This window comes from Rubritalea profundi (assembly GCF_002954445.1).
Classification (GTDB): Bacteria; Verrucomicrobiota; Verrucomicrobiia; order Verrucomicrobiales; family Akkermansiaceae; genus Rubritalea; species Rubritalea profundi.
This window is the reverse complement of sequence record NZ_MQWA01000001.1, coordinates 3459453-3503686: the sequence shown is the minus strand read 5'-3', so window position 1 is coordinate 3503686 and position 44234 is coordinate 3459453. Positions and strand designations below refer to the sequence as shown.

The 44234-nt window shown below is 48.5% G+C and carries 31 protein-coding genes and 1 pseudogene; 16 read left to right on the top strand and 16 right to left on the bottom strand.

The annotated features are described in order from the left end of the window. From BSZ32_RS15375 to BSZ32_RS15360, 4 genes are all read left to right on the top strand, one after another. Positions 1 to 2017 (top strand): ATP-binding cassette domain-containing protein (locus tag BSZ32_RS15375; protein WP_240610655.1); only part of this gene is annotated, 2017 nt, incomplete at its 5' end. A gap of 215 nt (positions 2018 to 2232) precedes the next feature. Then, complete coding sequence (locus BSZ32_RS15370; protein WP_105044232.1) at positions 2233 to 2505, top strand: hypothetical protein; 273 nt, start codon at positions 2233 to 2235, stop codon at positions 2503 to 2505. Positions 2506 to 2526: 21 nt separating this feature from the next. Beyond that, positions 2527 to 4437, top strand: a complete 1911-nt coding sequence (locus tag BSZ32_RS15365) for a hypothetical protein (RefSeq protein WP_105044231.1) — start codon at positions 2527 to 2529, stop codon at positions 4435 to 4437. A gap of 304 nt (positions 4438 to 4741) precedes the next feature. Next, positions 4742 to 7933, top strand: a complete 3192-nt coding sequence (locus tag BSZ32_RS15360) for a PVC-type heme-binding CxxCH protein (protein ID WP_105044230.1) — start codon at positions 4742 to 4744, stop codon at positions 7931 to 7933. An 11-nt stretch (positions 7934 to 7944) separates the two neighbouring features. Here the strand turns inward: BSZ32_RS15360 and argS are convergent, their stop codons facing one another. Further along, a complete protein-coding gene (argS, locus tag BSZ32_RS15355; protein ID WP_105044229.1) occupies positions 7945 to 9702 on the bottom strand; it encodes an arginine--tRNA ligase in 1758 nt (585 codons plus the stop codon). A 64-nt stretch (positions 9703 to 9766) separates the two neighbouring features. Beyond that, the gene (locus BSZ32_RS15350) at positions 9767 to 10246 is read right to left on the bottom strand and encodes a PTS sugar transporter subunit IIA (protein WP_105044228.1); all 480 of its coding nucleotides are present in this window, start codon (positions 10244 to 10246) and stop codon (positions 9767 to 9769) included. A gap of 252 nt (positions 10247 to 10498) precedes the next feature. Between BSZ32_RS15350 and ribH the strand changes: the two genes are divergently transcribed. The 11 genes and pseudogenes from ribH (at position 10499) to BSZ32_RS19480 (ending at position 25752) form a co-directional block, all read left to right on the top strand. After that, the gene (gene ribH, locus BSZ32_RS15345; protein WP_105044227.1) at positions 10499 to 11026 is read left to right on the top strand and encodes a 6,7-dimethyl-8-ribityllumazine synthase; all 528 of its coding nucleotides are present in this window, start codon (positions 10499 to 10501) and stop codon (positions 11024 to 11026) included. After that, positions 11019 to 11903, top strand: coding sequence for a transcription antitermination factor NusB (gene nusB, locus BSZ32_RS15340; protein ID WP_105044226.1), 885 nt, complete (start codon positions 11019 to 11021; stop codon positions 11901 to 11903). Before ribH ends, nusB begins: the two co-directional genes overlap by 8 nt. A 281-nt stretch (positions 11904 to 12184) precedes the next feature. Continuing rightward, positions 12185 to 14317, top strand: coding sequence for an AMP-binding protein (locus BSZ32_RS15335; RefSeq protein ID WP_105044225.1), 2133 nt, complete (start codon positions 12185 to 12187; stop codon positions 14315 to 14317). A gap of 194 nt (positions 14318 to 14511) precedes the next feature. Continuing rightward, the gene (locus BSZ32_RS15330; RefSeq protein ID WP_165788884.1) at positions 14512 to 15336 is read left to right on the top strand and encodes an SAM-dependent methyltransferase; all 825 of its coding nucleotides are present in this window, start codon (positions 14512 to 14514) and stop codon (positions 15334 to 15336) included. A gap of 154 nt (positions 15337 to 15490) precedes the next feature. After that, complete coding sequence (gene pgsA / locus BSZ32_RS15325; RefSeq protein WP_165788883.1) at positions 15491 to 16072, top strand: CDP-diacylglycerol--glycerol-3-phosphate 3-phosphatidyltransferase; 582 nt, start codon at positions 15491 to 15493, stop codon at positions 16070 to 16072. Positions 16073 to 16093: 21 nt separating this feature from the next. Continuing rightward, on the top strand, positions 16094 to 17236 hold the full coding sequence (gene nagA, locus BSZ32_RS15320) for an N-acetylglucosamine-6-phosphate deacetylase (protein WP_105044222.1): 1143 nt from the start codon (positions 16094 to 16096) through the stop codon (positions 17234 to 17236). Positions 17237 to 17384: 148 nt separating this feature from the next. Then, positions 17385 to 18581 (top strand): hypothetical protein, encoded by a 1197-nt coding sequence (locus BSZ32_RS15315; RefSeq protein ID WP_105044221.1) that lies wholly within the window; start codon positions 17385 to 17387, stop codon positions 18579 to 18581. A 981-nt stretch (positions 18582 to 19562) separates the two neighbouring features. Then, entirely contained in the window at positions 19563 to 20873 is a 1311-nt protein-coding gene (locus BSZ32_RS15300; protein ID WP_105044218.1) for a TolC family protein, read from the top strand. A 26-nt stretch (positions 20874 to 20899) separates the two neighbouring features. Then, complete coding sequence (locus BSZ32_RS15295; protein ID WP_105044217.1) at positions 20900 to 22018, top strand: efflux RND transporter periplasmic adaptor subunit; 1119 nt, start codon at positions 20900 to 20902, stop codon at positions 22016 to 22018. Positions 22019 to 22020: 2 nt separating this feature from the next. Further along, positions 22021 to 25013 (top strand): annotated as a pseudogene (locus tag BSZ32_RS15290) (efflux RND transporter permease subunit). 169 nt (positions 25014 to 25182) lie between these two features. Beyond that, positions 25183 to 25752: a hypothetical protein gene (locus BSZ32_RS19480; RefSeq protein ID WP_206018881.1), complete on the top strand. Its 570-nt coding sequence runs from the start codon at positions 25183 to 25185 to the stop codon at positions 25750 to 25752. Positions 25753 to 25972: 220 nt separating this feature from the next. Here the strand turns inward: BSZ32_RS19480 and BSZ32_RS15280 are convergent, their stop codons facing one another. From BSZ32_RS15280 to BSZ32_RS15260, 5 genes are all read right to left on the bottom strand, one after another. Beyond that, on the bottom strand, positions 25973 to 29620 hold the full coding sequence (locus tag BSZ32_RS15280; RefSeq protein WP_240610654.1) for a PVC-type heme-binding CxxCH protein: 3648 nt from the start codon (positions 29618 to 29620) through the stop codon (positions 25973 to 25975). 198 nt (positions 29621 to 29818) lie between these two features. After that, the gene (locus tag BSZ32_RS15275) at positions 29819 to 30868 is read right to left on the bottom strand and encodes a hypothetical protein (RefSeq protein ID WP_129589784.1); all 1050 of its coding nucleotides are present in this window, start codon (positions 30866 to 30868) and stop codon (positions 29819 to 29821) included. Positions 30869 to 30871: 3 nt separating this feature from the next. Beyond that, positions 30872 to 31462, bottom strand: coding sequence for a sigma factor (locus tag BSZ32_RS15270; RefSeq protein WP_105044215.1), 591 nt, complete (start codon positions 31460 to 31462; stop codon positions 30872 to 30874). A gap of 126 nt (positions 31463 to 31588) precedes the next feature. Then, a complete protein-coding gene (locus BSZ32_RS15265) occupies positions 31589 to 32611 on the bottom strand; it encodes an ABC transporter permease (RefSeq protein ID WP_105044214.1) in 1023 nt (340 codons plus the stop codon). Then, positions 32608 to 33546: an ABC transporter ATP-binding protein gene (locus BSZ32_RS15260; protein WP_105044213.1), complete on the bottom strand. Its 939-nt coding sequence runs from the start codon at positions 33544 to 33546 to the stop codon at positions 32608 to 32610. Before BSZ32_RS15260 ends, BSZ32_RS15265 begins: the two co-directional genes overlap by 4 nt. Positions 33547 to 33767: 221 nt before the next feature. On the opposite strand from BSZ32_RS15260, the gene msrA reads away from it, so the two are divergent. After that, positions 33768 to 34418 (top strand): peptide-methionine (S)-S-oxide reductase MsrA, encoded by a 651-nt coding sequence (gene msrA, locus BSZ32_RS15255; RefSeq protein ID WP_105044212.1) that lies wholly within the window; start codon positions 33768 to 33770, stop codon positions 34416 to 34418. 583 nt (positions 34419 to 35001) lie between these two features. Here the strand turns inward: msrA and BSZ32_RS15250 are convergent. The 9 genes from BSZ32_RS15250 to BSZ32_RS15210 form a co-directional block, all read right to left on the bottom strand. After that, on the bottom strand, positions 35002 to 36057 hold the full coding sequence (locus BSZ32_RS15250) for an aldose epimerase family protein (RefSeq protein ID WP_105044211.1): 1056 nt from the start codon (positions 36055 to 36057) through the stop codon (positions 35002 to 35004). 54 nt (positions 36058 to 36111) lie between these two features. After that, positions 36112 to 37446 (bottom strand): dipeptidase, encoded by a 1335-nt coding sequence (locus BSZ32_RS15245; RefSeq protein WP_105044876.1) that lies wholly within the window; start codon positions 37444 to 37446, stop codon positions 36112 to 36114. Positions 37447 to 37879: 433 nt separating this feature from the next. Next, positions 37880 to 38569 carry a 3-keto-disaccharide hydrolase gene (locus BSZ32_RS15240; RefSeq protein ID WP_105044210.1) on the bottom strand — a complete coding sequence of 230 codons (690 nt, stop codon included), beginning with the start codon at positions 38567 to 38569 and terminating at the stop codon, positions 37880 to 37882. A 197-nt stretch (positions 38570 to 38766) separates the two neighbouring features. Continuing rightward, positions 38767 to 38964: an SGNH/GDSL hydrolase family protein gene (locus tag BSZ32_RS15235; RefSeq protein WP_105044209.1), complete on the bottom strand. Its 198-nt coding sequence runs from the start codon at positions 38962 to 38964 to the stop codon at positions 38767 to 38769. Between the two features lie 9 nt (positions 38965 to 38973). Continuing rightward, positions 38974 to 39495 carry an SGNH/GDSL hydrolase family protein gene (locus BSZ32_RS15230; protein WP_105044208.1) on the bottom strand — a complete coding sequence of 174 codons (522 nt, stop codon included), beginning with the start codon at positions 39493 to 39495 and terminating at the stop codon, positions 38974 to 38976. A 35-nt stretch (positions 39496 to 39530) separates the two neighbouring features. Then, entirely contained in the window at positions 39531 to 40778 is a 1248-nt protein-coding gene (locus tag BSZ32_RS15225; protein ID WP_105044207.1) for a hypothetical protein, read from the bottom strand. Positions 40779 to 40803: 25 nt separating this feature from the next. Further along, on the bottom strand, positions 40804 to 41853 hold the full coding sequence (locus tag BSZ32_RS15220; protein ID WP_105044206.1) for a family 43 glycosylhydrolase: 1050 nt from the start codon (positions 41851 to 41853) through the stop codon (positions 40804 to 40806). Between the two features lie 3 nt (positions 41854 to 41856). Then, positions 41857 to 43170, bottom strand: a complete 1314-nt coding sequence (locus BSZ32_RS15215) for a Gfo/Idh/MocA family protein (RefSeq protein ID WP_206018879.1) — start codon at positions 43168 to 43170, stop codon at positions 41857 to 41859. 130 nt (positions 43171 to 43300) lie between these two features. Beyond that, a complete protein-coding gene (locus BSZ32_RS15210; protein ID WP_105044205.1) occupies positions 43301 to 44170 on the bottom strand; it encodes a helix-turn-helix domain-containing protein in 870 nt (289 codons plus the stop codon). Positions 44171 to 44234 lie beyond the last annotated feature (64 nt).

The following is a 44234-nucleotide window of genomic DNA, read 5'->3' as shown; positions in this document are numbered from 1 at the left end:
TTTATTATTATGTAACCTTTATCAAACCTCAACTTATAACCATAGTATCGTGCTAGAATTAAAAGACTTTTGTTTCACTATAGAAAAGGACGGCGAGCCAATCAATTTGGTCGACCGTGTAAATCTCAAAGTTCCTACAGGCCATTTCATGGCAATCGTGGGTCCCTCTGGCTGTGGTAAAACCACCTTACTCAATGCCATCGCAGGTCTCAACCACTTGTCCGAAGGTTCGATCTCTTGGATGGGACGAGATCTAGAGGAAGATGGCGATCTGGAACCCGCAGAGCTCGGCTATGTGCCACAGTTCTCAATCGCCTATGACGCGCTCACCGTCGACGAATCAATCGAAGCGGTCACCCGCTTGCGCGTCAAGACGCGTGACCTCGATGACCTCGATCTACGTATTGACCGCGTGCTCGAAGAAACAGGACTAACAGCCATTGCTGACCGCCAGGTCAAGGTGCTTTCCGGTGGTCAGAAGCGGCGTCTAGGACTCGCCATGGAATTGGTAACTGATCCCAAGTTATTGCTCTGTGATGAGGTCACATCTGGTCTCGATCCTCGCTCCGAACGTGACATTGTACGCCGCCTCCACGAACTCTCCCGACGCGACGGGAGAATCGTTATATCCGTTACTCATTCGTTGGCCCACCTCGAGCTTTACGATTCGGTCTTAGTTCTCCACGAAGGATGTGTGGCCTACCACGGACCGCCAGCTGGGCTTACCCATTACTTTTCTGTAGAAGACACCGAGTCCATCTACCCTCGCCTAGCGAAGCAAAGCTCAGAGAAGTGGCGTAAATCTTGGTTGAAACACTTCCCCGCCTTTTACAGTAAGATCATTCGCAATCGACTCAAATTGATTGAAGAAGGCAAACTCGTCATTCCTGAAGAACCCGTTGAGCTGGAGCCGGAAACCGCAGAAGAAAAAGAAATATCTGATCCAGTAATTGAAGACGTTCAGCTCGACGAGACTGAACTTCTCAACGCGTTCGAGGAGGAACTCGATAAGGAAGAGGGTAAAAAATCCTCCCGCAATAAACGCAAGAAAAGTAAAATCAAAGCTGCCCCGGAAAAAGACGAGGACGAAGAGAAATCTGAGGACGAAGACGATCTCGTTATGGAAGAACCCGAGCAGGTGCAGACCCCGGGATTTTTCAGTCAGTTTGCCACCTTGCTGAGTAGACGTACTAAAATTTTCTTCCGTGACCGCGGCCAGGTCTATCTGCAAGTCGCGATACTTCTTTGTTTCCCATGTTTAGTTGCGCTGTTTGGGCCACAAGGAAATGAGGCATTGCTCCAGTACCCTGATGCGATTGAGATGACCTCACAAAGCGCCGTCAAAGAATTCCAAACCATCGCTGAAAATAGGGCCAAAGTGGGTGGAGCTGTCTCGGGAATCATCATGTTCCAAGTTGTTTTACTCTCACTGATGGGATCCAACAATGCTGCCCGTGAGATTGCTGGTGAGCGTAAGATTCTAGAAAAAGAGAAATTCGGTGGTGTGCGTCCGCTCGCCTACCTCTGCAGCAAAATTGCCTTCCTGAGTTGTATGATCATTGTCCAATCCGTTTGGATGGCCATTTTCGTAGACCAATTTTGGCAATACCCCGAAGCTGCTGGATCTGGTGGATTCTTTAACCACATGACATTCTTGATCTTAGTCAATGCTGCAATGACATCAATTTGTTTAGGCATTTCAGCTCTGATGAAAACCTCTGAGCAAGCATCCTTGCTTTCGATCTATTTAGTTGGTTTCCAATTGCCGCTTTCTGGAGCAGTCCTCGCCTTGCCTGAAACGGTGGGAATGATCACCCGCCCGTTCATTTCAGCATACTGGGCATGGGGTGGCAGCATCGAGTCTCTCGATAACCGCTACCAAGCGGCGGTCAAAACGGTCACCGAAACCCCACTCGAATTCTCAGGCACCATTTGCCTCTACGTCCTCGGAATTCAAATTGCTTTTGGCATCATTGCCTCTTATATAGGCATCCGTCGTCACCAATGGGAGCACTAATGTGCTATATTGTGTGTAACTACCCCAATTCTTTACCCAAAGTTAAAAATACCTACCTCATTTATCATGGCTCGCAGATCTAGAAGAAAAAAATCAAGTAACCCAGCACCTGTCATTATTGGCAGTCTGGCAGCAATCCTCGTTATTGCATCGGCTTTGTCGTCCTCAAACGAGGAGACTCACCCAGCGCCAAGCAGTTTCCCTTAGAAACCTATGTGGAGAGCTGCAACAGCCTCCGCGGCAACGAGTATTCTATCAGTGGTGAAATCGTCGAAAATGCGCAACACGATCCGAACGTCGGGAAGTTTGTCTTCCTTAGAGTGGACACTGGAGACCAAGCCATTTCTCCTGACCTACCACAAAGCATCGGCATTATGGTGCCTAACTCAGTCAAGGGGCCAAACCTCGAGACAAAGCAGAACTACACCTTCGTCGTCGATGTAAAAAAAGAAGGCTCACTCGTAGCCTCCAGTTATACAGCACGCTAACCCTACCCCTCTTTTCACTTCATGAAATCATTCACAACTATCGCTCTCTACGTGGGTTTACTCGTACCGGCCACAGCCCAAGTACTCACGCCACCCAATGGTGCCAGCAACGTAACCAAAGGCGGTACCAGTAACGGTAACAACGGATCTGGTAACACCACGATCAACCGCCACGAGTCAGCCTCACCATCAGCTCAAGGTGGAGAAATCCCGATTGTCGACCCAACCTCGAAGACCTTTCAATTCCAAGGGCGAACCTACTCGATGACGGACAACAACCTTGGTGGTCAGTTCGAAGCTTACCTTGCCTCCCAAGATTTCGAATCTAAGGCGGCGGTAGAATACCACGAGAAGATCGAGAAAATTCAAGACTTCCTATCCCCGCTCAATCCAGGCGGGCCAAACCTCAAGTCAGCATACACGCTGCTAGAAGACGCGTCTAATTATCCAGGCGATGGCGGCATTTGTGATTCTTTAGCTAACTCAGTCTACTCAGGCCGACTTGCGATGAAGGGCATAGGCAACAAGAAAGAAGCCATAGCCAAACTCGAAAAAGAGCACAGAAGACTCGTCCACAACCTCAATGTCCTAGAAAAAAAAGGCACACTTGGTGGCACGACAACTGTCAAGCAAGGTAAGAAGACAACCACCTCGAAAGCGGCTCAATTTACTCAGTACAAAGTGATGCAGGAGCGCATGGCGGAGATCACTGACATTAAGAAAAAGTACGTAGCTACAGGCGTCATAAGTCTCACTCAATCTAAGGTTCAATACCAAGCGATGATGTTGCAGCTTTTCATCCAACGACGCTTTGAGCACGTGGTCATGTCAGCGCGTTTCTACAACATCATTTATAAAGATGGTGATCAAGCCATGCGTATCAAAAAAGGTTCTGACACTGAGAAATTTTTCAGCGAAGGACTTGGAGTCAATCCGACTGTTGCGGGGCTTGATGCAGCCGCTAACGAAGCCATCCGTAAATCTCAGACACTGATTAGCGCCTTTCAGAACAACATTGACAGCAACCGCATTCACGCAGCCTCAGAGCGCCTCGTCGAAGCCTTCCTCGTCGGCGAGTTTATACCATGCGTCCAAACCGTGTCGATGGGCATGAAAGAGCGTGTCCAGCAATATGTACAAGATGCTAACGATCTCGTCGAAGCGCTTTCAGCGAAAGAGTTGGCTCAAGCGACCGAACTCAACGAATCCCTCAAAACACAAGCTCGCGACTATAATCCATCAAAGGCCAACTCTTACATTGCTGCTCACAAACGCGCGTCAGACGGCCATGTGCGCGATGCCAAATTTGCGCTCTTTGAAAAAGACACATCGCGTGCAAAAGTGGCTATTGAAAATGCCATCAAACATTGGCCAGCCAACCCTACTATCCAAACCTTCAACGACAAACTCGATGAGCGACTCGATCAAGGAGAAGAAGATTCCGACACACTGACGCAGACTGTCAAAGAGTTTGATCGACTCCTCGCTGATAAAAACTACCGAGCCATCGTCGAAGAACCTCGTAAATCAAAGTTTGTTGTCGTCTTTGGTCAGACAAACGATGAACCCCGAATCAAGCAGCTCACCGAGATTGGCGAGTCGATCACGGAGATTGAAAAAGCCCTCGGTAAGTCACAGAGCCTAGTCGAGGCCGGTCAATCCTACGCCGCGTGGGAAGCAATCTTCGAGACCCAGAACAAGTACTATGACGACCCTAAGATCGCCAATGCCAAAGCACAGTTGATTGGTCAGGTTGGTAATTTCACTAACGCCCTCACTAAGGCTAAGAGACTAGAAGAAGGTGGTGCAACACCTCAGACAGGTTCAGCACTTTCATGGTACCTCAAGGCCCGCGACATTTACCCGCAAAGCCAATTTGCCAAAGAAGGACTCGAAAGAATTGTGAGCAAACAATTTGAGGCAGCCAACTAAGCCTTCCACTATAAATCTATTCCAGTAAAACCACCAATGAGTTGTTCTCATTGGTGGTTTTTTAATCCCTCCCTTTTGACTCAAGCACACGATCTACTAATACAGACGACGCGCATACCTGTCGTGATTTGCAAACCTCATAGTCGCGCAAAAATAGACTTGAAATCAATCTAGGCCGTTATAGTTCCCACCTGATACTTATCAACAAAAACGAAGCTCAAAAAACGCCTCCTCCAATTTACTTTTAAAATGAGATAGTGATAACGACCTCACTATACAGCCTCATTCCGATCGGCCAGTACACATGAAATCAAAATACATCCACTTAGTTGCGAACCTCATTTGCGGTCTAGCGCTTTGCTTTAACCAATCAGTTGAAGCCAGTTCTCTCCCCATCGATTTGAAAGAAAATCCCAATGTGACGATTATTGGCAACGGCCTTGGTTCACGTATGCAGCATTTTGGATTTTTTGAGACATCACTTTATTCTACACAACCAGCTGCGAACATTCGCTTTAGAAATTTATGCGACGACGGAAACACTGCAGGATTCCGCCCACATTCAGCAAGAGACAATCCATTCGCATTTGAAGGGGCTCAGTCATTTCACCCACCACTCTCCGAGCAAAAAGACCGCTGGGGGTCAGGCCACACTGGTAAAGGAACTTTTAAAAGCCCGGACTCTTGGCTTACTGAACTCAAAACCGACACGCTCATTGCATTCTTTGGGTACAACGAAGCTTTTTCAGAAGAAGCTGGAATTCACAACTTTAAAGGAGAAGTGTCCGCCTTTCTCAAACACACGAAGAGCCAACGCTACAATGGTAAGTCAGCACCAGAGATCGTCCTAGTCTCCCCCATTGCCTTCGATCCGAGCACCCAACCATCAGCCGATATAGATGCAGCTAGCTACAATAAATATTTAGAGCTCTACACTAAGGCTCTTAAGGAAGTTTCAGAGATAGAAGAAGTTGCTTTTATTGACATCTTTTCACCCTCAAAAAAGTGGTTTCATGAGGCACCTGAAACCCTCACACTCAATGGATTTCAGCTGAATAAAGATGGCTACAAGAAACTCTCACAAGAATTATCGACTCGCCTCACCGGGCAAAATATCAAGCTCGACAGTACAACTACTAAAAAAATCCACACTGCGGTACTCGACAAAAACTGGCTCTGGAACAACTACTATAAAATCCCCAATGGCGTGCACGTATTCGGTAGACGTCATAGACCATTTGGTCCAAAAAACTACCCGTTTGAGCTACAGAAGCTTAAAGAAATGCTCGATAACCGAGATCAAGCTATCACTGCCTTAGCCCAGAAAAAAAGGTTCGACCTCAAGACTGCTGATGCACAGACCAGTCCATTAGCTGAGGTCAAAACCAACTTCAAGACAAGCAGGAAAAATGGCAGTAAAACCTACCTTTATGGGGAAGATGCTCTGAAAAAATTTAGTCTTCCAGAGGGCTTCAAAATTGAACTATTTGCTTCTGAAAAAGAATTCCCAAATCTAGCAAACCCATGCCAAATGAGTTTTGACAGCAAAGGTCGCCTCTGGGTTTCAACCATGCCAAGTTACCCACACTATAAGGTCACAGATGAAAAACCTAATGACAAAATCCTTATATACGAAGACACTAACAACGATGGAAAAGCGGATAAAGAGATCGTCTTTGCCGACCAACTTCAACTTCCGACAGGATTTGAAATCACTCACAAAGGTGTTTATGTCTCCCAGGGCTCTAACCTTCTACTTTTAGAGGACACAGACAACGACGACAAAGCCGACAAGAGAACTGTGATACTTAGTGGCTTTGACGATCACGATACTCACCACGCCATTAGCTCGTTCAGTCAAGACCCCTTTGGTAACATTCTCATGAGTGAAGGCACATTTCTGCATAGTAATGTTGAAACCGCCTACGGTGTGCAGCGTAGCTCAAACGGAGGATTTTGGAGATTCAACCCGAGCACACAGAAGCTCGACAGATTAGCTAGGGTTTCGATACCAAATCCTTGGGGAATAACCTTTAACGTTTGGGGACAAGGGCTCTTCCTTGACACTTCAGACCCAAATGCCCGTTGGCTTACCCCTGCTTCTATCAAGGTGCCATACGGCTACTTTGCTCCCCTTCCAGCGAACTTAGTAGAAAAAAACCAACGAGTTAGACCAACCTCGGGCCTAGAGTTTGTCTCAAGTAGACACTTCCCTAGCTATATGCAGGGTGACTACCTCCTCAACAATGTGATTGGTTTTCGTGGCACCAAACAGCACACCCTAGAAGACGGCTCTGTTGGTTTTACTAGTAAGCACCGTCAGGACCTTGTGTCTTCGGATGACACCAACTATCGACCAGTTGACCTGGAGTTTGCTCCAGACGGATCTCTGTTCATTGTGGATTGGCATAATGTCCTAATAGGTCACATGCAACACAGCGCGAGAGATCCACTAAGAGACCACAAACATGGTAGGATCTACCGAGTCACCCACAAGTCTCTACCATTAGTTAAACCTTCTAAAATTGACGGCGCAACTATAGCCAAGCTCCTCGAGAACCTCAAACTCCCAGAATACCGTACTCGTTACCGTACGCGTACTGAATTACGTAAGTTCGATTCCACAAAAGTAAATTCAGCCCTTATGAGCTGGCTTAAAAAATTCAAAACCAATGACAGTAAATATGACAACTATCTCTTAGAAGCTTTGCTCGTCACATGTAGTTCAGACCATCCGAACCTAAAAATCCACAATCTAGCCATGGAGTCTAACAACTTCAATCTTCGCTGTGTCGCAGTCCGAGCTCTCGCTCAAACTCCACTTGAATTTAACAACCTTCAGCAAATACTTAACAAAGCTGCCAAAGACCCACACGGACGTGTTCGTCTAGAAGCCTTAGTCGTTGCGTCTCGACTTTCAAATCGTGTAGATCTAAACGTAATCCTCGGGCAACTACCTAATGATGACATCTGCGAAGATGCACAATTAAGTCCGGTCATTGCCACACTTCGTACATTAGCGAGCAATCAAACCATTACATCTAAAAAGGAAAAAATTAAAGTCCCTAAACATTTGAAAGGAAAGGACATTGCTCGATTTGCCAAAGGTCACGAGGTCTACCACAGAGAAGCCCACTGTGCTACTTGCCACCAAGAAGACGGTGAAGGCCTACCAGCAGCAATGTTCCCTCCTCTCACTAGAACAAAATGGGTTTTAGAAGATCAAGAACGCCTCATAAAGCTCGTAATCCACGGTTTACATGGACCTATCACAATCAAGGACAAACAATATCCAGGTCTCGTACCTATGAGTGGTTTCAAGGCTCTCACGGATCAAGAGATCGCCGACGTCCTCACCTTTGTACGCAATTCCTTCGGCAACAAGGCCTCCTCGGTATCACCCGCTCTAGTCAAAAAAGTGAGAGCTTACACTTCAGATCAAGAAGGCTTCTACGCTCCTGAAGAACTTCTTATACAGCACCCTCATAAAAAGTAGCAGCACTTTCACTACATGCGCTCAGGCACTTGGATACCGAGAAGGCCAAGTCCTTGCTGCAACACACGTCCAGTGAGTTCACAGAGCACCAACCGAGACTTACGTACATCTCCTTCGCTTTTAAGAACTTGGCAGGCTTCGAAGAAGCTGTGGAAGGCCTTCGCTAGATCTAGCAAATAGTTAGAAAGGATATTTGGCTTGAGGTCGTCGAGCACAGTTGGAAGCACCTCACCGAATTTCGAGAGCGTCCTAGCAAGATTGATTTCACCTTGTTCTGTGATTTGTAGACCGTCTGCGTCCAGAGTAACTTCCTCTTCTAACTTACGGAAGATCGCACGAACCCGCACATAACTGTACTGAAGGTAGGGTGCTGTATCCCCTTGCAGAGCGACCATCTTGTCTAGATCGAAAATGTAATCCGAGGAACGATGATGGCTAAGCTCAGTGAACTTTACCGAACCAATACCGATCATCTTCGCCAACTCATCTTTCTCCTCTACTGGAAGGTCACCGCTTTTCTCTTCTAAAACTGTGCGAGCCGATTTCACCGCGTCATCGAGGACGTCGGCTAGCTGTGGGAGATCGCCATCACGCGTTTTGAGCGGCTTACCATCTTTTCCTAGAATCGTACCGAAAGAAATGTGCTCAAGCTTGGCCTTACAGCCACGACGCTTGGATACGTCGAAGAGTTGTTGGAAGTGCAGGCTCTGGCGCGCGTCTACCACGTACCAGATTTTGTCAGCATTCCATTGCTTGAGTCGGTGATCGACTGTGGCAACATCCGTCGTGGCATAGTTGAATGCGCCATCTCCCTTGCGCACGATCATTGGGAAGTCAGACCACTCGCCATCGCGCTTTTCCTTGAAAGGATCTTGCTTTGGTGGGAGTTCTTCTCCTGAGAAAACACAAAGGGCTCCATCGCTCTCGCGGGCAAGACCTTCAGCTTCGAGAGCTTTCACCAAGGGTACCAACTCGCTATTATAATAGCTTTCACCTAGCCAATGGTCGAAGCTAACATCGAGTCGGTCGTAAATCTTATTCAGTCCCACTTTGGAAACCTCAACGCACTTTTCCCAAATGGCAAAATTCTCAGCATCGCCATTCTGGAGCTTCACTAGCTCGTCACGGCACTCATCTTTTATCGCTTCCTCTTCCTTGCAGAGCAAGTTGACGGCACGGTAGAGACGGAGTAATTCCTGAAGTGGATCAGCCTCAATCGCAACAGGGTCAATCAAGTTCTTCCAGCCATAAATGACCATGCCGAATTGAGTCCCCCAGTCGCCAATGTGGTTATCGGTTGTCACATTGTGCCCGAGAAATCGGCAAATGCGAGAAAGTGAATCGCCGATGATAGTCGAACGAATGTGCCCAACATGCATTGGTTTGGCTACGTTTGGTGCGGAAAAATCGACAACGATGTTCTGAGGCTCAGCCACACTGCCGACACCGAGGCGCGGGTCATTGATCAGCTGGCCAACCTTCTGGCTCCAAGTTTCTGATTTGATACGGAAGTTGATAAACCCTGGTCCCGCGATCTCAAGATCAGCGAGGTCATCGACCTCAAGCGCGTCAACTACCTGAGTAGCGAGCTCGCGTGGATTCATTTTTAGCCGCTTGGCCAATGCCATTGCAGTATTTGCTTGGTAGTCACCATGACGCACGTCAGCCGCAGCGAAAATCTTGACAGGAAAGCCCACTGGCAGGTCGATTCCAGCCTTGGACAATGCCGTGAGCAAGCGTGATTCTAATATTTCTAAAAGTGTGTTCATAAACAAAAAGTAAAAAAGCGACAGCCTCGGCCATCGCTATAATGAAAGTGAGTGTCTAATACGGTTAGCGTTCGCAATGAGTGCGCGACGGACGTGAACCGAGAATATCGATCACCTCTTCGCGCGTCTCCGCGTTGGCCAATTGCTGGCGCACTTCACAGTTATTAAAGAGTTTTGCAATCGCAGCAAGAGTCTGCAGGTGCATGTGGTAGCCCTTTTTAGGAACTACGAACAATAAGACAAAATTGACCGGCGCATTGTCGAGAGCTTCAAAATCGATTCCCTTTTTTGAACGACCGAACACAGCGACCACGTGGTCAAGCTTTTCAGAAAATGCGTGTGGGATCGCAACACCACTGCCAATGCCTGTACTAATCTGATCTTCGCGTGCGTGCAGGGCTTCGAGAACGTCATCTTTGCTCTCGCCCTTGAGGAAGTCATGGCGGTCTAGATACTCTACTAGTTCTACAATTGCTGGCCAGTGTTCCTCGGCTTTCATGTCGAGGATCACTTGGTCATTAGTCAATAAGCTCGCTAATTTCATAATGGATAGTGAGCCTCGACAGCTGCCACAGCTGGTATGCCAAGTGGCGAGGCGTGCTGTGGAGTATAAAGATTTCCCCGACAAATCAAGACCTTTCCTCACGCCACTGTCATGCAGAACTCATTCGCATAGAATCACTGGGCCCCACAAGAGCCTCACAACTCCATTTTCAGCTCGTCTTGCTTGCTTTTACTCTTCAAATTTATGATACGTAGATTGACAATCTAGAGGGTCATCGCCTACCAATAGGTCATGTCAACGGCACTTCCACCTAGACCCCGTCAGATTTCACAGACAAAAGCACATATTTGTATCGTCGCTTCGATCTATAATTCCGAATTTACCGATGCCTTGGTTGAGAATGCCACTGATGAGCTCAACAACATCCTCCCTCAGGCAACCATCAGCGTGGCTCGCGTCCCTGGCGCCTTTGAAATCCCTGTTGCCAGCTCTGCTCTGCTCCACGCAGAAGACACACCCATCGTGCTCATTGCTCTAGGTCTCATCATCCGAGGTAAGACCCAACACGGCGATCTCGTGGCAGAATCAGTCACCACCAGCCTCCAACAATTGGCGTGCGATACAAAAATTCCAGTGATTCATGAAGTTCTTCTTGTAGATGACGAGAAGCAAGCCTACGCACGATGCATCGGATCTCAACTCAACCGCGGTCGCGAAGCAGCACGCTCAGCGCACACGATGATTGAGTTGTTCTCCGAACTTGGCCTTCACCAAGATAAAAAAAAGAAATCAACACGATCTTATCCCAGCAATGCATAGTAGACGCGCCATCCGAGAATCCGCCATCCAGTTCCTTTATTGTTCAGATATAGAAGGCGGTGCGGACGCCGAAGAACTATCTGACACCTTCTGGGAACTTGCTCTTGAATCTGACAGCAACAAGCTTATCAAAGCTTCAGCCAAGGCTCTTTTGCACCTAAACCAAGGCCGTGAAGCCCGTCACATCAAGTTCGTCGACCGCAGCAAAGAGACTCTAGCAACTATCACTGCAGATCCAGATGCGGAGAAGCTCAAGACCACTTTCCAAGAGATACTCAAGCTCGAAAGCAAATGGCGAGCAACCATTGATCGAGTCCAGCGCCTCTACAACCCAGGTGTCGAAACTCCTGATTCTGAGCTCGATTCAGCCATCAAAGACATTTTCACACTCAACACGCAACTGACGGAGTCTCGCAAACGCTGGGAGCACCAACTTCAGGACCTCCCGTTCATCAACAAGCGCCTCGACGCTACTAAGTCTTTGATCAAGGGCCTGCAAAGAGTTTCAGATCGCATTATCATGGTGCAGAAACCTGAAGACTTTGCCGATCACCCAGACATCAAGCATATCCATGACACTGCAGAAAAGATGCATGGCTTCCGCAAAGAAGTAGACGGACTCACTAGCACAATTCTGAATAAGAAACCTGAGCTCGATGAAACTATCGAATCCGTGGTTGAGAACTACAAACCTGAGCGAATCGACCCAGTCGACCGCGCCATCCTCCGCCTAGGCACCTACGAGATCCTTCTGAAAGAAGAAATCCCAGCGCCCGTCACGATCAATGAATGCATCGAGATTTCTCGTCGCTTCGGCTCCAATGAGTCCTCACGGTTCATCAATGGCGTGCTCGATAAGATCGCGAAACGCGACTAAGCAATCACCACTCAATCTTGCAAAAGCCCACTCGCCACATCTTTGGTTGTGGGCTTTTCTGTTTTTACACAGACTCTTGAAATTGGTTGAGTCTGCCATATCATACTATTTACTGCCCGCTCCGTGACTCAGCATCCGGTCGCTGAAGCGACATTTGTACAATCATCGATAAAAAGAGAGGCATCATCGATAAAGATTTCCTTGATGAATGGGGCAAGATCTGACGATTATGACGGCGTCTCCCAACCGATCAGGAAACACAGTTTTCCAGCAAAAATCTCATGAGCAAATCTCCACGACTAATCCACCTAGACCGCATTCCAACTCAGCAGGCACTCATCCTGCCGGGTAGGCTTGATCACAGCGAGATGCTTGAGCTGGAGAAGCAACTGAATGGGCGCAAAATAATTTGGATTTGTGAAGAAAATGTTCAGCTCTCAAAGGCGACAGAAAACTTCCTCAACAAGCGTGAAGCCATTGCCTTTAGCGCTATGGACACCGGCCTAAAGGAAGTGGGGGCCAAACTTTCTGCTGATTTAGGTAGCACTGGAATCGCCATTTTTCTCCCCGGCGAGGTGTCGTGCCTTTCTGGAACATCAGTTCATATCACTGGCGAGACACTTATAGCTCTTTGCGCACTGGATCTCCCGACCCTACCACTCGCGGTCCACATACCAGCTGAATCATCACTAAGTGTAGAGAATTCCTCTTACTCGCCCTCAGCCATCCTCGTCTTTGGTCAGCTTTTAAAGGCTGACCAATGTAACCCGGCTCAATTACGCCAAGAGTTGCTCACAGCCTTCGAACAAGCTTTTTCTTCTAGAGCTTTCTTACAGGGGTCTCTCGGTTACGCCTTACTTTCGGGTTTGAAAAAGCATTCAAAAAACAAAGTCATTGATGGCACAAACGACCAAGAAAAATCATTTGAAATTATTCTTGGAGCCTCGCTCGCTTTTTCCAAACACATCCAAAAAGTAACCAATAAAAAGCGTGTGGGAATTATCCTGCCACCAGGCCCAGCTGGACTGATCGCCAACCTAGCAGTCATCTTTGCTGGTAAAGTCCCAGTGAACCTCAACTTCACGGCTAGCCTTACGGCCATCGATTCAGCCATCCGCCAAGCCGACCTCGATAAATTCATCACAGCCGACCCCTTCGTCCGTAAAATGCCAGATTTCGCTTGGCCGCCTAACCGCGACCTCATCTACATCGAACGAATCCTCCCAGAATTGAAAAAATCTATCACGCGTTGGGTGGTACTCTCAAAATTACTCCCCACCGCAGCCCTCGCTAAAATGGCGGGAATCTCAAATGATGGCGGTGACAAGGAAGCCGTCCTCCTCTTTACTTCTGGTTCATCAGGAGATCCTAAAGGAGTCCCTCTCTCCCACCGTAACGTCCTCGCCAATGTTTGCCAATTTGGCACACGACTCAACCTCCCAGAGAGATCTAACATTTTGGGATCTCTTCCATTATTCCACAGCTTCGGCTGCACCGTGACACTCTGGTTCCCCGTGATTGAAGGACTCAATCTCATCACCAATCCGAGCCCACTCGATTCCAAGCGTATTGCCGAACTCATCGAGCAATACAAGATCGTCCTGCTACTCACGACTCCCACCTTCCTCCGAGGCTACATGCGCCGAATCAAAGCTGAGCAACTTGAGTCACTTAAACTCGTTGTCACCGGAGCTGAAAAGCTTCCTAAATCACTTTCCGATACTTTTACTAAGAAATTCGGTATAACTCCACAAGAAGGCTATGGCCTCACCGAAACATCTCCGGCAACAAATGTTAACCTGCCCGATCCAGCTGAGGTAGCAGGACGCTCGTTCATCTCATCCTCTCGTCTAGGCACTGTTGGCAACTTCCTTCCCGGTATTGCAGTCAAACTAACTGATCCGTCTAACGACCAACCAATACCAATTAACAAATCCGGAATCATCTGGCTCAAGGGATCTAACATTTTCCCTGGCTACCTCAATAACCAAGAAAAAACCGACGAAGTTCTCGTCGACTCATGGTTCAAGACTGGCGACGTCGGCTATGTCGACTCCGATGGTTTCCTTACGATAGAGGGCCGCATTTCTCGTTTCTCAAAAATTGCAGGTGAAATGGTCCCTCATGAAACTGTGGAGGCAGCCATCAACCAGGCGCTTGAACTCGATGAAGAAACCGAACGTAAAGTCGCTGTTGTCGGCATCCCCTGTGAAAAGAAAGGTGAAGCCATCGCTCTTCTCTCAACCCTCGCAGGAGTGGCGCTTGAACAAGAATGCCTCGACCTCCGCTACCGACTCCTCGACCAAGGAATCCCCTCACTCTGGTGTCCTAAAATGATTATACCCGTCGAAGAGATTCCAATCCTAGCATCCGGAAAGCTCGATATCAAAGCCTGCGAACTCCTCGCCAAGTAGTTCCATCAGTCTGACCTTTATCCTCTCCCCTTCTCCTTTATCCTCTCCCCTTCTCATTTATCTTCTTTGAAAACACGCTTCGACGCCTTCATGCAGCACGCTCTGCATGACCCAAATCACGCTACTACGCCCGCAAGATTCGAACAGTTGGCCATCAAGGCGACTTCTCTACCACTGCCACTCTGAGCCCTACCTTGGGAGTTGCTATTGCAGCCCGTGCGTCACAATGGCTCAAAGAAAACCCTGGCAGCTTCCAGCTGATCGAGATTGGAGCTGGTGATGGATCGCTCGCCAAATCTATCATCGTCGCCCTCCCCTTCCTTCAGCGCCTCAAACTCCACTACCACATTGTCGAGACCTCTGAGCCCCTAACGAAAGTCCAACAGACCAAACTAAAAAAATCACGCGTCAGCTGGCACACCGACCCACGCTCAGCGATCAAAGCCTGTAACGGCAGAGCGCTCATCTTCTCTAACGAACTTGTCGACGCCTTTCCAGTACGCATCCTCCAGCGTGAAGAAAACGGTTGGAAAGAACTTCACTGGGATGGTAAAGAAGAGTCCTTTCACCCCCCTAACAGACTACCTGATTCCAGCGCTCTCGTTTCTGATCACCCAGAAAAATACCGCGTCGAAATTCATGAAGCCTACCGCGAATGGCTCGAAGAATGGATCACGGCATGGCGTGAAGGCGAGCTAATAACGATCGACTATGGCGACACCTATCCTGAGATCTACCACCGCCGACCGCAAGGAACGATCCGCGCTTTCCTCCTCCACCAGAACATCACTGGACCAGGCATCTACCAAAATGTCGGCCGCCAAGATCTCACTGCTGATGTCAACTTCACCGACCTTATCGAATGGGGCGAAGAGCTCGGACTGGAAACCGTCTCGCTGACAACCCAATCAGAGTTCCTCGAGCCTCATTCCCGTGGCACCACCCAAGACCTCTATCTACTCCACCCAGACGGCCCAGGATCTGCATTCAAAGTGCTCATCCAACGTCCTCGACCCTAGAATGCGAATCCACGTAGAAGCGTGCTTCCAGCCGCTTTTTTCTCATAACCAGTAATGCCGGCTTCAGAAGGCGGCTGGAAGCACACTTCTACGATTGCTTAGCCGTTTCACCCTTGCCCAGCGTCACACAATATGCAATGTAACTACAGCTACTTTGAATATTCCAAATTCCATCACCGTCTTCCGTCTGGTCCTCACTGCATTGTTTATTGCAGCGGCATCATTTGACTCACCGTGGGCGTACCACACCGCACTTGTGACCTTTGTGATCGCAGCTATTTCTGACTGGCTCGACGGCTACCTCGCCCGCAAGCTCAACCTCGTCACCTCACTCGGAAAACTGCTAGACCCCTTAGCTGACAAAATTTTGGTCGCAGCGGGCTTCATTTACCTTTCCGTTCAAGGATTCTGCCCAGTCTGGGTTACCTGCATGATCATTGGACGAGAATTCATGGTCACGGGCTTGCGTCAAATTGCAGTGGAGCAAGGCAAAGTCATCGCAGCAGACAGACTGGGTAAATGGAAAACCACCTTCCAGCTCATTTTTGTCATCGGCAGCCTTAGCCATATCAGCTTCGCCACGCTCGATCCTGCAAACCCGCTCGTTTCATTGTTAGTTTGGATTGCCGCTCCCGAACATGCTATCATACCAACTACGCTTTGGATAGCCACAGCCCTCACTCTCATTTCTGGCTATAACTACATTTATAAAAACCGCGAGCTCCTCCAGCGTTAGGATCAATCACCCTTTTTGGACATGACCACACTCATTACAAACGCTCACATCGTGTCACCAGATGTAGAGATCGAAAATGGTACCATCGCTATCACAGATGGTATGATTTCTGCAGTCTACGAGGCTGGTGAAAAACTCCCTGCAGCTGACTCCACTTTTGATGCCAAAGGCCAATACGCATTCCCTGGATTCATCGATATCCACGCACACGGCGCTGACGGCAAAGACGTTTGCGATAACAACCTCGAAGCAGTTCGCCACATTGCTAAGACTAAGCTCCGCGAAGGAGTCACCACTTGGCTACCAACCACACTCACTCAGCCTCAGGAAAAATTACTCGAAATTGCTGAAAAAGTGGCACAGTACAATGCCAACCAAGAGTTCGTTAAGACCCCAGGCCTCCACGTTGAAGGCCCATTCATCAATGTCTCCAAAGCTGGCGCTCAAAACCCAGAATTCGTCCGCGAGCCAAACATTGAAGAGCTCAAGCAGATCCACGCGATCGCTCCAGTTCTCATTTTCTCTATCGCTCCATGCCAACCCAATGCCTGCGAAGTGATCGCTGGCGCTAAGGCTCTCGGCATCTACTCATCCGCAGCGCACTCAGCAGCAACATACACTGAGATGCTTGCAGCTAAAGAAGCTGGCCTCACCCACCTCACGCACTACGGCAATGCTATGACTGGCCTCCACCACCGCGAAATCGGCATGGTCGGAACCGGCCTCATCGACGACGACATCAAAATCGAGCTCATCTGCGACGGTATCCACCTCGCTCCAGACTTCGTGAAAATGGTTTTCAAGTTAAAGCCGATCGAACAAATCATCATGATCACTGACTCCATGGCGGGATCTTGGATCAACAATGGCGAATGCTCACTCGGCGGCCTCGAAGTCGTCGTTAATAGCAAGGTCGCTCGCCTCAAACACGGCGGCGCACTTGCAGGATCTGCTCTCGTGTTTGACGAAGGAGTCGGAATTGTAGCCAAAATCACTGGCCTACCACTCCACCAAATCGTCAAAGCAACTTCATGGAACCAAGCTCAGTCACTCGGCCTTGAGAATCACGGAAAGATCGAAGCTGGCTTCACTGGTGACATCGCTATCCTCAGCAAAGATTTCAAGTCCACCGCGACCTTCGTTGACGGTGAACAACGCTTCTAAGTCACAACTTAGAAAATCTATTCTCAAAAAGGGAAGGTCATAGGACCTTCCCTTTTTGCGATATGGAATAGTTAATCATCAGCCCAGTCGATCAAGCGATACGTATAATCGATTTCTCAAAGGAGCCATTACTGTTAATATAGAAGGCATGATGAAATCAATTTATGCATCCCTGCTACTTAGCTCCAGCTTTCTAGCTGCAGAAACTCCAGATCTACAAACGCTACTTGAGCAGGGAAAGTTCGAGCAAGCCATCAAGAGTCACGCTGAAACACCGAGCAACCAAAGCACATTTACAAAGGCGCTCAGTCAACTCTCAACAAGTGTGGAAGATCTACAGCAAGGCTTCTATAAATATGGTTTCGAACTGAATAGTAGCACTGCAGGCATTCAATCCGTAGCCCCAATCCCTCATAATCCGAACCCTGAAATCGTAGACTATCAAGAAATAAGACAGCTCATAGAAACATTCCACCAAGACCTTCATGCGATTGAGAAGACTGTGACTACTATAGGTGAAGACGAATTCCACCTACCACTAGACCTCACCAAAGTACGATTTGACATCGATAACAATGGGGAAAGAACAGAGATGGAATCCTCTGTCGCGCTCTTCCTCAGCATCGAGTCCAATAGCAGAATGACTCAGAGACAAATCGATGAGATGAAAAAAATCGATGGAACTATTGGTTTTGATAAAAGTGACCTCATTTGGCTCAAAGGCTATATCCAAGTAACCCTAGGAGCAACCGACTTGCTCCTAGCCCATGACTTCGAGCACCCATTCAATGCCATTTCTGGCAATCTTTTCCAAAAGCCCAAAAATGCCCTTAGCACAATTGGGGCTGATGACGAAAACTACGGAGACATAGCCAACCTCATCGCTGCGTTCCACCTGTCCAAAATGAAAGTCATCGAACCAGATCGTCTCAAGCAGGCTCGCCAGCACCTCCTCAACATGGTCGATTGCAGTAAACAAATGTGGCTGTCGATCCAAGCTGAGACCGACAACAATAAAGAATGGCTTCCATCACCAAAGCAACAATCAGTAACTGGAGTAAAAATTACTGCTGCAATGATCAAAGATTGGCACAAATTTCTAACTGAATACCAAACCATCCTAAATGGCGATAAACTTATCCCTCACTGGCGCTTTAAAAATAAAGGAATCAACCTCAAACGCGTGCTAGAAGAAAGCACAGAAACCGATGTCGTTCTCTGGGTCACAGGACACGCCGCCGAGCCCTTCCTAGAAAAAGGTGAACTCACAAACGATGGACTCTGGAGGCAACTAAACCAAACCTTCAACGGTAACTTCTTAGGCATGTCATTTTTTATAAATTAGCTCACACAGTACGACAAAAAATGTAAACCTGCTATTTTATGAGGGTATTCTCAAGCTGAAACCTACGATGCCATACAGAATTACAAAATTACTCAAAATCTACCGCATGAATAGCTTTCACATAAGAGACAAACTTTGTGAATCCTGAGAAATTGTGATCATTCTATATGAACATGAGGCTTGGCTAGGTTTGGTTAGAAACTGCGAAACTGTGATTAGTCGCTAGATCATCTCCGCTTAAGCAGTATTCGTGGTCGGACTGTTTCATCATCCAAGCCTTTCGAATATTTCGCGTTTTTCGCGTTTTTCGCGTTTTTCGCGTTTTTCGCAGTAAAATAACTCCCCACATCACGAGTTTCAAAAAGCAGCCGAAAAATTCTCGCTTGCTCTCTAGCGTTTCATCCTTTAAATGTGTTTTCATTCATGCGTTCATTTTTCGCCATATTCAGCCTTTTACTCTTGGTATCTATCCAAGCGGTTGATGCGTGCTGTGACCATGACTCGGGTGTCCACGCCCATTTGGAGAAGGTCTCTGATGGGATGACTGATCAGATGTCTGAACACATCCATCACCACGATGGCCCGTGTGGATGTGTTTGCCACCAGAAACTCCCTACTGACAAGAGCTCTTTCCCCACACCACGAGTGGAGGTCGAGCCACTGCCAAAGCTCGAAGTATGCGATTGGAATAGCTGTCCCGATCACCTCTCTCCCCCGAGCACTGGCCCGCCGCTTGCTGAAAAACTTTCTCTCCCCCCGTCTAGTGCTGCTGAAATCTGTTCACAGCACTGCCGCTTTCTTCTTTGATCTCCTCCTTGATTAGGAGATTCGTGTCCATTTCTTGACTCTGGACACAGTCTACATACCCAGCCTCTAGCAACATTTCTGAGAGGCTCGCCAATTCACTTTCTCACTCGAAGAGATATTTAGACAAAATTAGAATTTATTCACAAATCTCAGCCAACGTTGGCAAAATATTTCATGAAAGCATTTACTATAGGACTCACACTCAGCGGAGTCATTTTCCTCAATTCCTGCAGCGACTTTAGCGGACTCAACATCGTCACCGCTACAGTAGAAGATCCAGACATGTCACTAGGCAACACTGGATCTATCGACCAAAGCAGTAATCTCACTCTCAAGAAAATCTCAACGCGTGTCAGTGCAAACAATCCACAGCTACGAGCCGCTCGATTGCGCATCAATGAGGCTCAAGGACAAGTGGTGCAATCTGGCAGGTTATCCAACCCTGAGCTTGAACTCGACCTTAACAAAAACGTGAGCAGCTCTGAAGGTGGACTCGAAGTCACCTTTGCTCAGCGCTTCCCGATCACCAACAGGCTGAGTGTCGAAAAGCGCATCTCTAACCAGCAACTCAGTATTGCAAAAGAAGAGGTCAAGGTTGCTCAAAAGGCTCTAACCTCGAAGGCTCAGGAACTTGCTATCGAAATCCTTCACAACCGACAGCGGGCACAATACTTAAAGAAGCAAAGTGCCTTGCTCGATGAGTTTGCCAACTTCATCGATGATGCCGCCCAGCTTGGCGAGCTCTCACCCCTCGATGCCAACCAAGCCAAGATCGAGTCCGCGACACTGAAGTCAGAACTTTCTAGGATTGAAACGCGCGAGAATATTTCGCTCAACAAGCTCAAAGCCTACATTGGCCTTCAGCCTAATCGTCCTCTGCAACTTTCAGGTAACTTGCCCAACGCCACCATTCCGTCGTCCAACCTGGCCCTCAACAACCGTCCTGAGTACCGAGCAAAGTTGTTAGAAATAGAGCAAGCCAAAGACAACATTGCTCTGCAAAAAGCGAATCGCTACGAAGATATCGAGGGTCGACTATTCACCAGCTTAGACAGAGAAGAAGACGCGCCCGAAGGGCTTTCGAACGAAGGAACCATCGGTGCTGGCATCAGCATTCCTCTCCAGTTCTACAACAAGAACGAAGGGAATATCCAAACTGCTCGAGCTCAAGCTTCCCGAATGGCTGCCGAGAAAACTGCCTTAGCTCTAGAAATCCAACAACAGGTCGCCACCGAGCGTGCCAAAATGAAAAGCTGGCTGGCTCAGACTAGTAAGCTCACCAAGAACCTCATTCCTCTTGCTGATGACAATGCAGAGCAACTAGATAAAGCCTACCGCAACGGTCAAGCCCCTTTCACATCTGTGCTTAAAGCTAGAAGCCAGCAACTAGAGCTTCAGTCGCAAAACATCGATAACCTCGAGGCCTTCCATAAAGCCCGAGTCCGCTACTACGCAGCCATCGGCCGTGAACAGTCAGCACTCTAATTTTCCACCAATCCATTCAAATCAATATGAAATTGAAATCCATTCTCTCGCTCATCACCGCCGCACTTCTTTCCAGCACTTGGGCTGAAGAAGCTGTCGATGCAGCAAACACCATTATCCTCTCAGAACAGGGAGTCAAAAATCTTGGCATACAATCAGCCAAGGCTAAAAAAGCAAATTTTGAGGACAGCGTATTTGCCATCGGTCACATCAAGCCCATCCCTAACAGGCACTCTGTCATCAGCACACGCTTCTCTGGGCGCGTGGTCCAAACTCCGCCTATCGTTGGTGATATTGTGGTGAAAGGCCAAGTTCTGCTTAAAGTAGAAAGCCGCCAACCTGGCTCACCGCCACCAGTCATTGATGTAAAAGCTCCAGAAGCGGGAATCATTTCAAAAAGCCATGTTACCCTCGGACAGCCTGTCGATCCCTCACAGGAACTGATGGACATTGTAGACCTTAAACAAGTGTGGGCAGTTGCGAGTGTTCCTGAGAGTCAGGCTTCAAAACTCAAGATCGGGACCACAGCTCACATCAAAGTCATCTCGCTAGGCGGTACCAGCTTCGACGGAAAACTCATCCGTATGGGCTCAGAGGCCAATCATGAATCAGGAACACTGGAAGCCATCTTCTTGCTAGACAACCCAGGACTCAAACTCCGGCCCAATATGAGGACTGAATTCTCGATCGTTTTAGACGAAAGAAAAGATGTTATCTCAGTACCACGCAAGGCACTGCAAGGTGACGCAGCAGACCCCTATGTATTTGTAAAGCACTTCGACCTGCCCAATGCTTTCGTCAAGTGCCCTGTGGTTGTCGGCGAGCGCAATGATCGCTATGTGGAAATCAAGTCAGGCGTCACGAGATTTGATGAAGTCGTCACCAATGGAGCCTACTTTTTAGGCTTTGCCCAGGGTGGTGGAATCTCACTCAGAGATGCTCTCGATGCAGCACACGGTCATAAACACAACGAAGATGGATCTGAGCTCAATGCTGATCAAAAAAATGCGCAGGAGGTCGGACAAGATGGAATTTCTGCGGAAGGTGCCATGAGTTGGACCTCCCCCATCGTAATCTTTCTGATAGTCTCTAATGCCATCACGCTGGTGCTTCTCACTATTGTAACGATCAAAAAGTCTCAGTAAGCATGCTCAATAAACTTATTCGCTTCTCTCTCGGGCATCGCGTCATCGTCCTAGCCATTGCCTTTTTGGTATTGGCTCTGGGATTCCAGAAGACCATGTCGCTACCCGTTGAGGTATTACCAGATCTAACAAAGCCAACAGTCACCATCATGACTGAGGCTGCTGGGCGTGCTCCAGAAGAGGTGGAGCAGCGCATCAGCATGCCGTTAGAGCGTTCTCTAGTGGGAGTCACAGGTGTGACCCGTGTCCGATCCATTTCTGACATTTCGCTTTCACTTGTCTACGTCGAGTTTGACTGGGACACAGATATTTATAAAGCCCGACAGTTCGTGCAAGAACGCCTGCAGTCGGTCGAGCTGCCAGACGAAGTAGTCCCTACATGACACCAGTGGCCTCATTGATGGGGGAAATCATGCTAGTAGGAATCTCTTCCGAAGACGGCAGCATGGAGCCTAGCGACATCCGCACCTATGCGGACTGGACAGTGCGCAGGAAACTTCAGAGTCTCCCCGGTATCGCTGAAGTGCTCTCGATGGGTGGTGGAATCAAACAGATTCAAATCCTCCCAGACCCTAACAAGTTACTCTCACACGGAGTCACCTTCGACGAACTCCACCAAGCGAGCAAGCAAGCAGCGAGCACCTCCACTGGCGGCTTCATCTCATCTGAGTCACAGGAAATCATGATCCGTAACTTGGCCATGACGACCGATCTCAAGGAGCTTGGTAAGACAGTCGTCAAAATGCTAGATGATCGTCCAGTAACCATCGCTGACGTCGCTGAGATCAAATGGGGCATTGAACCCATGCGTGGTGATGCTGCAGTGAATGGCAGAAAAGGCGTGGTGATGAGCATCACAAAATCTCCAGGATACGATACGATCAAGCTCACTGATCAAGTGGAAGAAATCCTAGCAGAGCTACAAGATCAAGCACCTGAAGGAATCCTACTCGAGCCACTTTTCCGCCAGAAGAGCTTCATCGATCTAGCGATTGATAACCTGCTCGAAGCTATCCGTGATGGCTCTATCATGGTTGTGATTATATTGTTCATCTTCTTGTTCAACCTTCGAACCACCTTCATCACCCTCACTGCTATCCCGCTATCCTTTGCGATCACAGCTATCGTCTTTTCTTTTGCTGAGTTGAGTGTGAACTCTATGACCTTGGGTGGTATCGCTGTCGCCATCGGTATCGTTGTCGATGATGCCATTGTTGATGTGGAAAATGTGTTTCGAAGATTGCGTGAAAATGCATCTCTCGCCACTCCCTTGCCAAGGTTAGAGGTCATCGCCAAAGCGTCTGGAGAAGTTCGAAACTCCATTCTCTATGCTACCTTATTTATCATCCTAGTATTCATCCCACTGCTTTCTTTAAGTGGTGTAGAAGGACGACTTTTTACACCGATCGCTTTAGCGACAATGGTCAGTATGGGAGCATCCTTCATAGTATCTCTCACAGTCATCCCAGTACTTTGTTCGCTGTTCTTGCGCCCTAAGCCAGGCAAAGAACATAAGGAAGGATTTATTGTGAGAGGTATGAAATGGATTTTTGAAAAGACATTCCTAACATACTCACTCAGAGCTCCAGCTGTCGTACTCGCATTCGCTCTCATGGCGCTCACGGCAGCAGCATTGCTTTATCCTAAGTTAGGAAAACAGTTCCTTCCTGAGTTCAAAGAAGAAACCATCGTGGTAGCTATGACTGCCAGCCCAGGCACCTCACTTGGCCAAACTAGCCAAATCTCTGCTGTGGTGGACAAGCTATTGTTAGATATGGAAGACGTAAAGTCAGTCGGCCATCGAGTCGGCCGCGCCGAGCGTGGTGATCACGTAGTGCCAGTATCGACAGTGGAGTTTGACATCGAGCTAGAAGAGAATGACACCCCACGTGGTGAGATAACTGACGAAATCCGAGAAAGGCTCAGCAGCAAAAATCTTCCTGGAACTTTTAGTGTTATTTCAGGTCCTCTTAAAGACAGGATTGGTCACATGCTCAGTGGTGTGCCAGCCAAGGTTGCTGTCAAATTATTTGGTCCTGACCTCGCAACTCTTCGAGGGATGGGCACAGAGATCCAAAAGATTTGTAAAGAGATCCCAGGGCTAGAAACCGCCAGTATCGAACAACAAGCACCAATCCCCCAATTGCGGATAGAGGTCGATCGTGATCGTGCCCTGGCGTACAACTTCCGCCCAGCTGCCGTCAACGACCAACTCTCCACTCTACTTGGAGGCTCCACTGTCGCTGAATTATTTGAGGGCGAACGTAGTATCGACTTGGTCATGCGCTTACCTGAAAGCTGGCGTGAATCACCGCAAAACCTTCACGAACTCATGCTCACCAATGATGATGGACAAAGAGTTCCACTGAAAGCGATTGCTGAAATCCGTAATGCCAAGGGACCAAATGTGATCAAGCGCGAGAATACTCGACGTCGATTTGTGGTCAGCATCAACCCCACCGGCAGCGACCTCGAATCCATGATCAACACCCTAGAAGATCGGATCAATGATGAGGTCATGTCACAAAGTAGATATAAAGAATACGACATGAGTATCGAAGGTGAATACCAGGCGCAAAAGGAAGCGTCTTCGACTATTTTCAAGGCCACGTGTGTCGTTTTGTTAATTATAGCACTCCTACTCTACACTTATTTTGGAACCATTACATTCGCCATCCAGGTACTCTGTGACATCCCATTAGCATTGGTTGGTGGGCTCGTATTCACTTGGATGACGGTCAACAACATCAGCATCGCGACACTCGTTGGCTTCATCGCCGTAGCCGGTATCGCTGCCCGCAATAGCATTATGTTGATCTCTCACTACCTCCACCTGATGAAACACGAGGGTGAAGGTTTCACCCGAGAGATGATCGCACGCGGAACTCAAGAACGGCTTGTCCCCGTTCTCATGACCGCTCTATCAGCTGGCTTGGCACTTATTCCACTCGTCATCGCTGGCGATCAACCAGGTAAGGAAATCCTCCACCAGTAGCCATCGTCATCACCGGCGGTCTCGTGTCTAGCACCATTCTAGGACTTGCTGTCACTCCAGCATTTTTCTACCTCTTCGGTAGAAAAGCTGCAGAAAAATCAATCGCCAACAACGCTCCAGCAGCGGGCTAACAAGCTCACTAAAAACACCAAACAATAAAACAAATAACATGAAATACACCATACCAACACTAACCGCAGTAGGCATCGTATTCCTCAGCTCATGCGGAGATAAACCTAAAGAACATAGCGATAAAGATGACCACGCGGGTCACGACCACGCCGAAGGTGAGCACAATGATCACGAAGGGCACGACCACGCCGCAGGTGAGCATGATGATAAAGCCGAGGACGATCACTCTGGCCATGACCACATCAAAGCTGGACCCAACAAAGGTCGCATGATCTCCAGCGTCACCCCTCAGGCCGAGTTCTTCGTAATGGACGATGGACGCGTACAGATTAGCTTCTTCGATGCTGACATGAAAGCCGTGGCTCCTGCTGGTCAGACTGTGAGCGTCATTTCTGGTGAGCGTATCAGCCCTCTCGAAATGAGTTTCACTGCAGAAGGTAATGCGTTGGTATCCAAAGAAGCACTACCAAAAGGTAACAACTTCCCTACCGTTGTTGCCATCAAAACTAGTCCCGACTCTGAAGAGGTAGTCACCAAGTTCACTCTCGACCTCAGCGACTGTTCCAGCTGCTCGAACAAAGAGTACGCTTGTGAGTGCCACCACTAATAATACCACTTAGCAAAACCAAAGAGACAAATGTTCTTTTTGCTGGCTTTAGGAAAATGCGCTACGCGGAAAGCTATGAGAGCTGGGCGCTTTCTTGATAAATCGGCGTTTCTCCTCGGTCATGGTGCTCGGTCCTTATTTAGCTCTTATCTAACCAGATAAAAAATCCCGCATGGAAGAAACTCCATGCGGGATTACTGTTTTGAGAGGTGCTGTTACCTTACTTCCACTGCTGCATGTAGCTAGCAATGTCAGCCACGTCTTGACCGCTAAGCCCTAACTGCTCAGCTGAAAGCATCAGTGAGCGAGACATCCACTTGGCCGATTTCACACGGTCCTTTGGTACCAACTGCACCACACCACCAGTAGAAGTCACAACTAAAGGGTCACCAGCTACAACAAGCCCATGGACTACTTTACCGTTCGTTAGCACTACTTCTTTACCTTTAAATCCGTGAGCAATATCAGCAGATGGTTCTAGAATGCTCTTCACGATAGCTTCTCGAGACTGAGTGGATCCCCATCCTTTCAATGCTGGACCGTAGTTAGGTCCTACTCCATTGATGTTATGGCACATGACACAACGCTGGATAGTGACTGCCCCTTTCTTTGCATCGCCTTTGAGCTTCATAACCTCAGCAACTGACGGCAATTTAGTCGACTTGGGTGGTTCTGGTACGGTCATCGAATTGACTACAATCTTTGATGGATCATAGATACCACGCTTCTTAAGTTCATCTTTAATTCCCATTGAAGCCCAAGTTCCTGTTCCTCGCTCAAACAACCAATAAACCGACTCAGCTTTCACCAAAGATTTATCATTAGCCAAATCCAACACAGCTAATGCTGCTGACTTGTCATTGATAAAGGAGAGTGACTCCACTGCGAACTCTCTCTGCTCCTGAGTTAACTCCTTGCTCTGAGCGCGTTGCTTCAGATCTGAAACAGCAGCCACAGGCCACAAGCGCCATGTGAGACGAGCAAATGAATCCGACCAACTAGCAGCAGGTCCTACAGCTAGCTCGTTTTTAAGACCAGTCCAGATTGCTTCTTCTTTGTTCTCCGCACCAAGCCCGATAGACTCGAGGTAGTTCTTGTCCTTACCATCGTAAGCTTTTGCAAGAGTCACGAAGATCGGCAATGTTTCATCAGCACTGTAGTGTCTCAAGGAGAGAGCCACATCACGGCGCACTGCTGGACTAGGATCGCCTGCTAGTGATTTAGCGTAGGCCAGCATGTTTGCACCAGTGCGGCGAAGCGCTCGATAGGCGACTACTCGTTCATCTGAATTCGTGCTCTTAAGTAAACTCTCACACTTCGCTAACCCTTTGGCTCCGAGGTGAGGTAGCAACCAAATCGCACGCGATGCGATGTACCTGTTAGGATTGTCGAGTAGTGCGACAACCGCAGCGAGCGACTTCTCTTTATTATCGCGAAGTCCATTGAAACCGAGGTGACGCACGTTGACCGCGGGTGAACTCAATGCAGTGATTTGACCAGCAGTAGTCTTAAGGTCAATGCTTGGAATGTTCGGTTTAAATCCTTTTGGAGCGATACGGTAAATCGCTCCAGAACAGGAATCATCCATAGTACTATGACCACCGACTCGTCCATCGAACCAGTCCGTCACATACACGGCTCCGTCTGGACCGACTGAAACATCGGAAGGACGGAAAAGCACCCCTTGGTACTCGATCTGGTCATTGCTTGAAACGCGCTTGGTTTGATCACCACCGATATATTCACCTTGAACGTTTGAGGTGAGGAAATTGACGCTCTTCATCTCGAAGCTTGCACCCTTTGCTTTTGGTCTATAGCCGAAGATTGTGTTACGCGCCGCCTCACAAGCGAGGTAGGAACCTTCCCAGTTCTTCCCAAGTGCACCATTTTCATAGAAAACGTTGCCTGTTGGAGAGCCGTGGCCATAGACATCACCTACATCAAATGTACCTGGATCGTCTTGACGCCAGTGAGCACGAGCCACTGGCTGCCCCGGACGCTGCACAGAGCGCCAAGTTCTCTGACCATTTTTAGTGAAGAAACCGGCACTACCGTACTCCAAAACATAGGAGTTCCTGCAACCGCCAAAGTCATCATTATCATTCTGGAAAATATCTCCCATAGAGTTCACTGACTGCTCATAAGAATTACGGTAACCGTGGCCAACTATTTCAGCATCGGTTCCGTCTGGATTCATTCGTACCGTGAAGCCTGAGGTCCAGACAAAGCCATCATCAGACGCTTTGCCACCCAGCTTATTATTATCCATATAGAATGTCCCCCCCCCACCGCGGTAAACACCGTTCATGTTGAAGGTCTTGCCGGAATTATCTTTAAAAATAGCACCACAGTTACCCGTGTTAAAATACCATTTACCATCCGGACCAGCTGTCAGCGAGTGCAGCGAGTGGTCGTGCTGACGGGCATTGAAGCCAGTGAGTAGTACTTCTTTTTTGTCCACTGCTGGATCAAATTTTAAATCCCTATTCACATCAGTATAAACCAACATGTTAGGTGGCTGAGAAACGATTATTTTATTATCGAACACAGCCACACCTAATGGAGACTCTAGGTCTTTATCCTGCACGAAGGTGTGGGAACTATCAGCAGTTCCATCACCATTGGTATCTTCAAGCACAACAATCCTATCTCCCTCCGGGCGACGCCCAGCCTTACGGCGGTAGTTCACCCCTTCAGCCACCCAGACTCGTCCCTTGTGGTCGATATCCATGTTTGTTGGGTTAAATAGCATCGGAGACTTAGCCCACACTGTTACTTCTAACTCCTTATCTTCAGGCGTAGAAAAATGCTCTAGTGCCACTTTCTGGGCAGCTTCTTTCGGTGACCATTCTACCTTAGCAGTTTTTACCAACTTAGCCTTTTGAGCTTTTTTTTTAGCCGCTGCCGCTTTCCTTTTCTTCAAGTCAGGAAGCTTCATTGGCTTCTGCTTGTAGAGCGCTGCTGTTGGAAGCTCTATCGGCTTCTTGAGCCCTGCGCTCAGTTGCTCTTTAGTGATTGGTTTAGAGGGAACTCCAGCTTTAGGAACATCACCGCGCGCAGTCCAAACAATGGCATTGAGCACCATCTTGCGGAAATCATCGATAGCCCAGTTGCGGTGGTAGTGACCACCAACAAATCCTATGCCACGGCCACCATCAGTCGTCGGAGTATCTTTATACCACATCAACTTCTGAGGCTTGCCGAAACCCTTCTCACCATGCTCATTCCACATATTGATGTAGCGAACCATGCGATCTGGTGATGGAACACCAGTCACAGCTCCGCCGCAACAATCACAGTCATCAGCAAAACGCATGTTGTAGTAAAATTCATCATAGGCGGGAAACTTTTCAGGCAAACCATTGGCAATTGGCAATTTTTTATTCGCCTTCAAATCCGCAATCCAATGTGGATTCACGGAATAGTCATCCTCCATGTAGCCGCCAAGCCATGGGAGGTAATATTTCTGACCCGCGTCCTTTGTTGGATGCACCCCATAATGCATGAACATGATGCCCATGCCATTCTTCACGTGCTTATCTAACACCGCATACTTTTCTCCAAATCGTCCGCCAGCATCAGCGTACACAATGCATGCGTCGACATCTTTAAAGATAGATTCATCCTTCGGCCAACCAGGGTGGTACACCTTCGCTTCGACATCCAGTCCACTCGCATTCAGGGCTTCAGCGAGCAATTTACAGCCAGCTTCAAATTCGTGTTCACCGTTCGCATGGCTCTTCTTGCCAGCCAGGAAAAGAATTTTCTTCGTCTTAGCCTCAATCATCTGAGGGCTCACCGCCAAAGTCACAGCCAGACAGAGGCTGGACCGCCTCAGTAGTTTAGGTATCCAATTTTTCTTCATCATAGAGTTATAAGTGTTCTAGGCGTAATAATGCCGCCCGTACTTTGCACCACAATACTTGCTCAGAGCCAGCATAATGCATGCATTCACAACTCTATTTCCAAATCACTCGATTTCTGACATTCTTTTTTAGTTTTCTTTTCCTCCCTTTCAAACCGCGGAATACGACACCTCTCAAAATCTAAGCGTCGGTCACTTGAATCACTTAATTTCCTCCACGCTCATCGCGTCGAGGAAAAATTTCACTGAAGATTTATTGTCGATCGAAATTGCTAGATTGAGCCCGGTGATGTCCATCAAATCATTCTCGAGCCCAGCTCCAGTAACATTTGGCCTCATAACCAATGAGTCCTTGGGCAAGGACAAGTCCACCGAGAATTTTTGCCACTCTGTGCTCTCTACTGTGATTTTTTCCACACTGGGTTGCACTTGTCGCATCGACGGGTAGGCGCTAGCAACGACTCGGGTCGCAATGCTCAAGCTACACGGCTTGCCAGTAGATTCCAACATCGCCCAACCAGAAATGCGAAACTTCAGCCCCTTTCTAGCCTTCAATGAAGTTCCGTCATCGTAAGTCAGTCTCTGAGTCAGGAACCCTCCCTCTTCTATGATCACTGCGTAGCGACCCTCCTTAGCCGATCGCTTGCCATCGGTCGCGCGTTCGACATCACAAACTTTTACTTTGCTTGTTTGAAAGTAATCCTGCCACTCAAGGATGGTAAAAATGTAGGGAGGACTCTTTTCATTGATATCTAGATCCTCGAATGAGGCATTATTGAATGCTAATTTTGGCGCTAATCTCGGTGCCAGCTCGGGCTCAGGGGACCGGGTAAGCTGGAAAATCAAAGCCGCCACCGCCATCAGACCGAGCGCCACCAAACTATAGCTTAGGAAATTTGCCTGTGTTGTGGGCTTGGGCGGTAGCTCCACAGCCTTTCCATGTTTGGAATTCTCAATCTTAACCACGTTGCTCATCGCCCGACTCACTGACGCAAAGCCTCTTTTCTTTTCGAAAACAACATGCCGCTTCTGGGTCAACTCCACTCGCACTGGCGCCATCGATTCTTCTAATTCGGCATGAAAATGCACGCGCTCGGCACAATAGTTCAGCGCTTCAGAATTCGATTCCAACAACGCCTCTAGACTATCTCTCTCGTCAGCAAGTAATCTGTCATCAATCATTTTATCAACCAAATCCCGCAGTTCGGAACTCGGTTGGTAATTCACATTGTTAGAAATTCGATCACTCATGATTTATTGGTACGGGAGTTCTTTCCGCACACAATCTCGAAGGATGGTGCGAAGGCGTTCGAGTTGTTTATACAAGCTATCTACTTTGCGGCTCAGGCTATTGGCTAGCAACTGCAGAGCTTGGCTATCAGCTGCTTCGTAGCGCGCATCTAGGATATTGCGTTGCTCAGGACTAAGCCTGTCTAGACAATCATTGAGAATGGAGATTCGATGATCTGGTTCCACCTGAAGTGTTCGATCTGCCAACTTTTCCATCATCGCTGGCGAGAGCTGAACGTGCTTTTTCGGCTGATGCTTCTTGAGCCAGCTTAGGGCTTTAAAGCGAGCGGTCGTGTAGGAAAACTTTTGGTACTCATCCAGCGTCCAACCTTCTTGTTGTTTATTCCACACCAACATACAGGTCTCTTGGATACAGTCTTCTATAGCCTCACTATTCTTTAAAAATCCATAGATGTAAGCGCGTAGTGGAACTCTCGTCTGCAGATAAAAATCTACAAATTTCCGAACCTGTGGGTCCAGCGCAGCAGCATCCACCTTATTTAACTCAGAGTTAGTAAGTTGTGATATTCCAGTACCTTTGAGCTCTTGTCCCATAAAAAATTAGCGCATCAATCACCCGTGCAACGCCTCAAGTACATACTCACTACTTCAGCAGCACATTTCAACCAAGGCAGAAATTACTAGGGATAGCTCTCACATTCGACAGAAAACGCACAAATATTAGTAATCTCGACGAACAAATATAAAGCACGCTAGCGACAGCACCACGCACTCGAAGCCTAGCGAACTAAGGTAAATGTACTTCATCGTGTGCCTTTCACGGGTCCTGCGCTCAGCCCGTTGGCTTTTGTATTGGACGTCATTTTTTTCAACGGATGCGAGCAAGTCAATTTGTTCAAGAATAGAGCCACTGTCACGGAAGCTCACCAATTGATCGAGTGAGAGCGTCACATCTCTGACCTTAGGAAACGGCGCACTCACAGATTTCACCAGTTTATAATACCCTTGGGCATCAAGATCTTCAGCTTGCTTTTCATCGAGCCCAGTCACTTCCCCCGACTTCCAATCAACCTTCATCTTCTCCTCCACCATGGCATAGGAATTCAGATACATTGTCTGTTCACTCACCTGAAGCATCCAAACCATCACCCAAAAAGAAACTCCAACTAACAGAGAAACCAAGGATGACTTTGTAACAACCCCCACAAGAACCTGCACACTATGAATCAAGCTAAAGGCGAAGGTCAGCACTGGAACTATCCAGAAGATACTCCAATTCCAATATTCGAGCCTTAAACCAATCGCAACAAATACTAACACGGCTAGTAGTAACGATTGGAGAGCCACGAACAACATGCACCCTAGATATTTCACAAAGAACAACCCCGTGCGAGACACTGGCTTGGATAACGAGATCTCGATGGTGCCTGCGCGAGTGAACTCAGGAAAAACAGAAACGGTACTTATCAACGCTAAAAGAATGGCTCCACTGCCTATCCAAAACCGATTAATGTATGAGGTGAATAGGGTGATATAGAACCATTCTCCTTCTGGGTTCCCAGAGCAAATAACATCACTCTCAAACTTCTCCATGCCAAAGAGTAACGTCATTCCGTCAGGTTCAAGGTTGATTGATAGATAGACTAGGCCGATCAGCGCAGACATGAAAATACTTACCCAAAAGAGTCGCTTGGCCAGCAGCATTCTCAAAGAATCCATCAATATCGTCACGACTTGAATCATTTGCGGTACCCTCCAGTCTTCGTCCCTTGTACCGTTTCCAAAAATATATCTTCAAGCGATTGTTTCTCACGCGTGATTTGCTCAATCACTACCTGCTTTGCGCGCAATTGATCAATGATCACTTGGATGTCAGCGGCACATTCCCTTTCCACTCTGAGTGATTGCTCACCTAGTTTGATTTGGCTTTTACTCGCTAACGACGCCTTGAGCTCACTTGTTAGCTCGCCAACGAACTCGATGGTATAGGCGCTGTCGCAGGCGGTCAGTTCCTTCATGCTCCCCTGCTTCACCACTTGTCCTTGATTAAGTATCGCCACATTATCACAGACCATTTCCAGCTCTCCTAGCAAGTGGCTATTCACAAAAATTGTTTTCCCTTGGTCTCTCAACGACTTGAGCACTCCGCGCATTTCTTTGCGCCCTTGAGGATCCACTCCATCGGTGGGTTCATCTAAAAACACCAACTCAGGGTCATTGACCAAAGCCTGAGCTAGTCCAATCCTTTGCTTCATCCCCTTGGAATACGTGCGCATTTTTCTATTCGCCCATTCGTTCATCCCTACAAGTCCTAACAATTCTTCTTCGCGCTTCTTGCAAAACTTCGAGCAAATTCCAGAAAGCCCGGCAGAATAGCGAATCACCTGACGGCCAGTGAGGTATTCTGGAAATTGCACATGCTCAGGAAGATAGCCTACTTTTTGAAGCGTTTTCTTATGCCCGATCGGTTGACCTAACATCACTCCCTTACAACTAGTCGGCCGAATAATAGTCAGTAGGATCTTTAGCAATGTGCTTTTGCCTGCTCCATTCGGCCCGAGGAGGCCAAATATCTCTCCAGCAGGGACGCTCAAGGCAACATCACGCAAGGCTTCCACCCGCCCACTAAATCGCTTTCGGACATGGATGATATCTATCGCTGCAGGCCTATCAGTCACAAATGTAAACTAGTAAATTTCGAATCACTCGCCAATCTAAAAGGACCAAGATATAATAATTATGTTAGGTTGTGTATCTGAGTAAACACTTGAGATTGAATCAAATTTACAGTTCACTACAGCTCTTAGCACAATCATCCTCGATGGGAACTCTCAGATATCGACAAAATCGGGGAATATACCCCCACTTGCGACCTCTTACTGAGATAAGGAAACAACCCATGAAAATAAAACCATTACTCTATATTGTAGCAATTGCGGCACTCGCATTCACCTACTTTAGTAACCAATCCGTTATGTCAGCCGATAAATCACCCGCAAAGATGCCAGATGTCCCCGATGGTCACGAACAAATTAGCCTCGGAGCCGGATGTTTCTGGTGTATTGAAGCCATTTATAACCGACTCAATGGAGTCAAATCTGCCGTCTCTGGTTACACTGGCGGCTCAGTAAAGAACCCGACTTACCAAGACATTTGTACTGGTGCCTCAGGCCACGCCGAAGTCGTCCACATCGTTTATGACCCAAAGGTGGTCACTCTAGATACCATCCTAGCTTGGTTTTGGAAAGCCCACGACCCCACCACTCTGAACCGCCAGGGAAATGATGTCGGCACTCAATACAGGTCCGCTATTTACTACTACAACGATGCGCAACGTAAGCTTGCTGAGGCATCCAAAACTGCGGCCCAGAAAGATTTCAAATCACCGATTGTCACCGAGATCACCAAGTCTGTAAAATTCTACCCAGGCGAAGCTTACCACCAAGATTTTTACAAAAAAAACAAAAGTAAAAATAGCTACTGCCGATTCATCATCGCTCCGAAGATGAAAAAACTCGGATTCGAAGACAAAGAAAAAGTAGCAAAGTGATTTTAAAAAAGTGTTCGGTTTTCAGAGTTCCGTGTTCAGACCATTGCTATGAAGCGAATGATGAAACCTAGTGAGATGCAGGCATCCTTAGATCGCGCTGATTCACGGCTATAGCAGGTAGGAACTACTCTAACACTCTATCTATCGCGACCACATGATCTGGTTGGACTTTTGACCTTGTGACTTTTGACACTGGGGAGTGTCGAAGGTCTGAAAGTCGAAGGTCAAGTTAGCAAATTCTGGGAACTTTGGTTTGGTTGAGTTATATTACGTAGATTTACGCGTACCCTCCCATTCTAGCATTCACCCATGCAGGGACGCTTATCGGAGAAACTTCCCTGCCTATTCATTCGTGTGTTTGGTGTGAATTCGTGGTAGAGATGTTTCATCGTACACCGCTTTCGTTACTTTCGCATTTTTCGTGGTAAGATCCGTTTCATAACCCCAGCAACTATTAGTGGCATTCGTGAGATCCGTGGTAAGAACCGCTTCATCGTACAACACTTTCGTTACTTTCGCATTTTTCGCGGTAAGAAAAGTTTCATCGTCCTAGCTAATCAATAGACTTAGCATCTACGCCAACTTAGCTCACTCCAAAATCATAACAAATCAAATGCTGGTAGGATTCCCCCACACCGAGCATTGGGCTTGGAAATTGTTTTTGGTTCGGTGAATCAGGAAAATGTTGGGTCTCCATACAGACTCCTGAGCGTGCGTGAATCAGCTGATTCCCCTTCCCTTTGGTTGAGCCATCGAGGAAATTTCCTGAGTACAGCTGGACACCTGGCATGTTAGTAGACATGCACAGACTACGTCCGGATTTTGGATCGGTTAAAGTGAGCGAGTTCAGAGCCAGATTCTCCACCTTGTCAGAGAAAACAAGACAGTGGTCATAGCCTTGCGTTCTCTCGATTTGCTCATCGCCAGAATTTAGCCCCACACTGAGTGGTTTGGTAATTGAAAAATCAAAAGGGGTCTCACTCACTGAAGCTATTTCTCCAAGAGGGATGGAATCAGCATCGACCGGCAAGTAATGTGCCGCTTGCACCGACTCCATTGTGTGATTTAGCACCGACTCAGCAGGATCTCCAGTGAGATTCCAATACACATGCTGCACGATATTTACCGGTGTCTGCTTGGTGGTTGTCGCTGTGTACTCTACCTCTAAACGCATAGCCTCAGTGACTTCGTAGCGGACTGAGATCGCCAACTCACCTGGGTAGCCGTCACTGCCATCTACACACGCCAGAGCAAACACAATTTTAGTATCACTCTGCTCAACGACGTCCCACACTTCGTTGTGAATCCCCCCTAGTCCACCATGCAGGTGGTTGGGTCCATTATTTCTTGCCAATTGGTAATCCTTTTCATCAAGGGTAAACCGACCATCAGCGATGCGATTAGCAAAGCGCCCGACTGACCTCCCCATATAGGCTGGATCATCGCGTAATCCAGCTAATCCATCCGGGCCTTGCACCACATCTTCAAAATTTCCCTCACGGTCTGGAGCCAATACCCTCAAGATACTTGCCCCCAAGTTACTCAGGCTTACTTCGATTCCAGTTCCACAGCGCGCAGTAATGGTGAATATTTGCGCTTCTACCGTTCCCTGATTCTCCGCCTTTTCTATATTTTGCATTCTAGATTAGCTCTCTGTTCCGACTCGTAGCATAATTATTAGTAATCGCTGTGACTACACCTTTGCGAGTTCTTTAAGCAAAATGGCATTCATCTCGATGCCCGCCTCGAAGTTCTCAACCCAGAAGTTTTCATTCGGCGCGTGGATTTGACAATCAGGCAAGGAGAGGCCTAACAAGAGAGAGTCGGCACCAAGGATGTCCTGCATATCTTTAATGATGGGAATACTTCCTCCTTCACGAATCAGCACGGGTTTCTTGCCAAACGATTTTTCTAGAGCGATCTGACCAGCTTTGCCGTACGGGCTGTTAGGGTCACTGTAGTAGGGCTTGCCATCGTGGCCAACTTCCACCTCCACAGTCACTCCTACTGGAGCGTGCTTCTCAAGGTGGGCTTGGACTTTTTTGCTGATGTCTTCAGGGACTTGATTCGGCACTAATCGGAAGGAAAATTTCGCCATCGCCTCTGCAGGGAGAACCGTCTTGGAGCCTTCACCCTGGTAACCACCACCAATGCCATTGACCTCGGCAGTTGGCCGCGCCCAGAGACGTTCAGCAGTGCTGTAGCCTGGTTCACCAAATACTGCAGGAGCTCCAGTTAGACCCATCATATCTTGGTCGCTCATCCCTGGGATTTGCGCCCACATCTCGCGCTCCCAGTTCTCGAGTGGTTTCACATCATCGTAAAATCCTTCAATCGCGATATTGCCCTCAGCATCGTGCAGGCTCGCTACCAGCCGCGCCACAGCCGTTACTGGATTTGCCACTGCCCCACCATAACAACCCGAGTGCAGGTCGCCACTCGGCCCTTTGACAGTCACTTCACAGCAAGTGATTCCACGTAAGCCGTAGCCCATAGTTGGGACTCCACGCGCCACCATACCAGTGTCAGAGACAGCAATGATGTCACAAGCGAGTTCCGCTTTGTGTGCTTCGAGAAAAGGCACTAGGTTCGGACTGCCGATTTCCTCTTCCCCTTCAAATAGGAAAATGAGGTTCACCGGTAGTTCGCCGTGCTCTTTCAGAGTCTTCTCTACACCTAAAACATGCGCCATCATCTGGCCTTTATTGTCGCTAGTACCACGTCCCCAGATCCTGCCGTCTTTCAGAACAGGCTCAAAAGGGGCTGTATCCCAGAGCTCTATAGGATCGACCGGCTGCACATCATAATGACCATAAATAAGAACCGTCTTACGGCCTTCTTTGTGCTCATTCCTAGCGACTACCACCGGATGGCCGGGAGTCTCGTGAAGCTCAACACTGAGCCCCATGCCTGAAAGTTTTTGCTCGAGCCATTGGCCACAAGCGAGCACATCGCCGGCATGTTCAGATGCCGTGGAAATACTAGGAAAACGGAGAAAACTAAAAAGATCATCAAGCTGAGATTGCATGCCACATTCATGCGCTTTGCCAGAGGCTTCGGCAAGCCCGAAGATCACTAATTCACCCCCGCTCGTGCGTCTCTAACCGGACATCCTCGCCGCATCAGTCATTGGCACAATGCCGATAACGCAACTTGATATCCAATGGACAAAGGAGTTGAGATCAAGGAGACCTAAAAACGCGCAAATTAATAGAAAAAATGAGGGCTGCCACCCATAAACAAAACCCTAGCGGTAAAATGATATGTGAACATTCCCCATCTGCTTATTTATATTTTTTACTGTTGTTCGGACTTTCAGTTTAAATATTTCGTCACGGGCCAGCACATCTTATTCCCTTTCGCCTTCGGTGGCTAAAAGTGGTGGAATCCAGTGCCAGTAACTCATCCTTCCCGTAAAAAAATAAGCGCTAAATCCCTGTAGCGTTCCCTTCGAGGCTAACCTACTTCTTTGTTAGCGGTTCAAGGTCGAATTTTTTGAATTCGACTTCGGCACCTTCAGCTTGAAGAGCGATTTGCCCTTTGCTGGCTGTTGATTTAGTCCCATGGTTTACAAGGGTATCGTTGACCCAGACTTTCACCTCGTCAGCTTGACACTCGATGACCATTGTATTCCACTCACCCAGCTTATTCTCGGAATCATCCGTCAGGTTCAGAATGCGACGTGCATCCCCTTTACTGCCTCCATATTTTTGTCCCTCTTTCTTAGGACGGCGCTGATCCATGTTGGGAACTTCAATATTTTCCCCAATGCACCAGAAGTCTCCAGCGTGTCCCGACTGCATCTGAACTTCGATCGATTTTGGAAACATTCCATAGAGAACTCGTGGCTTGGAGGAATGAACTAACACACCACAATTACCGGGCTTTCCAGTGAAACGATACTCCACGGTAAGGCGGTAATTCTCGTAAGACTTGTCAGAGATCAAATGGCCACGAGGGGTGCCAAGGCTCACCAACTTTCCATCCCGCACCATAAAGCTGGGCTGAATGTTAGGGGTTTTATCGGCATCAGGCACATCGGTCTTCCAGCCCGCAAGGTCTTTACCGTTAAATAATGGTTCGGCAGTCGCTAGCGGTCCCCCCACTAAAGTCGCAGCCAGTGTGGCAAAAAATGTCATTCTTATTTTCATCATCTCTTTTAAAACGTACTCTTGCAGATCGATATTTCACTCAGAATCAGCAAACATAAAGTTTCCTCAGCTGCTCGGAATAAAATTTAAACTTTAAAAGGTACCTATTTCCCCCGCTCATTCTTCGCTTCAACAAGCCTTCGTCACAATCCCCCACACCTCTTCGCACACTGCGTAAAAAGGGGGACGATGCGTGACTACGGTTTGATTTCTGCTAATATCTTTGGCACCACTTGGGTGGCTAGACCGGTGTATCCTTCAGGGTTGAAATGGCAGCCATCCTTCAATTGCCATTGCTTTAGATTGGGCAGAGCAAGCGCATACAGGTCATTGATGACGATGTCATTGTCTTGCATCAACTTTGCGGCAAGCTTGTTGTTCTCGGCAAGAAACACCTTCGTATCCTACCCGTATGAGATAAATGGTGTTGTGCTGGCCCAGATGAGTTTGGCCTTGGTGCGCTTGACGACTTTGAGCACTTTCTCGAGATTCTTGATGTATTGCTGATGGCTGTATCTGCGTTTCAAGTCTGCTTCTTTATAGTTACTCAGATTGTTAGGCATGATCAGTTTGCCATTATGCAGGTAGTGGGTGTCCCAGATGCCAAAGTTGAAGTGGATGACATCCCACTTTCTGTTAGCCACCCATGCCTTCATGCTTTGTGCCCTATGGCCCGAGTACATGCAATTGGCTCCGGGGCGAAACACATCAGCCTTACCATGCAACAACTTGCGCACGGCTGTGGTGTATCTGATAGAGATCGAATCTCCTATGATCAAGACATTGAGCAGATCCGGATCGTCCTTCGGATTGACAAAGGCTTTTTGCGGATGGGGGGCATCGTTTTTACTCGGCTCCGCAGCGCAAACATGCGCGGGTAACGCAAGTGCAGTGAATGCCAGGAGGAATGCTGTTAGTTTATTCATGGGCCTGATGCTCGGGGTGAGGTTATCTATTTACTTTAGTGCTTCACCTTCAACCGTGCGGATTGAATGCTGATGTGCAATTTCCTGATTGTTAGGAGGCCGGATTCGTCCGCCTTTGCCGATCCGGTCTGCAGGGTTTTGCCCTCACGACTGAGGGACCATTGGTAGGTTTGTCCGGCCTTGGTTTTAAATCGCTGCAGGCGTCGAAAACTCACGGCCGTGTTCGCGGTGTTAGGGAGATCGATCTTCCCCTTCAGTGCGGGCTTGAGCTCGGTTTTGTTGACGAGTCGGAGATCGATCTGGAAGTTACTTGGAGTATCCGCAATGGTTTTCCATCGGAACAGGGCGCCGATCTGGCCGGACTTGTCACCGCCGGTCGCGTTTTTAAAACCTGGGTAGTTGTTGTCCGTGCTGGCATTTGAGAAAACCGGATAGGCCTCGTTTTTGCGAATCGATCGCCATGGGAAAGCTTGCGCCGCAGGGTGGTATCCGGCCGTTGAGCTATTGTGACCATGCTGCCCCCATGCAAACACGAGTGGGAATTTCTTTTCCTCGAAGTAGGCAATCAACTTCTCCTGCCCTTTACTCCAGTTGTCGTTTTGTGCGGAGAAATTGACGAGAATTGGCGGATCAGGAACGTCCTTGCCAAACACGCGGTGTTGGATGTGCTCGATCCCGGCTGGCACCATCAGATTCACTGCCGCAAAGATGTCACCACGCCTCATACCGATCCCGAGGCTGCCGCTCCCGCCCATCGAGATGCCGCTGAGGTAGACGCGGTTGCGGTCGACTTGATAGGTCTTGACCGCCCATTCGATCGTCGTAAGAATCCGTTTTTCCGTCGGGCAATACGCATCCGCGTATTTCTCAGACTCCCGCTTGATCGCGTGTGCGCCCCACCACCAATCGTTCCGATTCTTTGCGCAATCGAGGTAGATGACCACTTGGTCCTCAAGTCCCACGTAGTGAAACCAATCTGGTTTCTTAAAGGCTAGATCTAATACGATGTCGCCACTACAACCTGCCGAGTGAAGGACCACATGCAATGGCTTTTTCTCGGGATTATCTGTAAGGGGAAGAACGTAGAAGTAATCCTGCTGTGGCTTTGCGTACCCCCACTCAGCGATACTGTCGTGTTCGTAGCGCAGGACCTTTCGCTCGCCTTTTTTAAACTCCTTGACCAGCTTCATCTCGGGCATGCCGAAACTGACCTCTTCTGAGGCAGAGAGTAACGCTGAGGATAATAGCAGAGAGGAAAGAACCCTAGCGCATGGTTTGATCATGGACGACATCTACGCTTTCTCAGTTCTATTTGGAAGGCTTTAATGGCTGCCATTTCTCGCGGTATTCCATTTTCACCTTGCCGGTTTTCTCATTAAGAAACAGCGGAAGAAACAGATAGCGCGATTTATTGATGTCGTTTTTATCCGAATTCCACCACTGGTCGCAGAGCGCCATCACGGTGTCGGACTCCTTGAGGTAAATCAGGTCGGTGACCTGAGATCCCCAACTCTTCTGCTCGCTGATATCTGCCTGCTTTTTGTATTCTCCTAGCGGCGAATCGGCCACGGCACACTTGGTATTTGAACCCGCCCAGCCATGCACGCCGGATGCGACTGCGATGTACTTGCCTTTGTGTTTCACCATGGCGGGAGCTTCGCAGCCTTTGTCAAAGATCACCACGCCATCTCTGTTACTGGTCAAGTAATCGTCACTGAGGCTATCGATGCGGATGGCATAACGCCAACCGTTCGCTGGCTTGGCATCTGGTGCATTGTGATCACAGTAGATCACGTAGGCCTTGCCATCGTCATCTTGGAAGATATTCATGTCGGATCCAAACCCAGTTGAGGTGCCCATTTGTTGCGGCCCGTGTGGAGTAAATGGTCCCTCTGGATGATCGGCTGTTGCGACACAGAGAAACGACGCCGGCATCGCCACAAACCAACGGTACCACATCACATACTTCTTGGTTTTTTCATTGTACATCACATGTGCCCGCCCGGTGGCTCCGACCTTGCCGAAGCCTTTCTCAGGGCGCGGTAGGCACACGCCTTTGTAGGTCCAGTTCTTGAGGTCAGTGGAGCTGTAAACTTGCACGCCGTTCCAGACAGGTCCGGCCGGCATGCGGAACCTGCCCTTGGGATTATTTTCATAGCTGCTGCCGTACCAGTAGAACACTCCGTTGAAGCGTGATAGCTCACCTTCGTGTGCGACGATGGTATTGCCTTCGGTATCCTTCCAGTCGGTGCCATTGACGATAGTGGTATCGTTCGCTTCCGGATCTGCCGAAGCCAAACAAGCTAGCTGCGTTAAGCAGATCGCAGAAACCACAACTCTCCAAATTTGTTGAAACATGACTTACAAATCGTACTGAGGAATCTTCATCCACTCGCCGCCTTTCATGGCGGATTTGTGGGCGATCACACCACCCAGGGTCATGTTCAGGGCATCGCCGATGTCGACGATGGGTTTCTTATCCAGCAGGATGGATTCGATGAAGTTGTTGGTCAGTTGGCCGTGCGAGCCGCCATGACCGCCGCCCTTGACGCTTGGTGGTAGCGGCGGGCGAGTTCCTTTGATTTTATTATTATGAGGTTTTTGTCCGTAGACGCGACCTTTCTCGCCGTGGGCATTTTTCATGTCCCAGCTTCCCGCCATTCGTGAGATACCGCCTTCGCTGGTCTTGAACATAGCGACTTCCGTGCCAAACGGGTTCTTGTGCTGGTTGTCACCCTTGTTGTATTCGGCGTAGATGCCGGGTGTGCCCAGTCCGGATACTTCGGTGAACCGTCCACCTGTGATACCAACGTAGTAGGCCGTCGCGTGGGTGGGATACCACATTGGCGGCAGAGCCTTGCGCCAGCCGTTGAGATCAATCTTGCCGTTTTGGGGGTTGTAACCGGGAAGTCCCTTGGGACCGAAGTCATGATAGTACTCGCCCTCTGAGTAAATGATTTTACCAAGCGCCCCTGCCTGGCATTGCATGCGTTTGGAGTAGAGGTCGGTATGGAACATTGAGGTCTCATTCATCATGTACTTCATGCCGCTCTTCTTGACGGCATTGAACAATTCTTCCGCCTGCCCCTCGGCTTCAAAGCCAAACACGGCTGGTACTGCAGAGACCACATGCTTGCCGTGATTCAATGCCATGATTGCCAGACGAGCGTGGCTTGGCGCATCGGTAGCGATGTAGATGGCTTCGATGCTCTTGTCCTTGATCATTTCTTCGCAAGACGGATAAGTCTTCTTGGCTCCCACAGCTCTGGCCAAGGCAGCACAGCGACCCGGATCGAGATCGGTGGCTGCCACCACTTCGACATTCGGGTGGTTTTGATAAAAGAATGCCCCACCGAATTTACAGAGGCCGTATCCAGCGATGCCGACCTTGATCTTACGATCGGAAACCGATCTCCACCCCCTTGCAGCATTAGGATCATCCTTGATTTTTTCAAATCCTGGGATGATTTTCCCATCGGCATCCTTGGGTGCTGCTGAAACGTTGCCCGCCATTCCGGCCATGCCGAGAAATGCTCCCGCGCCGCCAAGTCCGTGCAAGAACCCGCGACGTGACAGGCCGCCTTCTTCTAGATTTTCAATGCTATTCTCGTTGTTCAGTTGTTCGTTATTCATGATATTTTTTAAGCTTGTTCCATTAAATCCTGAACGGTTCATGTTATTCAGTAAGAATATGACATGCTACAAGATAACCTGCATAATTTGAATGCAGTGAATGCGCTCAATTTATGCACAAATCCGACTTTTTAATTGGAAGAGGGCAAACCTGAACATCCAAGTGTGTCCTTTACGAATGCACAACCCCATGGACCTGACGAACTCCTCGGTAACGGTTAGGAGAAATTCCAAAACGGCGCTTGAAACTGCGGGAGAAATGGAACGGACAGTGGAAACCACAGTGGTAGGCGACTTCCTCAACGGACTCGTCCTGAGAGGCCAGTAATCTGGAGGCACGCTGGAGCCGAGCCTCGATCAACCAAGTTTTCGGAGTCATCCCAGTGTGCGATTTGAACAAGCGACTGAAGTAATCCGAGTTGAGCCCACAAACAGCAGCCCAGTTGGCGATGGAAACATCTTCACCTAGGCGCTGCTGAATCCATTCTTGTGCGGTGAGCACATGATGAACGGTCTTTGAAGTCGCCTGTGCTGCACCTGGGTCAGGGCGAAGAGCTTCCTGCACTCCTGCCAGCCAGCTAAAGATGGCTGCCGAGACATGTAGATTACGCCAGCGGTTTTCTGTTTCCAGCGCCTCAAGGACAGCGGTAAACTGTTGCTCGTAAGTTTTCCTGTCCTGCAGCAGATAATGGCGTCGGTAAGCATGACGAAGTAAAACGTTCGAGGTGTCGTCTTGGTTAAGTGAAAGGCAGGCCGACAGGCTGGTCTGAGGTCTTAACTGATCTTGGCCGAACGAGAACACATCTCCACTACGCAGTACGACCAACTCACCCGGCTGCATCAGCACATTGACGCCATTAACAACAGCCGTGCACGACCCCTCCTCAAGATAGAAAAAGCAGATGAGATCCGCCGCGAGTCGCGATGGCTCGATCGACCACTCCGGGTCCTCGCCCCAACGGCCAAACCACTTCACCTGCAATCCGAGAGAGGTTTCGAACTGTGGTTTCCAGTCGTGGTGATAAGGTAGGTCATTCTTCATTCAAGCCTTGCCTACCATGCGAGTCCTCAGTTGTAGAGTAAATAAGCGACTCAAGCCACCTCGT

Bases quoted from the DNA above. Each gene is read 5' to 3' on its own strand.
- BSZ32_RS15250 (WP_105044211.1), bottom strand. From the start codon at position 36,057: ATGCAAAATATAGAAAAGGCGGAGAATCAGGGAACGGTAGAAGCGCAA.
- argS (WP_105044229.1), bottom strand. From the start codon at position 9,702: ATGAACACACTTTTAGAAATATTAGAATCACGCTTGCTCACGGCATTG.
- BSZ32_RS15280 (WP_240610654.1), bottom strand. From the start codon at position 29,620: ATGATGAAGAAAAATTGGATACCTAAACTACTGAGGCGGTCCAGCCTC.
- BSZ32_RS15335 (WP_105044225.1), top strand. From the start codon at position 12,185: ATGAGCAAATCTCCACGACTAATCCACCTAGACCGCATTCCAACTCAG.
- nusB (WP_105044226.1), top strand. From the start codon at position 11,019: ATGCATAGTAGACGCGCCATCCGAGAATCCGCCATCCAGTTCCTTTAT.
- BSZ32_RS15265 (WP_105044214.1), bottom strand. From the start codon at position 32,611: ATGATTCAAGTCGTGACGATATTGATGGATTCTTTGAGAATGCTGCTG.
- BSZ32_RS15350 (WP_105044228.1), bottom strand. From the start codon at position 10,246: ATGAAATTAGCGAGCTTATTGACTAATGACCAAGTGATCCTCGACATG.
- BSZ32_RS15240 (WP_105044210.1), bottom strand. From the start codon at position 38,569: ATGAAAATAAGAATGACATTTTTTGCCACACTGGCTGCGACTTTAGTG.
- BSZ32_RS15220 (WP_105044206.1), bottom strand. From the start codon at position 41,853: ATGTTTCAACAAATTTGGAGAGTTGTGGTTTCTGCGATCTGCTTAACG.
- BSZ32_RS15295 (WP_105044217.1), top strand. From the start codon at position 20,900: ATGAAATTGAAATCCATTCTCTCGCTCATCACCGCCGCACTTCTTTCC.
- BSZ32_RS15315 (WP_105044221.1), top strand. From the start codon at position 17,385: ATGATGAAATCAATTTATGCATCCCTGCTACTTAGCTCCAGCTTTCTA.
- BSZ32_RS15365 (WP_105044231.1), top strand. From the start codon at position 2,527: ATGAAATCATTCACAACTATCGCTCTCTACGTGGGTTTACTCGTACCG.
- nagA (WP_105044222.1), top strand. From the start codon at position 16,094: ATGACCACACTCATTACAAACGCTCACATCGTGTCACCAGATGTAGAG.
- BSZ32_RS15245 (WP_105044876.1), bottom strand. From the start codon at position 37,446: ATGCAATCTCAGCTTGATGATCTTTTTAGTTTTCTCCGTTTTCCTAGT.
- ribH (WP_105044227.1), top strand. From the start codon at position 10,499: ATGTCAACGGCACTTCCACCTAGACCCCGTCAGATTTCACAGACAAAA.
- BSZ32_RS15215 (WP_206018879.1), bottom strand. From the start codon at position 43,170: ATGAACCGTTCAGGATTTAATGGAACAAGCTTAAAAAATATCATGAAT.
- BSZ32_RS15230 (WP_105044208.1), bottom strand. From the start codon at position 39,495: ATGAATAAACTAACAGCATTCCTCCTGGCATTCACTGCACTTGCGTTA.
- BSZ32_RS15300 (WP_105044218.1), top strand. From the start codon at position 19,563: ATGAAAGCATTTACTATAGGACTCACACTCAGCGGAGTCATTTTCCTC.
- BSZ32_RS19480 (WP_206018881.1), top strand. From the start codon at position 25,183: ATGAAATACACCATACCAACACTAACCGCAGTAGGCATCGTATTCCTC.
- BSZ32_RS15360 (WP_105044230.1), top strand. From the start codon at position 4,742: ATGAAATCAAAATACATCCACTTAGTTGCGAACCTCATTTGCGGTCTA.
- BSZ32_RS15270 (WP_105044215.1), bottom strand. From the start codon at position 31,462: ATGGGACAAGAGCTCAAAGGTACTGGAATATCACAACTTACTAACTCT.
- BSZ32_RS15275 (WP_129589784.1), bottom strand. From the start codon at position 30,868: ATGAGTGATCGAATTTCTAACAATGTGAATTACCAACCGAGTTCCGAA.
- msrA (WP_105044212.1), top strand. From the start codon at position 33,768: ATGAAAATAAAACCATTACTCTATATTGTAGCAATTGCGGCACTCGCA.
- BSZ32_RS15225 (WP_105044207.1), bottom strand. From the start codon at position 40,778: ATGATCAAACCATGCGCTAGGGTTCTTTCCTCTCTGCTATTATCCTCA.
- BSZ32_RS15210 (WP_105044205.1), bottom strand. From the start codon at position 44,170: ATGAAGAATGACCTACCTTATCACCACGACTGGAAACCACAGTTCGAA.